This window comes from Flavobacterium sp. T12S277 (genome assembly GCF_048514875.1).
Taxonomy (GTDB): domain Bacteria; phylum Bacteroidota; class Bacteroidia; order Flavobacteriales; family Flavobacteriaceae; genus Flavobacterium.
The window spans coordinates 1-43,371 of sequence record NZ_JBLYEG010000021.1 but is presented as its reverse complement, the minus strand read 5'-3'; the positions used below and the strand labels follow the sequence as shown (position 1 = coordinate 43,371).

Below are 43,371 nucleotides of genomic sequence, written 5' to 3'. Positions count from 1 at the left end.
ACATGTGATGTCGATTATCAATGCTATTAGGAATAAATTGATCTTAAGAATATTTGCTTGTGTAAGAGATGATAGATTTTATGAAAAAAAACATCAATATTTATTTGGATAAAACATAGAAACCCACGCCTGTAAGCGTGAGCAATCTACTTATCATCCTGTGGGTTTAAACTGCCAAGTTTTTTGAAACAGGATTCAAAGCGAAAGCTTCAAATATTTTTCTATATGAAGAATCGCAAATTTATTTTAAAAATCAAATATATACAAGTTTTATTTAACTACAAAATTTCATTTAAACATATTTTTTGTAGTCAAATGAATTTGTCAATTTGAATATGGCAAGATATACGAATGAAAATACACTAAAGGCTTTAGGTGAAAGAATTAAAGCGTACAGAATCCAATCGGAACTTGAGATTGAGGACTTGGCTACGATGACGGGGTTTACGTATAACACAATTTCTAATATTGAAAATGGTTCTGAAACTTATCTTTCTTATTTTATTGAAATTTGTTTTTCCTTAGGCATTCATCCTAAGGAAATTTTGGATATCGAGATGGAGATTAAATCTAAAAATGTTCTGCCTCCTGATAGACAGGAAAAATCAAGGTTAACTAAAAGAATTAAATCTTACATAAACAGTGGCTATTTTAAAGAACCAAGATTAGCCAGGCAAGTAACAGAAAAATTAACAGGAGATCATAAATTGGATTTTGAATCGAAAAACGTTTCTGTTATACTAAATAGACTCGTTAAAAATGATACTTTAAAGATAATCAAAAAAGGCAATAGAAATCTTTATTTTATTAATAATAAGGAACAAATGGTATAATAAAATTAACTGACGATAGGTCTACAATGCTTAAAACTGAGATTTGAAATATTGTAAGTTTTTTGTATCTTTCCCGTAAGAAAATAATTTTATAGTGGGTATTAGCTATAGCTCTCAATCTTGTAGCCCTTTTTATTGCAGCATCATTTTGCATCCCCACTTATTCTAAAACAATAAGTATGACAGCAGTAAATCTAGCCATTAAAAAACATTGGACTGTATATTTTGTGCCAGGGATAATAACTCTTGTGGCATTGTTTTTTGTGTATTTATCCTTTGGCATTGCAACAAAATGGATTTCTGTCGGGCTGCTGATTTTTGCCTTCCTTACTGTTATCTTCAAGATAATGAACATACTTTATCTAGCCAGCATCACTTGGTCTTTTAACGGCGGTGAGCTTCATATTATCAAAGGAGTTCTGCCGTGGAACAAGACCCACATACAAATTCCAATTTTTGACATTTATGATTCGAGTGTTTCGAGCGGTTTCCTTGGACATTATTTAAATTTTGGACATATCAGTATCCGAAGAACTGAGGGCATGACTTCACATCTCAGCGAGCGATATCTTGGAAGGGCAGTGTGTTTTTCGGGCATAGTGAATCAGTATGTACAGGAATATAAGAAAGGGCAGAACTCTGCGAAGATCAATCACGGACAATCAAGTGATGATATTGGACTAGAACTGCAACGGCTTGTTGATTTTAAAAAATCCGGTGCGCTTACCGAAGAAGAATTTGATCTATTGAAAAAAAAACTGATAGATTCCTCACCATAAATTTACGGCAGTGACCGCAACGGCATCCTTTTCTCTGGAAAAGATACAGCTATGAATAGCTTTAGATAATTTACTATCAGAACTTATAAGCAAATTTCTAAAAAAGTAACTAATTCCGAAGATTATAAAATAAGTGCTGCATATGCAAATATTATCTTAGGCAAATTCAGAAGTAAGAGCTCATAGACTACGTTACCATTGATTTTGCTTTATTATGAATGCGCCTATCTTACTACATCCCGAAACGAATAGTATCTTTTACCCGAGTGTACAGACAGAATATTTCGGACTATCCTATCTGGTCAAGAATAAGTGAATACCTAAAAAGAAGCGTTTTCCTTTTTCCTTAGAACCTTTATATATTTATGCTGTGTGGTCTAACTTATTATGTCTTCCTTTTGTAATTCTTCTATAAAATATTTTGGTGTTATCCCTGTACTATTGATAAAAGCTTTTACAAACCTTCTTGTGCTACTAAACCCAGCTTCCACAGCAAGGGCTTCGTGTGTATAATTCCTAAGAAATTTTTCTTTTTGAATTCTCTGTGCAATGTTATCAATTTTAAGACCATTAATATATTCATTGAATTTTTTGTTCCTATGGCGAGCTATAATTAGGGATATATATTTAGTGTTGGTGTTAAAATACCCTGCCAGCTTTGTCAAATTCAGATCTTTTTCAAGAAATTTTTTACTACTCTCAAATTTCTGCAAATTATGCAGCATTGCTTCCTCAGCACCTTTGCTCATTGAAAAATCAGACTCATCGCTTTTATTATCTTTGACATTGTCTGATTGCTCTAGTTTTTTAAGCAATTCTTCATATTTTGTTCTTGCTTCCTTCTTATTTTTAAAATATCTTACTATTCCGTATATTATAAAAATGAACATACCACCAATGATAGAAAAAAATATCTGATCATTATATTTTCGCAGATCAAGTGATCTTTTAAGTTTCCGCTGCTCTTCCTTAAGCTCTTCTGTGTCGTACTCCTTGTGTATTTTTCCCTGAAGATACTTATATGTAATGTGCAGTTTTTTATCCACCTCCAGTAATCTCTGAACATAATAAAGTTCTGTTTTGATCATATTCTTTTCTTTGCAATAAGAAATCAGGAACTCATAAGCCTGTCTTATATCCGGACGTATGTATCTACGATCCGTGTAACTTTTATCAACTTTTTTAAAGTAAACAACCGCCTTCTGCTTTTCACCCAATCCCCAATAACTTTTTCCAATATAGAAATAACCTACTGTTTCATTTGCAAAATCCTTGTTTTCGATAATGCCAGGTAGTGATGAATGTATCTTTTTGATAGCTATTTTGTAGTTGTGAATCATAGACTGGTTAACTCCTTCAGAATGCTCAAAGTACGGTTCCATTTCGAAATTTTTTGTTCTTTTTCCCTCGGCGATTCCCTTTTCATTAATAGATGTGGACAGTCCGTGATTGCCTACCATATCATAACAAACTCCCAATGAATGAAGAGAGTTTAAATATGCCCTAACGTTGGACTTCTCAAAGTAGTTAATACAGTCCTGAAAGATCAAAATAGCTTCATCATAGTATCCCAGATAAAATTTTATTTGCCCAATATGGTATTTCGTTTTATACAGTAGGTATTTATCGTCTGTTTTTTTTATGTAACCGTTTGCAATTAAGTAAATATCCATTGCTTCTGCAAGACGTTTTTGTCCATAGTAAGCGATGCCTTTTGAGAGATATGCTGCTCCGATAATTTCATTGCTGTCCGATTTCTTGGCTGCGGCTACCATGCTGTCGGCATAGAAGAGCTTGAACTTATCGGGAGCATAGTGGATATAATTTTTATAGGCATTTGAAAGCTCCTCCCAGTTTTTCTCAAGTCTGGCTTTCATTAGAAATGACATAAGGTATAACTCCCTCTGCTCATTACTGATACTATCATCTTCGATTCGGTCAAAAAGATAATCAAAATCCTTCCCCTTTAACGAATCTGGGATTTGAATTCTGTGCTCTTGTGCGTCCGCATATTGACTAAAGCACAAAGATATTACGAGTAAATATCTTATGATCATATGTTAAGTTTAAGCTATTTCCATTGACTGGAAACCCATCTAATACAGTACATATTATAACGGGATTTAGGTGTGGTCTAAATAGCAGTGAATATATCAAATATAATGATAAATATAGGAAAATCTATAGGATTTAGGACAAAATAAGTTGTGTCTATTTTCAGAAAATTGATAGTAGAAATGCCGTAAATCTACAGACAAGCATTTGTGGGAGCCACTTTGTACTCATAGTTTTGCTGTGAATTCAAAAGCAAAGTCTGGCTCAAAACCAGCAACTGTTCTGCTTTCTCCGCGGTGAAAAATGAACTGACGAAAAAAAGTAATCAGTCACATTTAACACAAAATACAAATGAAAAATTTAAAAGTATGGATGCTAATCCTGCCATTGTTTACTATAGCATGTTCAGAGCAACATGTAGAGGAAACTACAGAAACTGCTTATAAAAGCAAGAGTATGAAAAAATTAGATATTGCACCTGAGAATATAGCTAATCCTTACGATTCGGCAGGAATAATACATAATGAAATCTTAGAGATTTTAGAGAATATTGACTTTACTTCAATGTCTATTGAAGACATTACAATTTTAATAGATTCTGTTTCAGCTACACATCCGGAACTGATTCTGCTTGCCAATGATATTACACTATCTTCAAGGGTTACTCAAATCACAGCAATATTAGATCAGGGTAATCCATTGAGTGGCGTATTGGTAGAGTCCAACTTGGGAGTGAGCGCGAAGGCCAGTTTCTCAACATTTTTAAGTTCCCTACTTCTGGTGGCTAACAGCCCCTATGAAGACATTCATCCGATTATAGTTACCTACGAGGCAACAGTTCTTAGTAATACAGTATTCTCTGCCAATGATAAACGGATTATTTTGACGGCATCTTCTGTTGCGCGATATTCAATCGCCGAAAGAAAGCGAAAAGACAAGGACTGGGAAACCTCTGTTACAAATATTATAGTAGCTGCTTATGGAGCAGAGAGTAATACTACACTTGGCATCAAAATGGCAGCAACTGTTGGCATATGTAAAAGCAATAACATCTCGCAGTGAGTTGGATAATTTTGTTTCTGAGACGTAATGAGCGGACCGCAGCTATCATTATGAGCCTTCTGCTCATTGCGTTGAATGTAGGTAGCCTTTATTTCATCGTAGATCTATTGAATTATGATGAAATAGTGGTTTACCTCGATAACGGGAGCTTTAAGTGTTCTGATCCTCACAATTTTGTTTATGCTTTGATAATCATTGCATTATTCAATCTACTATTTGTGTTTGCTGTTTTATGTGCTTGGCTTACAAAAACGAACTGAGAAAGACTTAATAAAATTCTAAATTCTTTCAAACGCAATTACTTTTAAACAAAAAAACTACCATCTTGGGCAATCCAACAGATAGGCTATGGCTGAGCGAATTAAAAGTCCTATATCTTGCAGATTATAAAAAAATCCAGACCTGTAATACTATTATAAATCCAGGCTGGTTTTCTTTGGTCATTGTGGTGTCGGGCTCTATAAATTTTACAGAGAACTCTTCAAATATCAGTGTTTCAGCAGGAGATATGTTTGCAGTTCCAAATTGGGCTGAACTCAATAGGCTGAGCTCTCCTCTTAGAGTTTGCTTAATATCCTGTACTATGGATTTTGCAATTTTCAATAAGGCAGCAAGATTTGAAAGTTCCTGTATAAAATTATTGGCCAATCAATCGTCTTTTGTACTGTCACTTACCTCAGTTGAAATGAGACATATGATACGGTTGTTTGGACTACTGGAGAAAAAGATTTCCAGTGAAGATGCAATTTTCCAATACGAAATGGTTATGCACTGTCTTAATTTGATATTCTATGAATTTTGTGAATTGTATTATAAATATAATCAGGTTACAGCAGCACTTCACCACCGAAATGATAAAACCGTTACGAATTTCATCACACTTGCTCAACTCCATTGTAAGGAGCACCATGAAGTAAAATTTTATGCAGATTCTTTATTTGTCAGTCGGGGGCATCTGAATAAAATAGTTCGTAATGTTATAGGAATGTCTCCTAAGCATTTTACAGAAAGGGCTTTGATCTCAGAGGCTTATCAGCTTCTTGCAGACAATAACCTATCTATTGCTGAGGTCGCTGAATATTTAAATTTCAAAGACTCTTCATCCTTTAGCCACTTTTTTAAAAGACACACTAGACTATCCCCAAGCCAATATCGTCTTAACCTCAAATTTAAATTAATCGTTATTGGAATATCTATTTTAATCCATTAAATCGTAATACCTTTTACTAATTGGTTTTATTTGTGAAATAGCCCCGCTTTAAATCCTAAAGCATGTTTTGACAGGGCCGGGATGATAATGTTTGTTTAACCAAGAAGTGTTTCCAAAAGATAGTGCGTTAAATCCATGTGTGCTATGAAATCACTGAATTCAATTATTTCCGAAATACGTATCAAAGAAGATCAAGTATCTCGGGAAACTTTACACCTGATCGATGAGACTTATCAAATGACACTCTACCTGAAAGAGTTACTAAATACTACTCGGGAACATATTTTAAAGGAAGGATTCAAGAATGAGACAGATGAAATAGAATTTTTTCGTAATATTAAACCTCAGATTTTGGGACAACTGATCTATTATAATGAAATATTTAGAATCGAAACAATCTGCCCGGTAAAGGATGGCAAAATGTACCAAAAATTTTTTATGGGCCAGCTCCAACAGCTCAAACAGGAATTTAAAGAACATATTTACAGTTCTCATTTCTATCGCTATTACCGATCAGGACGAAGTGATCGTGATCAGGAATATTTTATAAGAGGGAAGATTAATTATAAGGATGGGCTTAATAGTTATGTCTTTGAAATAGACCATCAGTTTTCTACTTATTATGATTCTAAAGTAGCACGGATTTTAGCCAATGAACGAATATATAACTATTTAACAACGAAAATAAATCCAGAAGAGTCCACTTGTTTATTATTGCATAGTGCGGAGTCAACTAAAGATATTTTCTGGACCGATTCTAAAAATGCGCTAATTGAATTAATTTATGCGCTTCATGCTTCGGGGGTTATATCGCACGGAAAAATTGGTATCCGCAAAATTACACTGGTCTTTCAGATACTTTTTCGCATTCCGTTGGGTGATGTGCATCACTCGTTCCATCGGATGAAAGACAGAGCCGGCACTAGAACATCCTTCTTGGACCACCTAAAATCATCATTGGAGCAATATATGGATAAAGGGTTGTAGGATTTTTAACTACTCCTCAATTTTAGCAAGTTGTCTCTTTGCTATGCAAATTTATAATTTCACATTTTTTTCAGTTAATTACATATAATTATGTAAAAAAAAAACTAACCTGAAACACAACCACAATCTTAAAAAATGATTAACTCAATTTATCTTTTAAACTTTAATTGGTTTAGATAATTTTTGGTTAAATAATAAGATTTAAATTCATTAAATCTCTGTTTTTCATTAAAATGTCTGTTCATACTCATATGGATAATAAGCCAAGTGTAGGTATTAACTTGAATTGTATTTTGTTTTAAACTTTGAGACAATTTGTTTTTTAAAGCCTCATCCGAAACAAAACTTTTATATTGATATTCATTAATTTTAAACCTTATCCTAGTATAATCTTCATTAAAACTTTTTCTTAATTGTATTGTGAAATCAAACTCCTTTGAAAATTTCCTGATGGCATTTTCACAAAAATCAATCATTTCGTCTTTACTATAACCTAACAATTCCAAGTAATTGATAATTTTTAATAAGGCAACAATAGAAGAATCATCTTTATTAAGATCCTGTTGAATAACATTTTCAATTAAATCCTTACTATCAAGATTAAAAATATATTCGGCACAGCTCATTAATTCCGGGCCCCCATATCTGTGGATTTCCGGCTCATAAGGTAAAATTTGGTATTTTTTTATAATATTTTTCAACTTAAGATTGTCTATAAATTGCAATAAATCATTTTTATTTTCAATCAAATTTGTTTTGAATCTTAATCGTAATACACGACCATTATTTTCATAGTGAATAAAGAAAAAAGCCGTAAACGTTCCATTTAAATAAAGATCTGTATAGATGCTTTTTAAAATATCATTGTCTGCATATGAATTACATGAAACCTCGAAATACAACCAGTCCGAAAGGATTGGGGTGTTCTCTAGATTATAGTTTGTAATAACAATCTCATTATTAGAAAATTCTTCAGGCTGATAATAGCTGTTCTTCACACTGATTATAAGTTCATGTGCATAGTTGCCCAAATTATCCTCAACTGCGGGATTAAATAATTCATAAATATTCTCTGAGACATAAAAATAATCCCGAGTTTTAAGGTTGTCATAAATTATTCTCAGCTCTGCATCTTTTGACGTGTCAATGATGGAATTCCCTTTTGAATAGGAAAAATTTACAGTCTTTGTAAATTTAAATTTCAAAATTTTTTCTAAAAAATAAGATTTAAATTCTTCGAAATTATAGTCACTATTAATTAACAAAAGCTGAGCAGGGGACAATAGCACATTAGTTTGCAGATAAATCCTAGGAATAAAATCTCTAAAACAGGCATAAGAATTAAAGTTGAAGCTAATACCGTAAATTTCTTCATTATAAACCGCAAAATCACATAAAAACTTATACAAATCAGATTCTGAAATTTTTGAATTTATTGCCGATCCTTTTTTAGGTCTAATTTCTTTTTTATGTTCTTTGGAGACCAAGCGAAATTTTCCCCCTTCTAAATTCACATAAATATCTGATAAAAATATCGGGTTTTTACTTTCTTTATATGACGTATTTATAGGAATACAGTAATCATACAGCTGTTCTTTTGACGAAATATTTATACTTCTAAAGTTTCCTACACAATTTATGTCGGCTAAAATTTTATCCTTATAAAACTCTTTTTCGTAGGCTGTTATTTCCTGACATAACTCGCTACTTACTTCAGTAAATCGTGAAATTATATTTAAAGCCGATTCTCCGCCCAAACCACGAATGAAAATAGTTTCGCTTTGGGTGTTTTTACATTTTAAAATCTCGAGTAGTACATTAAAGGTTAATGGTAGACTTTTTCTTTTTTCATCAATATCTGCTGCAAGAGGAAGATTTAAAAACAACTCTGTTTCGTTTGAGGCAATTACTTTGCAAAAAATATCTTGATGAAGCTTCAAAACATAATCTGAATTGTCGTCTTGATAAGTTATTCCTGAATAAGGATTGAATATTGTATTTAAGGGAATAAATCCTTCATTATAACGCTCTGAAACTCTGGCTATAAATTGATTTATTTTCCCCGTAATAGGTTTTGTATTAGAATTATATGTTAAAACAAAATCTATATATTTTTGTACTAATGACTTAATATTCTCATTAACATGCCCCGATTGAATTTCAAAAGAATTTATAGAATGCGAAAAACGTTCCTCAACACTTTCTTTAAAAAAAAATTTTTGTTCATGAATATATTGACTATTGAACAACTGAACATCATTATTATCACTTATTAGGATATGTTTTTTAGCTATTAAATCCGATAAAAAAGGAGCTGTATTATTTTCTAATTTTTTACAATAAGGATTAAACAAAAAATCTTCAATAAATAACCCTGTATCGATAAGTTGAAAAAGGTAGTCTTCAACATCTTCTTTTTCAAAGCCCTGTTCTATTAATTCATTAAAAAGATTATTAATATCAGGTTTAGTTTTAAATTGTTCCAGTAGCCAGTTCAAATCTTCATCATAATCCAGTTCAACAAAATTTACCTCAATCTTGTCAAATTCTTTCGGTTTAGAATTATAAAAACCTATCTTTTCTTGGGACAGAAAATGGAGGGATGGATTTATAGAGTATTTAAAAGAAGACCAATTTCTTATTATCTCTTTATTTTTTTTTAATGACAAAAACAAATTATCATGTGACACGGACAGTTTAATTTTTTTTGATTTAGGTAATTCGGTGGCAATTCCCCAATTTGCAGCTCCTACGCTACTGAATAGACCAAAAGGGGTCGGATTAAAATGCGCCCTGGTATAATATTTTGCTAATGATATTTCTGTTTTCTCTCTTTTATTTTTTTTTATATCTTGATACAGACTAGAAGAAGAAATTAAAACTGAAAGCTGAAATAAATCATTTTTATGGAAAAAATTAATTACATCATTTTTATTAGTATCGTATGACTGAACAGGAAAATTTGTAGCTCTTTTAATAATTGTATTGAAAAATTTCATTTTACTGATTATTTATGAAGGTTAAAATGTTACCATTAAAATAGATTTATAAGTTCCAGCCATTTGCTGTCGATCTTATTTTCTAATGTAAATAATGTCAAAGCGAGTCCTACAGTCCCTTCTAGGAGGTTACTTTCACTTTTATATCTTCCTTTTTCATAGGATGAGAAAGTTTCATAATCTGAAGTTTGCTCATGGATAATATTGAGCCATTTCTCAATTTCTTCAGAACAATCAATATTGAGTTTTTTTGAAGCCAAATAGTACTGCAATGCAATTCCCGTCGATCCATGGCAAAGACCAAAATCACTAACAAGAGATTCCTCAAGTGATATTGCACGAGCAGCTTGTATCAATTTTTCGGATTCTTTAATTAGATGGTCTTCTTCTAAATAAGCTCCACAATTAAAAAGAGCATTTGAAATACCAAAATCACCCTGACACCATGATAATCTGGAATTAATAATACTTCCTGATTCTAGTAAAAGTAAATTTGGATAATATTGTTTCGAGTTATCATTGTAATTTTTATAGGATTGTAAAAACGCAATACCTATTTTTAATGAAGTATCGATATCCGATTTAAGCTCTGCAAAATTTCTTTCCAAATAAATTAAAAAATTCAAATACCCCGCAACACCATGTGCTAAACCAAAATAGATGCAGAACTTATCATCATTATCTAATGCAGTCTCGGTAGTTAAAACTTCTTTCAAGTCGGTAGATATCTTATTAACTAAATCTTCTGCAAATTGATTTAATTCAGAAATTAAGTTTTCATTCTTAGTGTACTTGCAGCGTTCTATAAAATACATTGCAATTCCCATAGAACCGTGCAGAAAATCATAGTTATTTGATTGATTAAAACTTCTGAAATCATCTAAGAGAATTGAATCAATAACTTCAAAATATTCCGTATCGATTTCAATTAAATGGTCTTCTAAATGTAATAGAGCAAGACCAAATCCGGCCAAACCACTACATAATGTCGAGGAAGAAGGCTCATTTTCAATTATCTCATTTACTTTTTCAACAACTTTGGTTAGTTTTATTAAGTAATCCTCTAATTTATAAATGGTGTACATTTTACTGTAAAAAAGAGCTATTCCTGATAATCCTGTAAGCAGTCCAATTCTTTTTTCAGTTTCAAATGACTGCCAAATATTTTTTTCAATTTTTAGTATAGAATCTTGCATAAATTACAACTAACTCATTATTCTTGTTTTTTCCCTCAATTTAATTAAAGAACCTAATATCTAATCTTCTTTTATGCATAACCCTCTTTGAAACGTCTTTCCATCTGGATATTCTTCGTTTGAATACCATATAGATACATAAAAACAATCCTCCTCTGTCGCAAAAATTGTGTATATGAATTTCATACCTATTGCTATTGGATCAGAACCATAGTTTTTTTTACAGACAATTTCATATTTACAATCGGATAGCCATTTCACATCCCATACTGACTCTAATTTATTGTTTGCATAAGTTTCTTCAATAGAATCCTTTCTTATAGTATATTCGTTCGGAAATGCACGAGAAAAGAATTTTCCATTTTTAAATTTTGCGCATTCAATTTTCTGTGAGTATCCCGCAGTTCCAATTAGAAGAATAAGTAAAATAAAAAATTTCATTTTATGTTTTTTTTAATTTTGAAACTAATTTATTGATTTCAATTAAAGAGTATTTTCAAGTTGAAAATACTCTTTATTGACTAAATACTTATAGTTTATAACTAGCAACCATATTTAAGAGTACTGTTGCAATTAATTGGCCATGCTGATGTGTCATTACAGGAGTTTAATCCTGAATTTCTGCAGGTTGGCAGTTTACCAGGATCCCCTGCTCCTTCAATTGTAGATTTTTCTTGATCTGATAATTTAAAAACTTTTAAATTTTTTAGGCTTAACTTTTTTTTCATTTTAATTTGTTTAATGTTTAACAATGATTTTATAATTCATTCATCTTAATTAAAAATATACTCAAAACCACGTCGACTTTTGGTTAAGAAATAAAACAAAAATTCCTCAATCAAGATGTGAACCAAAAATAGCCTACAATTAAGACAAAGCTTATGCAGTTTTTATGCATTTTTAACATGCTAATCGTTTAAAATTCAGTGAAGTTTTCTGCTTTAATGATAAAAAAAGGAAAATTTAAATTTCTCTTTTTTTATTGGTATATTCTTATAAATTTATTATTATTGTTCTGTTTGAAAAGAAGAAAAAAATGACTAAAATTAAGTTGCTGGTTAAACGTTTGGAACAACAGCTATCTCAAGAAGAAATATCCGATTTAGTTGGTATGACGCAATCTACATATAGTAGAAAAGAAAAAGGTATCACAAAAATTACAATGTCAGAATGGACAAAAATTGCAAAAGTATTGGGAGTCGAAAAAGAAGAAATATTCGAACCAATTAATCCAAAAATTAAACTACCCGCTATCGTCGAAAATGGGTTTACGTCAAATCCAAATGACATAATGGAGCAGATTAATTCTTTAAAAAAAGAAAATTTTGAATTAAAAGAACGACTCAGAGATATTGAAAGTAAATAAAGCATCTTTCTAAAAAAATCTCATTTCTCAGAAATTGCTGTATAAATTAATGCTCTTTCAAGAATTTCATCCCTCCCTTCCTGAATTCCCAAAATGGTAGGATTCACTTTTATATCCGGAATAATACCTTTACGTTGTGTTTCTTTCTTGTTAGGATAAAAAACTCCGTAACTGGTAAATTGTGTTACAAAACCTCTAATTATTTCAAATTTCACAACGCCACCATCAGCCCCTGCGGTCTGACTACCAATTACAACTGCCTTTGGAGCTGTTTGTAAACTCATTGCTGAATATTCGCCATGACTTTGTGTAACTTCATTAACTAGTATAACAACCCTTCCTTTATAATAATCTGGATTTTTTTTACCACATTTTTCAATCTCTTGCCGCCATATGTATCTTCCCGGGCTATTTAAATCAGCATCTAAAAATTTAACAAACTCCTTTGGTTCAGGATTTAAATATTCAGATATCAGGTAATTAGTACCTAACGCATTGTTTCGCAAATCAAAAATAATGGCTTTACTATTCTTAACTGTATCCATTATAAAAGGGACATCATCTTCTGTCACTTCTCCCAAATTTACATAGGCCACATCTTTATTAAGAAATTTCCATTTGTCTTTCTCTGCGGTCTTTGCCCTTAAATCATGGTAAAGATAACGGCGGATAAATTTCGATTCTTTTTGTCCTTGTCTTGTATAATCAATTTGAATTGAGTCTGATTTTCCATTAAAAATAGCCCAATAGAAATTTCTCAAAATTGCCATTTGGTTTGACCCTTCTACATACTTACTATTTTCCGATATAATGGCTTCTATCGATTTTCCGTCAACGGCCAATATAACATCACCTACTTTTAGATCAGAAAGATTAGCCAAAGAATCATTTTTTAAATTTATTACAACTGCTTTTTTATCTATAATTTTAAAATCCGCAGGTACAAACTTATCTCCAAACTTGTCAAACATTTTGCCAGTACCGATAGAAGCATGGCTATCGTTTAGCTTAACGGATAGCTCACGCATTGCAAGGTGAAAGTCTAATTCTGTTTTTGGGTTTATGATCTTTGGTAGAATTTCTCTAAGAGCTTTATCCCAATTTTGATCCATTTGATATTTATATGGGAAAAAATACTCAACATAGTTCCAATATTTGAAGAGCGCTAAAAGTCTCATTTTTTTATCAGCCCAATCAAATTTTCCATATTTGATTTCATTGGTAAATTGTAAAGGAGAAATGTTTGGATTCGAATCTTGAAAAGCTACATAGAAATTTTGACCATAAAATTTATTCTCTTTTATAAACTCCAACTTTTTAGAAAGTTCATTTGTAAAAAGACTTTTGTTTTTAAACCAAGAAAAATTTAGATTCTTAAGAAAGCAATCATTTTTAGAAATGCTGTCTACATGTTGTTTTTTGATTTCACCCAATGAGAGAATCCACTTATCAATGACTTTTGAAAATTCGTCCTTAGTTTTTACTTTTTCTGTTTCTTGGCAAATTTGGAATAATTGCTCATCCCAGTTTCTACTTCCGTTTGCTACATTTGGGTGATAATATTTTAGAAAACCCCAAATCTTAGCAGTGGCTTCAAGTTTGTCAACTTCTGACAATATACTTTTAGGTTGTGCACAGGAAAAACTTACATATCCAATTAAAAATACAACTACCAGGAAAGATTTTTTCATTATTATTTCTTTTATGATCTAAAGCCTAGTTCAAAAATATAACAAAATCACTCAACTATTATGCAACTATTATGCAATTTGTTATCCCTGAAATCTTGCAAATTAAAAATAATTTAGACAACAAAAGTCTTTGATATACTCAAAAACACCTTCTCAAATTTTGTTTGGAGACGTTTCTTTTTTTATGAACCCATATCTACCCATTGGCAAAAGTTGAAATTCCTTGCTCAGTCCTCAATAAATCTTCTTTACTAACTGTATCCGGGTATAGTTTGTACCGTCCTATTGAAAAAAAACAGCCATGCAATGGGCAGGACTTGGCAGAGAATAATTTTTTCATGTGTCAATTTTGTGGTGTTAAATCAAAAGTACAGGTTATGAATATCGATAGAATGGAATTCACAGCGTGGATGGAGCGCATCATGGAGAGGTTCGACATCCTTATGGAGGCGATAAGCACAAGTAAGAATCATCATACTGCTGTTGACGGAGAAGAGTTGCTGGACAATCAGGATATTATGCAAATGCTCAAGATAAGTCCGCGATCCCTGCAGCGTTACCGTTCCTCCGGCAAACTGCCTTATTATACCATCAGCGGAAAAATTTACTATAAGCTCTCCGACATACACCAGTTGGTCAGGGAAAGCTTTATAGCACCCGTTCCCCAAAAAAAGCCAGCAAGTGACAAATAAGGCCATCGGATGCCAGTTAACACCAGAAAGCAAAGACCTCTTCTACTTTCGGGATTGAATTTAAAAATTTTAAACTATGAGCGAACAAATTTCAGAAAAAACAGTGTTTCCCGAGCAACTATCGGAGATATTATTGGTGCTGGACAAAGAGAAAATGAAAATTATGGCTGTAAAAGGCATTAACGAAAATGGGAAACTGGAAACGGTTGAACCTACAAAGAAAAACCAGAACCAATTCATGCGGGTGGATAAACAAGGTGATTTATTTTCCAACTTCTTTTCCAATTTTATCAGCCAGCTGAAGAACCCTACCAATTTTTCCTTCTTTAAAATTCCTGCACCATTGACTATTAAGTTGGCAAAAGAAATGCAAAAACAGGTAGATCAACCAACCCCTGAAGGTGATAAGTTGATGAAGCAACACGAAGTGAAGACAGAACCAGAAGAGAATTATAAACAAGAAAATAAAAATAATATGGAAACAACGCAGAGCACACCGGATACAAGTGAGTATAAATACAAACCGGAACAGATTGATTGGGAAACCATGAACAACTTGGGATTAAGTAAAGAGAAACTTGAAAAAATGAACCTGCTCGATCCGTTGCTTAAAGGTTACAAGACAAATGAGCTTGTACCTGTAAGCCTAAACTTAGGGACCGCCGTTACAAGAATGGATGCCCGATTATCCCTGCAATCGAATGACGATGGACAGGTAGTAGTTGCTATTCACGGTATCCGAAAAGAGCCCAACCTTAACTTTGAGTTTTTCGGCCATAGTTTCAGCCAGGCAGACAAGAATAACCTACTAGAAACCGGTAACATGGGGCGTGTGGTCAATCTGGTCAATTCAAAAAATCCAAATGAAACCATTCCCTCTATTATCAGTGTGGATAGGCTTACCAATGAGCTGGTGGCGTTACGTACTGAGTTTATCAAAATCCCTGACGAGCTCAAAGGTGTAAAACTTAATGATGAGCAGAAGCAAACCCTAATGGAAGGCAAGCCGCTTTATTTAGAAGGAATGATTTCTAAGAAAGGAACTCAGTTCGATGCAACCGTACAATTCAATGCCGACAAGCGTTTTGTAGAGTTCCAGTTCGACAGGAACAACTCCAACAAGCAAACTCAGGACACACAGCAAAACCAATCGCAAGAGACACCGAAAACTTTCAGGGACAAAGAGCTAGATAAAGAACAATATCAAAAGTTCAAAGACGGCCAGACGGTTTATGTAAGTGGCTTGGTGGATAAGAAAGGAAAGGAATATAATGGTTATATCACTTTTAACAAGCAAACCAATAAAACCGATTTCTCTTTCCAAAATCCGGACAAGATTAAGGAACAGACCAAACCTACTGAAGCACATAAAACACAGACTGAGGTCAATTCAGAAGGCAAAACTAATGAGGCAACCAAGAAAATCAAAGAGCCCATGGAATCTGGACAAACAAATCCCAACAGCAGAAATCAGCAGGAACAACAGGAAACACCCGATGCCCCTGCCAAATCGAAAGGACGTAAAATGTAAGATGTATGAAAACTATAATTGTAGAAAAACCAAGCGTAGCAAGGGAAATAGCCGGCTTGTTGGGCGCATCCGAGAAAAAGGACGGCTACCTGACAGGTAATGGCTATTTTGTTACCTGGGCACTAGGACATCTTATAGGATTGGGAATGCCCGAAGATTACGGGATCACGGGATTTGACAAAGCATCATTGCCTATACTCCCAAACCCTTTTTTACTCACTATCCGAAAGGTCAAAAAAGATAAAGGCTATTCTGCCGATACAAGCGCATTAAAGCAACTGAAAATCATTGAACAGCTCTTTAATAACAGCAATAGCATCATCGTAGCCACCGATGCAGGACGTGAAGGCGAACTCATTTTCAGGTACATTTATGAATACCTGAAATGCAGCAAACCATTTGAACGACTTTGGATAAGCTCGCTTACCGAAAAGGCCATTAAACAAGGTTTTGACAATCTCAAAGACGGGGCAGCATTTGATGGATTATATCAGGCAGCACAAGGGAGAAGCCGCGCCGACTGGCTAGTAGGGATCAATGCTACACAAGCACTCTCCGTAGCAGCAGCTAATGGGGTTTATTCACTTGGAAGAGTACAGACACCTACACTGGCTTTAATATGCAAACGCTTTTTGGAAAACAGGAGTTTCCCGGTAAAAAATTATTGGCAGGTACAGCTGTCACATAATAAAGAGATGATAGATTTTAAAAGTATCTCAAAAATCAAATGGGAAGACAAAAAACCTGCCGGTGATACCCTTAAAGCCATTGGGCGAAGCGAAACGGCAGTAGTTACATCGGTAGAAACCAAAAGCGTTACAGAGCAGCCGCCTTTATTGTTCGACCTTACTGGCTTGCAGAAAGAAGCTAACAAAAAATTGAGCCTTTCTGCCGAAGAAACCCTCAGCATTTCCCAAAGCCTTTACGAAAAGAAGTTTATCACATACCCACGCACGGGAAGCAAATACATTTCTGAAGATATGTGGGCAGAAATTCCCAGCCTTGTAAGAGCTTTACATAACAAGGAAAACATTAAACAAAGCCTATCTCAAGTGAAATGGGGTCGTTTTAATAAACGTATCGTGAACGATTTGCGTGTTACGGACCATCATGGATTATTGATTACCGATAAAATCCCATCAGCGCTTAATGCAAAGGAAAATGCGGTTTATGATATGATTGCCTTTCGGTTGCTCGAAGCCATTTCCGTGGCCTGCATCAGAGAGTTGACGGATGTCGGCTTACAGGTATTGCATTATGATTTTGTCGCAAAAGGCAGCAAGATTATAGAAGCGGGCTGGCGTTCCATTAGGGGCCATTTCTCCGATGATGAAACAGAAACGGTACAGGATTTACCCCAACTAAAGAAAGGCAACGATCTTAAAATAAAAGAAGCTTGCGTTTTGGAAAAGAAAACCAAACCTCCAGTGCTTTATACCGAAGCGGGCCTTCTGTCGGCTATGGAAAGTGCCGGCAAAGAAATTGAAAATGCAGACGAACGCAAAGTCTTGCAAAATATTGGTATCGGTACCCCGGCGACAAGAGCTGCGATAATTGAAACGTTATTTACCCGTAATTATATCCACAGGGATAAGAAATCCTTGACACCAACAGAAAAAGGACTGGAGGTATATGAATTGGTCAAAGACTATAAAATAGCGGATGTGGCAATGACCGCCCAGTGGGAGCTCGCATTGCAGAAAATCGAAAACAACGAATCAGATGCCGGAACATTTCAAAAGGAAATGGAAAATTACGCTTCATCTATTGCCAGTGAATTGCTGCAAACTTCTATCGTCGAGGACAATTTGCCAGAACTCACGTGCCCGAAATGTAAAAGCCACCTACTTATTATACGTGACAAAATAGTGAAGTGCCCTGATGAAGTTTGCAGCTGGGTACAGTTTCGCAACGTCTGCGGGGTGCAGATCGGTATAAACGATATTGAGAACCTTGTCAGCAAGGGTAAGACTTCACTCATCAGAGGGATGAAAAGCAAGGCAGGAAAGAAGTTTGATGCTTACATTGTACTGAACGATAATGCTGAAACTTTCTTTGAATTTGCCAAAAATAGAAGTTCTTAGAATAACAACATTTAAGTTAGCACATCCGGCTGCTGGAGAGAAGAATTAGTATGTAGTTTTTGTAGAAACTCACTTGTGTTACAATTATTATGATACAGGATACAAAATGAATTAAATTTCCTCATTTGCTAGTATGATGGGGGAATCTTAATTAAAATATCATATAACGCAGTATAAACTATTATTCTTGTTCTTTTTTTATAAAAAATCTTACAAAAAACTTGGCGAATTCAAATTACTGTAGTATTTTCGTTTATAGCTGTATTTCAACATCTTCTTCTTCCTACAAGAAATAAAGCAAAAATAATTTGTTCACAAAAAACTATTGCCCAATAAGATGATAATCCTTTTTCGGGTAAAGACAATCCAATAGCAAATAACCGATAACCAAAGGAATACCACTTAAGCAACATCTAACTAATTATGTTATTAACCGATAATCATTTGACTATAGTGGTGGGTATAGACATCCATTTTACTACCCTGCCACCATTTAACCCATTTCATCCTTACATAGGTATTGTTATTGACCCGGCTGATTATATTCCTTTTATTGGAACCAGTGTGCACGTAAATGGCTTTAAACGTGGGAATTCTGACACAGGGGGGATAATTATTCCATTACAACACATTCCGCTTTTTACACCACCTTGGTTAATGATGCCTATTATCGGGCACGAAAGCATGAACTTTTTTGCTTCACAAACCGTATTCTCAGACAGCACCCGAATGAGTCCCAAAGGACACATGCTGATGACTTGTAATGATATTGGGATTCCATTGTCCTTATCACTTGGTAAAACTAAAGTTGGTAAAAAAATGTTGCCGTTTGCTCCAACCCTTTTTGCTCCAACTTCATTTTCCTTGCCTATTCCTACCGGGAAACCGGTAATGGTAGGCGGTCCTTACCCGCCCGATTGGGGTGGAATGCTTACCGGACTGGCCGCCAGTATTGGCTTTAGTACGCTATTGAAGAAAACAAGAGGACTAATTAAAAAATTTAACACCAGTGGTAAAAGTCCAAGTGGACTGAAAAAAATATTGTGTAGGTTTGGTTTTGAGCCTATAAATCTTATCAATGGAGCTGTTATTTACGAAGGAAATGATTTTGATATTGCAAGTCCTATTACTCTTAATTGGGAGCGTAACTGGTATTCAGATTCTGACTATATTGGCTGGCTTGGATATGGTGTACATTGTACATACGACAGAGCTGTAGAACTATACCCTGAAGATGATGCTCTGGGACTTCGTATGGACGACGGAAGACTTGTAGCTTTTCCTGCATTACTGCCAGAAGAAGAATTTTACCTTCGTGAAGAAAAAACAACCCTGAAAAGAACTCAGGACGGTTATCAGGCTTACGACCATAACAGTAAACTTCTCTATAATTTTACTTTATTTGACGGCAAAAAATACCAGCTTACACAAATCAGTAATCCTGATGGATTAGCCATTACTTTTGAATTTTCGGGATATCGTTTAAATAAAATCATCGATGCCTCAGGAAGAACTATAAAAGTAAGTACCAATAACGGTTTTATTGAAAAACTCGAATTGGCAGCCCCAGAGCAGGACGAACTTTTGGTGGCCTACCAATACGATGAGCATTATAATATGATCGCTATTATAGATGCACTGGGTAAACCGACTCAGATTGAATACGAAAATCACCTGATGGTTAAAAAAACTGATCGTAACGGGCAAACTTTTTATTGGGAGTACGATGCACAAAACAGGTGTATTCATACCTGGGGTGATGGAGGTTGGCAGGAAGGCCGGATGGAATACCATACTGAGGAAGGTTACAACATCGTCAGTGATGCCAACGGTGCCGTAACCACTTATTTTTATGAGCCGAATCAGCTTGTGACTCAGGTAAAAGACCCGATGGGCAATAGCACCTTTTATGACTATACCGAGTTCATGGAATTGTATCGAGAGATTGATCCCGAAGGTCGTATCTTGGGATTCACTTACGATGAGAAGGGGAATAAAATTAGCACCACCTATCCAGATGGTACCCAGGAAATGATGCTCTTTGATGACGAAAATCGTCCATCGATAGCCATCGATCCGGAAGGAAATAAGACAATCTATTTATACAAAGATCAAAAGCCACATCAGCTTAAAACCATTATTGCACCCGATAAAACCAGTACTCATTTTACCTATAACAATGATGGGTTATTGGCAAGTGTAGCCAAAAACAACAACGAACTCGAACTGGTTTACGATCAAGAGTACAATCTTGTAGAATGGCGGGAAAACGATCAAAAACTAAAATCCTGGGAGTACGACCACCGCAGCCGTGTAAAGGCGATTTACACGCCCATGCAAATGGCGGATTACTTTACCTATGACGCGCTGGACCGTGTGCAGCAAATTATAGAAAAAGACAGCAATGTTATCGAATTCAGCTATAACAACTATGATGAGGTAGTGGCTTTAACAGACAATAAAAACAACATCAGGTTTAGTTATACTCCAATGGGAAGTCTGGCCACCAGAGAACAGAACGGTGTAAAAGTGCGTTTTGACTACGACAAGATGGAGCAGCTGACCAGCATCAAAAACGAAGACAACGAAAGTTATAGTTTTAGCCGTAACAAAGCGGGATACATCATGCGGGAAACGGCTTTTGACGGTATCGTAAAAAAATACAATCGTAATCTTGCCGGTGAAGTCACCAAAATAGATTACGGAAACGGAAAGTTTACCGAATACGAACAGGATGCACTGGGCCGAATCACCAGAGCCGACTACCACGATGGCACCTGGGAAACCTACACCTATAACAAAAATGGATTGCTCATAGAAGCCACCAACCAAAACGTAAGTATTTCCTTTGAACGTGATGCTGTCGGACGCATAACACAAGAAACCCAAAAGCAGCAGCTTGATGCCAACGAAAACGGCATTACCCTTGTATCAACTTATAACACCTTAGGACAACGTACCAATATCACCACTAGCTTAGGAGCTAATATCAACACACATTACAATCAAAAAGGACAGCTCGAGTGCATAGAAGCCCAAAGTAACGAACTCAAAGAACAGCATCAGGCATGGGAAACCACGCTAAAACGGGATGAATTAGGACGTGAAATAGAACGTTTTGCCACTGGAGGTCTACACATCAAAACCAGTTACAACAGTAGCGGCAAGCAAAAGGAACAGGAAGTATTTGTCAACGGAAAACGCACTGGTTCACGTTATTACAACTGGGATACCAACCAACAACTTCGCAGTGCGGTCAATCAGCTTACAGGAGGCATGACCTATTTTGACTACGATGATTTTGGTAATTTGGCTAAAAGCTACAATGGCAAAGAAGAGTTGTATAAAACCCCGGATGTCGTAGGGAATCTTTATAAAACTGAAGACCGTAGCGATCGTAAATATGGCAAAGGTGGTAAACTGCTGCAGGACGAAAAATATTTTTACAAATACGATGACCAAGGAAATTTAATACATAAAAGTCCCCGGGATATTACCAAATCATTGGTGTTTGAACAGCCAACCAATTGGATCGATAAACTGGCAGGCAACAAAGAAGAAGAAAACAGATTACAAAAAGAACATGAGCAGTGGCAGTACGGAGACACAACTTACACCTGGCTCGCCAATGGCATGTTAGAGAGTGTTACCAACCCAGATGGAAAAAGAGTAAGTTTTGAATATGATGCACTGGGAAGACGTACCGCAAAAATTGCAAACAAAGAAATAAATCGCTATGTTTGGGATGGAAATGTTCTTATTCATGAGTGGAAATACGATCTAAAGGAAAGACCAAAACTTATAGTTGTCGATGAAGACAATCTGGTTTACGATAAACCGGAACCAATTGATAATTTGGTTACTTGGGTTTATGAGGAAAGTTCTTTTGTGCCAATTGCCAAGATAATTGGGAATGAAAAATTTAGTATCATAAATGATTACATTGGCAGACCAATACAAGTTTATAATGAAAATGGCGATGTAATTTGGGATACTGATTATGATATTTATGGTGATCTAAGAAATCTAAAAGGAGATAAAAATTTTATACCATTTAGACAATTAGGACAATATGAAGATCAGGAGACAGGTCTTTACTATAATAGGTTTAGGTATTATAATCCTGAAACTGGATTGTACTTGTCGCAAGATCCGATTGGACTTGCGGGAAATAATCCAAATCTTTATGCTTATACGCATGATACAAATTACTGGGTAGATATTTTTGGTTTATCTGTTGTTGCGTCTTCATGGAATCAATTTCAATCCCAAACAAGTGGTTGGTTCTCCAGTAGACAAGAGGCAGCAACAGGATGGAAGGTTTACCAAGAAAGTTCCCAGTCTACTGAAAAGTTAGCGATAGGAAGATTGACAGATACTGAGGCTGCTGAAAAAGCAGGCATGAGAAGGTTAAACACATCAGGTTGGACACCAGCAGTTAATGACGCTTGGATGCAGGGCGGTATTGATGCTGAAAAAGATTTTCATTTAGCCTCGGCTCCAGTTAAAGCAAATAGAGTAAACCCTCCAGGTTCTAGATTCCCATACACAGTATTTGATAGAGAATTGAAACAATTAGATGCAGCTGGCTATAAACGAAAAGGAAAATTAATGACACGAAAAGGGAAATTAATAAAATGTAAATAAAATTTGTAATCTAATAAACAATAACTTATGGACATCAACATAGCATTAGATGATTTAGATTTAATTATTACTTTACTTAATCGTAGTATTGATAAGATAAATAACTCAAAAGTTATTTATCTTATCAAAAAATTAGCTGTTACATATGAAAACATTAATCAAGAAAACAGAGAATTAGTCAGGAAACATGTTAAGGATAATCAAAGAATTTTGCTTTTGAGTATTTCAGAGCGTATAGCAGAAATTGCTATTAATAATAAAGATCAAGACCTTCCTAAAGTTGCATTATTTCTTCATTCACTTGAAGATTTCAAACAAGATCCAAGAGAAAATATTATATATCTATCAATAATATGGTATGTCTGTGAAAAATTATCATTAAATTCATTGGAATTATTCTCAGCAATAGCATTGCTCTCATCAAGTAAGACAAAGCAAAGTATATTAGAATTTGCAAAAAGACCAACTGCATTAAAGAATTTAAATGCGATGGGATTAATGGCTACAAAGAAAAATGGCAAAATCATTTTTGAACAGAAAAGAGCTCCATGGGAAATAAATTAAATCATCTTTGAAAGTTTCCCCCCTCTTCGAAGAGTTCTGCTAAACGCTGTGCGAAAGTCGGAAATACGATCTGAAAGAAAGACCAAAACTTGTAGTTCTTGATGAAGATGATTTGGTTTATGATAAACTATAACCAATTGAAAACCTGATTACTTGGGTGTACGAGGCAGGTTCCTTTGGACCAAGTGCTAAGATTATTGGTAGGGGAAAATTTTCAATCATAAATGATTATATTGGTAGACCAATACAGGTATATTCAGAAACAGGTGAACTCGTTTGGGAAACCGAATATGATATTTATGGAGGCCTAAGGAATCTAAAAGGAGATAGGAGTTTTATTCCTTTTAGGCAACTTGGGCAATATGAAGATATAGAGACTGGTTTATATTATAATAGATTTAGGTATTACAATACTGATAGTGGAATCTATTTGAGTCAGGATCCTATTGGAATCGCGGGAAACAATCCAAATTTATATGGCTATGTATATGACACCAACAGTCAAGCGGATTTGTTTGGGCTAGATTGTCAAGTGCATCATATTATACCTCAAGCAGTTTACAAACGATTTCCAGAATTGAAAAAAATGAAAGGATATGTTCAGGCAGTAAATCATCGAGTAGCTCAAAATAGAAATAACTTAATTGAATTAGAAACACCTTTTCATGGAAATCACCCAAAATATAATGAGTTTGTAACTAATGAATTAAAAAGTTTAAAGGAGGCTGGAAAACTAGATTTGGATAATGTGTCTAAATTACAAAATACTTTAAGAGATCAAATTGCAAAAGCACAAGAATCAGGATTAAATTTAAATGATTTTTTTGCTAATTTATAACAAAATAAAAAATGTATAAAAACGTATCAACTTCATCAGACCCAAAAGAAATTGGTGTCAATAATGGTATTTATCAAGTTGAATTATTAGAAAAAAAATCTTTTGTTTCTAATGATGAGAAAAAATATTACAAAGAATATTTTAACGGAAATGTAAAGAATTTTTTATTAGAAAATTTTGAAAACATCAAAAAAGACAAAGTTTCTTTATTGACTTACTTTCCATTGAAAAAAGCCAAAGAAACTGATTTTATAAGTTTTTCTCCAGATGAGATGGGATTAAATTTTATAGTTTCCCAAAGGATTGTTGACATATTTGAAAGTTTTGATGTATTTGAATTTGTGAAAATACCAACTAAAATAGAAGGTTTTAAAGATGATTATTATACTGTTGGTTTTCCAATGATAGAAATTCAAAAAATTGATTTTAAAAAATCGATTTTTATTGATTGGAAAAATAAAGGAAATATTTTAGTTCATTCTTATGAAGAGTTTATGTATCAAAAATTTGAAACACGAGCTTTAAGAACCCAAAAACTATTTTTAACAGAAAAATTAAAATCAGAAATATTGTACATCCAAACTGAGGGACTTTTCTTTTCCGATAAATTAATAGCAAAATTAGAAGATGAAAATGTAACTGGATTTCAGGTTCGCAATACAGAACTTGAATAAAACGATATTCTGCAGGATGACATTTATATGTTACGTAAAATAACCCAATTGCTGGTATATGCGCAACGATAGTGCGGAATTTTTTGTACCTACAATAGAGAACAACAAAGCATAAAAACAGAAAACCCCGCCAGCAATGGCGAGGTTTTTTAAGTTTAGGAAATAGAAAAAAGGCAAATAAAAGTAGGTAGTTTTGGAAAAGTGATGTAGAGACGGGTTTATATTATAACCGCTTTAGGTACTGTAATCCTGAAACTAGATTGTACTTGCCGCAGGATCCGATTGGGCTTGAAGGAAGTAATCCAAATTTCTATGCCTACGTATTCAATTCAAATTTTGAAATTGATTTGTCTGGACTTGATTGCCAAGTCCATCACCTGATACCGCAAGCAGTTTACAAACAATTTAAAAAAGATTTTAAGAAAATAAAAGGATATTCGCAAGCCGTAAACCATAAATTAGCTAAAAATAGAAACAATCTAATAGATCTAGATACTCCTTTTCATGGAAATCATCCTAAGTATAATGAATATGTAACAAGAAAATTAAATGATTTAAAGCTACAGCAAAAATTTGATTTAGATAATGTCCAAATTACAAAATCATCTAAGAGACGAAATTGCAAAAGCACAAAATTCGGGATTGAATTTGAATGATTTTTTTGGTAATTTATAACAAAAACATAAAATGTATAAAAGTATATCAACTTCATCAGACGCTAAAGAAATAGGTGTTAATAATGGCATTTATCAAGTTGAATTAATAGAAAAAAAGTCTTTTATTTCTATTGAAGAAAAAAAATATTACGAAGAATATTTTAACGGAAATGTAGAATCTTTTTTAATAGAAAATTGGAGAAACATAAAAAAAGACAAACTTTCTATATTAACTTATTTTCCTTTAAAAAAAGCAAAAGAGACAGATTTTATTAGTTTTTCTCCGAATGAACTTGGATTAAATTTCATAGTTTCTCAAAAAGTTATAGATATATTCGAAAGTTTTAATCTGTCTGATTTTATAAAAATACCATCTAAAATTGAAGGATTTATAAACAATTATTATACAATAGGTTTTCCAGTTACAAATTATAAGTATTTGGATTTTTCAAAATCAGTTTTTTGTGATTATCAAGGGAATCAAAAACTAATAAACACTTATGAAGAATATGATGAAAAAAGATATGATTTAAAAATTAAGAAATTAAAATTGATTAATAAAATTAATAGTAATAGTAATAAAATTAATAGTAATATAATTTATAGTCAAATTGATGGTTTGTTTTTCTCAATAGAATTAATAGAAAGATTAGGACAACAAAATATTGCAGGATTTCAAACTCTCAATACGGAACTTGAATAAATCCTTCGCTGGCACAAGCTTCATGCTTGTTGACTCAACGAGATTAAAACAACAAAACCCGCTAAATTTAGCGGGTTTTGTTGTTTTAATAAAGAAACGTTCTGTTTATATTTTAATTGTCGAAGCTCTAAAATAAATGGAATAAACAACGCATATTGAAAAAGCTGTTAATCCAAAATACAATCCTTTAAGAGAGCCTTGAGATTTTACAATCCATAAGTCTAAGAAAAGTATTAGTCCAATTATATTGTAAAGAAAAGAAAGTGAATTAACCATTACTTTATGCACTATTTTCCCAACGTTAGAATTATAAAATTCTAAAACATGCCTTGAAAGGTCTTTGCGATTTTCATAAATGCCAAAAAATATCATAACAATAAGGCTTAATAATTCCATAGTACTTTGTTTTTTTATTATTAAGAGAATGCTTTTTTAACTTTAAAAGTTTGAATTCGATTTAAAATTACAAAATTTAAATAAATTACAAATAAAAAAACGTTTCAATTTTGTTTTGAGATGGTTCCTTTATTTTTCCTTTTGGGCTTTATAGTAGTATCCTTTGCGTCAAATCCTGCCACACAAAGCCAAAGTATTCAACTTCAGCGAAGGCTCTTATCTAGTACTATAATTTTAGGCTTCATGCCAATTCTAAACAAAATTATAGTATGGATACAAAGCAAAAAGACCTATCGTATTTCAGATTACGACTGCAGGAATTATTAAATACCAGCTTCCCCGAAAAAGCTAATGACCAAAAGTTTATTGAACAGCGTTCTTCTTGGGCAGCTAATGCATATGAGGGCGCATTTAGTTCGAGAAACACTATTGAGCAATGCAGTGAAATAGCGAATTACATCCTGTTTGAAAACCTGCATTTCTCCAGGTTTGACACTGTTTTTCAGGTTGTCTGCAATGAATTTGATACCATAGTGGCAGACGAGGAACTAAGACCATTTGCGCTGAAAATGTTTCCTGTCTGCGCTGCTGTTTTCTCCAGCTACAAGCTAACCGATGACTTCGCGTACAGTTATGAGTTTGACCTGCTCTACACCGAAATAACGGGAACCATCGCAATATGGATACAGGAAAATGGGCTTCAGTAAAAAGCAGCATCTCCAACAAAACATTGATGCCCTGCGAATTGCTTTTAAACTGGAAAAGGAGAAACGGCAAGTCACCGTAGGCGAAAGACTGCTAATGATGCAATACAGCGGATTCGGCGGTCTTAAATTCGTGTTGAACCCGATAGCGCATGACATTGACATTAATAATTGGAGAAAAGCCGAACAGGACCTTTTCCCGATAACCCACGAACTCCACCAGCTACTCAAAGAAAATTCCGAAGACGAAAAGCAATATCGCCGATATGTGGATAGCATGAAAAGCTCCGTTCTGACAGCTTTTTATACACCACCACAGGTTATAGATGCGATTTCCGCAACCTTGCGTGAAAGCGGTCTGAACATTGATAAATTCCTTGAACCCTCCGCCGGTATCGGCTCATTTATACAATCTTTTACAGAAAATCAAAAAATCAATATTACTGCATATGAAAAGGATTTGCTCACCGGCAAGATTTTAGAACAGCTATATCCTCAAAGCAATATCCGTATTTCTGGTTTTGAAGAGATCCCCGAAAAGGAGCAAAACAGCTATGATGTGGTAGCGAGTAACATACCTTTTGGTGACACTTCCGTTTTTGACCTTTCCTATTCCCGAAGCAAGGACAGTGCAAAAGTGCAGGCAGCCCGAAGCATTTACAATTACTTTTTTCTCAAAGGTACTGATATGCTCCGTGAGGGTGGTCTGCTGGTGTACATAACCTCGCAGGGCATTCTCAACAGCCCGAACAATGAGCCGATACGCAGGGCGCTCATGCAGGATAATAATCTGGTTTCAGTTGTTCGCTTGCCCAACAATTTGTTTTCAGATTACGCCGGAACAGCAGTTGGCAGTGATTTAATTATCCTGCAAAAGAATACGGCAAAAAGAAGTCTGACCCAAAGGGAAGATCTGTTTTGCCAAAGTAATAGAACGGAGTACAACACACCGGGCAATGCACTATTTCAGGACAGTACAAGGATTGTGCATACCCAGCGTAAATTAGATACTGATGCCTATGGGCAGCCTGCATTAATCTATACACACAAAGATGGCATTGAGGGGATTGCCAAGGACTTGAAACAAATGCTTTCCGATGATTTTGGGAAGTACTTGGATTTACGTTTGTATAAAGGAGAAAGTAACACAGAACCTACAGCAAAAATCCCAACTGAAACAACGGCTACACCGGCAGTTGCCCAACCTGTGAACATTCAACAAAAACCGCTCTCTGTTCCAACTCCTGAAACCAATCGGGAAAGTCCGCAAGAATTAAAACAGTTAAGCATTTTTGACCTATTTGAAAATATGGGCGAACCTGCGATTTCAACTGATCCGCCCAAAGGAACGCCCAAAGCTAAAAGACAAACCACTAAAAAGAATAGCCGTGCGATAGGTCGGCAAACCGACCTGTTCACTTCGATGCAGCAACCCTATACACCGGTACTTAAAAGTGCAAATACCTCCGCCGAAGATAAAAAACAGGAAGCTATCGACGACCTGTTTTCGACTGCCACAGGGAATAGTCATGCTGTTACGCAAGTTATTCCCCAACCTGCTCGGTATAGTGGCGAAATGCAATCGTTCCATCGCAACGACTGCCTTGCTGTAGATAATGGCTGGGTCGGTCACCTGCAAGATGTAGATGCATCAGGCGGTACAGCAGTTTTCCATCCTTTGCAGTTGCCGACCTTACAGAAAGCCAGAGCGGAAGCGTACATCAATATACGTGATGTTTACCAACAGCTCTACAATAAAGAGGCAACGTTTCAGACTGAACAAAAAGAAGAGAGGGAAAACCTTAACCGATTATACGATGCCTTTGTCAAAAGGTATGGCAGCCTTAATAGTGCCGATAATATCAAGCTCATTAAAACGGATAGCTCCGGCAAGGAAATCCCTTATTTGGAACGTGTCGTTGGTGGCGTTGTACACAAAGCCGATATATTCATTCATCCTGTAAGTTTTTCAACCACAACCATTGCAACTGACAATCCCGATGAAGCATTAGCGGCATCGCTGAACAAATACGGGTGGGTGGATTTCGACTTTATGACCGAAATTAGCGGTATGACGGCCGATGCACTGAAAGAAGCATTATACGGTCGTATTTACTACAATCCCCTGCAAAAGGAATATGAAATATCCGAACGCTGGATTGCAGGTAACGTAGTTGAAAAAGCCCAAGAGGTCAAAGCTTACCTCGAAAATAATCCAGAAGACAGGGAAGCCCAAGCAAGCCTTACTGTTTTGGAAGAAGGCCGACCAAGACGTATCGAATTTGAGGAACTCGATTTTAATTTAGGTGAACGCTGGATACCCACAGGCCTATATGCCCGTTTTGCTTCACATCTTTTCGACGCAGATGTACATATAAATTACTCGGAAAGCTCCGATGACTTTTCCGTAAAGTGCCATCAGGGGAATTTGCATATATGGGAAAAATATGCTGTCAAAGCTGAAAGCCGCACGTTTGACGGAATTGCCCTGGTCAAACACGCCCTTGTCAATACCACGCCGGACATTACCAAAAAAATAATTGTTGGCGACCAGGAGGTCAAGATACGGGATATGGAGGCGATACAAATGGCCAATGCCAAGATCGATGAAATCCGTACCGCCTTTAACAATTGGCTGCACGCCCAAAACGATGAGTTTAAAAATAGACTGACGGGTCAATACAATGACACTTTTAACTGTTTTGTTAGGCCGAACTATGACGGAAGCCATCAGGGTTTTCCCGGACTGGACCGCAAAGCATTGGGTATCGAAGACCTATATTCAAGCCAAAAGGACACCGTTTGGATGATAAAGCTGAACAACGGTGCGATATGTGACCACGAAGTAGGTGCAGGAAAGACGCTCGTAATGTGCACGGCTGCACAGGAAATGAAACGTTTGGGATTAGCCAATAAACCTATGATTATCGGGCTAAAAAGCAACGTTCACGAAATTGCCGAGGCTTATCGCACTGCCTATCCACATGCTAAAATCCTATTTCCGGGTAAAGAAGATTTTACACCCCAAAAGCGCATGCGAATTTTCGGGGATATTAAAAACAATGATTGGGATTGTGTAATCCTCACACACGACCAATTCGGGATGATACCACAATCGTCTGAAATACAAAAGGAAATTCTCGAAATAGAATTGGACAGCGTAGAGCGTAACCTAGATGCATTGCAATCGCAGGGCAAGGAAGTCACCAGAGGGATGCTTGCCGGAGTAATCAAGCGTAAAGAAAACCTTGAAGTCAAACTCAAAACCCTTCAGCACGATATTGAAAACCGCAAAGATGATGTGGTCGACTTTAAAATGATGGGTATTGACCATTTGTTCGTGGACGAAAGCCACCAATTCAAAAACTTGATGTTCAATACAAGACATACAAGGGTTGCCGGATTGGGTAATGTGGACGGAAGCCAAAAGGCAATGAATCTTTTGTTTGCTATCCGTACTATTCAGGAACGCACGGGTGCTGATATGGGGGCAACCTTTCTTTCGGGTACCACTATCAGCAATTCATTAACTGAGCTGTATCTGCTGTTCAAATACCTGCGACCTCGAGCAATGGAAAAACAAGGCATTCACTCTTTTGATGCTTGGGCGGCTATTTATGCAAGAAAAACGACCGATTATGAATTTTCGGTGGCTAACAATATCGTGGCAAAAGAACGTTTCCGATACTTTATCAAAGTACCGGAGCTGGCTCAGTTTTACTCGGAAATCACGGATTACCGGACGGCAAAAGATATAGGTATTGACCGGCCCAATAAGAATGAACTATTATATAATATACCGCCTACTCCAGACCAGGAAGATTTTATCAAAAAGCTGATGGAGTTTGCCAAAACAGGCAATGCTACCTTATTAGGAAGAGCACCTTTATCACAAAGCGAAGAAAAAGCAAAGATGCTTATCGCTACGGACTATGCCCGTAAGATGTCGCTCGACATGCGTATGGTAAGCGGCAGATATGAAGACCACCCTGATAGCAAGGCTTCGCATTGTGCGGCAAACATAGCCAAGTATTACAACCAATATAACGCACAGAAGGGAACACAGTTTGTTTTCTCAGATCTGGGAACCTACAAGCCGGGCGAATGGAATGTGTATTCCGAAATAAAACGCAAGCTCGTGGAAGACCACGGCATACCTGCACACGAAGTCCGGTTTATACAGGAAGCAAAGACCGATAAGCAGCGCAAGGAACTTATCAAGGGAATGAACGAGGGAAAAATCCGTGTGCTGTTTGGTTCTACAAGTATGTTGGGTACAGGAGTGAACGCACAGAAAAGAGCTGTTGCCGTTCATCATCTCGATACGCCGTGGCGACCAAGTGACCTTGCCCAAAGGGACGGACGGGCAGTCCGAAAAGGCAATGAGATTGCCAAGTTCTTTGCAGATAACAAAGTAGATGTTATTATCTATGCAGTAGAGAAATCACTGGACAGCTACAAGTTCAACCTGTTGTACAATAAGCAGCTATTCATAGACCAGTTAAAAAACAATAATCTCGGCAAACGCACGATTGACGAGGGAAGTATGGACGAAAAATCGGGAATGAACTTCTCGGAATACGTGGCTATCCTCTCTGGAAATACCGACCTTCTGGATAAAGCTAAACTGGAAAAACAGATTGCCGGATTGGAAAGCGAAAAACAAGCGTTTAACCGTTCTAAGTTCAGTGCCAAATACAAGCTGCAGGATTTCACAGAATTGCTTGAGAGCTCGCAATCCCGTTTTAACCGAATGAGCCTTGATTGGAAAAACTTACATCAGCGCATACAAAAATCTTCGGATGGTACAATCGAAAATCCTTTGCGATTAGACGCTTTACCTTCCCATGCTGATAGCAAACAGATTGGTGCAAAGCTCAACGAACTTGCAGAGAAAGCCCGTACCGGAGGTCAGTATGAAGAAATCGGTACTCTGTACGGATTTACACTTTTGGTTAAAACAGAAATATCCGAAAAAGAGGGCGTGGATATACGTGTAAACCGATTTTTGATCCAAGGTGAGGGTAATATTAAATATACCTATAACAACGGTTTAATCGCGAAAGATGAAAAGCTGGCCACTATGAACTTTCTTAATGCACTGGAGAAATTACCTGGCTATATTGAACAGGAAAAAAAGAAGATTACTGAAATACAAAAAGACCTGCCTGTTCTTCAGGAAGTGATAAACGGTACATGGTCCAAGGAAAGCCGGTTGAATGAGTTTAAAACGGAACTTGCTGCCGTTGAGAGGAAGATACAATTGTCTATTACTCCCGAAAATAAAGAGCAGAAAGAAAGAATTGAGGTTGACGGTATTCAGGTGCTGGAAAGGCCTGCTGCACGCTTAAAAACTTGATACCTAACAATTGTAATCAGGTAAAATGCTTAAGGTAATCGCTGTTAAGTAATGGCATTTTTAAAACTAGCTAATTTGCTTAGATTGGTAGAAATAATTAACGTTCCTTGTTTTTGCCCTTGTCATTCGTAAATATTTCTTTTCTAATTCCATCTACATATTTTCAGGTTCATTTTCCAGTAAGATGCTAATTTATTCAAGAAAAAAGGCTTGAGAACGATAGTTGGATTTTACCAAATAATTCATAAGCTAATTTTGTAAAAGGCATAAGTGTATTTGATTGAATTTTGTTGAAATCTAAAAAATACGAGAAGGAAAAAATATGAGCCAAGAAAAAGTGGTATACCGTGCAGAAGTTTCTTTATTATAAATTATTAAGATAGAAAGATATTTCATGTGTCGCGACTTGGTCTACTAAGAATGTAATTGTAATACTAAAAACTTAGCAATTCAAAATCAATTTCTACTTTTGAAATTCTATCTAATTCACGTAAAGTACTTTTCTTTATTTTTTTCTGCAAATTCTACGGACAGTCAAATTGATCGGTTTTTCCATTTTAACGAATAAGCCTTTCAGACTGTTGAGGAAACAAAGAGATTTTACTAAAAACAAATAGGCTGTGAAATGTTGCAGATTGTGAACTAAAAAACTCAATTAATTTTAAAAAAAAGTTATAAAATTTAATTCAAGACCCAAGTTTTTACCTAAAAAGCGAGACCTTTATTTTTTTTTATCTTTATAAATTTCTATTATTTCTTTCAATTCATTTATTCGTTGCTCATATTGCTCAATCAGCTTATCTGATAATTCCTGAACCGAATATGTTGAATTTAATTTTTGCTGGTTATTATTTCCGTCCAACAAATCTCTTCTGATTAAATCTTCTGGATAAATTGTAAAAATTTCGCAAATCCTTGAAATGTGGTTTGCCCACGAATGATTCTCACCATTCTCCATTCTGGCATAAGAAGATTGTGATATATTCAGGTAGTCTGCCATTTCCTCTTGTGAAAAATTTCTACTCTTTCTGAGTTTTTTTAACTTATTTCCAACCAATGCATTCATATCCTTGTTAAATAATATTTTTCCTAAAAATATAGAGGACCGATTTGCTTTTAAATACTCACTAGATCGTGTTTTTATTTATGTAAGAAAAAAAAGAGAAAAAATGGGTAAAATTACCCGTTTAGAGCATAAGACAAATCATCATAAAAACATAAATTTGAATTTATTAACAATTTAATTATTATATTTATGAAAAAATTAGAATTAAATCAAATGGAAAATTTGAACGGAGGACGACCTACTAAACAACAAATAGGATGTGCGGCCTCACTAGCTGGTCTAGCTTTAACTTACGCTGGAGCATTTGCTATTACTGCCGCTACAGGTGGCGCAGGATTATTTGCTGCTGCTTTTATCGTTGGATCAATAGGTGTAGGAACATCTTGTTAAATTAAATTAATCTTTTAATTTATTAATGGTTTTATTAGCGATAAGGCACTAATTAACTAGTTTTGGAACATCCTAAAAAATATACAACATGACTTTAAAAACAAAAAAATGGTTTTACTTTAACCTTATTTTCGTTAGCGGAGGTTTGGGTGGTTTTTTAATTGGTTATATGATAAAAAATGGTTTTTCAATTGGAATGGCTTTTACTGTGGCTGGTCTATTGATGACAACTTTAGCATCATACATCCAATGGAAATATATTGTAAAAACATTAACTAGCCAAAAATGATTTTATCTGAAATTTATTTTTAAAAAATAAAGTGATAAAAAAGATAGCTTCCAAATATACCGGAGCAATATTTTATGTATTGTTGATAATCGTAAATTACTTTACGAAATTCTGTCCAGAAATTAATCGTTTTTTGATTTTCATGACTTTCCTTTGTTATCTCATTTTTAGGCACAAAAAAACTTTACTTGGAGTTCGTTTATTTAAAAATAAATCAACTCCACAATTAAAAAACAGCAACTGAAAAGTTGCTGTTTTTCAACCCCACAATTTTATATTTATGAAATCTCCATTTATAAAATGGTTAGTGCTTTCTATTGTCACAATTTTAATTGCTGAAATTTTTAAAAAAGCAATACATTTTGATGATTTATTTTACAACTCACTATCCGAGCAACTTACTTCTCAACAAATAGAAAATTTTCTTGGATTTCAGAAAAAATGGCAATGGGTTGGCTATGTATTTATTCCTGTTTTGATGCTAATCAAAACATCGATAATCGCTACCATACTTTATATTAGTTTGTTTTTCTCTAGTAAAGATTTAAAATTTAAAAACCTTTGGAACATTGTCTTAAAAGCAGAATTTATTTTTTTGTTAGTTCCTGTTTTCAAAATAGTTTGGTTTTGTTTTTTTCAAACCAATTATACTTTAGATGATGTTCAAAATTTCTATCCTTTATCAGCTTTAAATATCGTAGAGTATAAAAACTTGGAAACTTGGTTTCTTTATCCGTTTCAAACTTTAAACTTATTTGAGTTAGCCTACATTATCTATTTAGGATATCAAGTCGGAAAGCTAACAAACATTAAACCAGACCATGGCTTAAAAATAGTTGTATACAGTTATGTGCCTGCATTATTACTTTGGGTAGTAACCATAATGTTTTTTACGCTTAATTATTCATAAAACTTCATGAAAAAAAAACTAAAAATAATATTGGCCATATCGTTTATATGTATTCTTGCTTTTTTTACTTATCAAATTGTTATCAAAATAAATCACAAAAAAGAAGCAGCAGAAAACATCAAAACCATTCCTGATTTTTCATATAAAAACATAAACGGAGGTTTTTTTACCAATCAGGATATAAAAATCAATACTCCAACTTTGTTTATTTACTTTAACAGTGAATGCGAATATTGCAACGAAGAGGCCAAAATGATAAAAGAAAATGTAGAAAAATTCCAAAACGTCCAACTCATTTTTGTTTCGTTTGAAAAACTGGAACTTATCAAAACATTTGTCACAAAACACCAACTTACTTCTTATGATAATATTCATTTTTTATGCGATAACAAAGTTACTTTCTCTGCTACATTTGATGTTAAATCTTTGCCTTGTTTAGTTTTATATAATAAAAATCAAAAACTAGTAGAAAAAATAAAAGGACAAACGAAAATCGAAATTCTTCTAAAAAAATTGACTTCAGAATAAATCCCAATGAATCTAAAGCATATCGAAAAAACACATACCCTGCAACTTGACCAATCAGATTGTGGTGTTGCTTGTTTAATGAGCATCATAAAATTTTATCAAGGCAATAATACTATTGAAAAAATTCGTGGGCTAAGTGGCACAACCAAACAAGGTACTACGATGTTAGGTTTGTATCAGGTTGCAAACAAATTAGGCTTTACTGCTGAGGGTTGCGAAGCCGATATTCAGGGACTTATAGACCACAAACAACCCGTACTTTTACATGTTCTAATTGAAAATCAACTCAATCATTATATAGTTTGCTATGAGTATGACGAAACAAAAGGTTTCCTAATTGGCGATCCGGGAAAAGGTATTTTTTATTTATCGATAAGTGAATTAGAAAAAATTTGGGTTTCAAAAACTTGTCTCACTCTTGAACCAAATGAAAGTTTTATTAAAGAAAAAACAGAAAAAAACGCTCAAAGAAAATGGTTTTTAGAAATCCTGAAAGAAGACTATAAACTTTTATGGATTAGCATTTTATTAGGTGTTTTTGTTGCAGCTTTAGGAATGGCAATGTCACTATTCTCTCAAAAACTAATTGATGATATTTTGCCATCTCACAATATCAAAAAATTAATTTCGGGTATTGGCTTGTTGACTATTTTATTATTGGCAAGAGTAGGGTTAGCTATTTTGAGAGAATTCTTTTTATTACAGCAATCTAAAGATTTTAATAACCGAATCAACAGTCAATTTTTCGATTCTCTTTTGCATTTACCAAAACCGTTTTTTGATACTAGAAAAATTGGGGAGTTAGTCGCTCGATTAAACGATACACAACGTGTACAAAGCGTTATAAAAACATTAACGAGTTCTTTGGTTATAGACGTTTTGATTTCTATTATATCGCTAGGATTTCTGTTTAGCTATTCCTGGACGCTGGGATTAATTTCTTTGTTGAGTTTGCCTATTTATTTTTACATCATCTACAGAAGCAATAAAAAAATAATCAATGCTCAAAAAGAAGTGATGCAAAGTTATGCTTTTAACGAAAGTAATTACATCAATACTATTCAAGGAATTTCGACTATAAAAAATGATAACAAACAAGCAATTTTCGGCAAAACCAACAATCTGATTTTTGCTAATTTTCAGCAAAAAATATTCAATCTCGGAAAAATAAACATTACTCTTTCCTGGCAATCAGGTTTGGCAAGCGTTTTCTTTTTGATAGGTATTTTAATTTATACTTCCATACAAGTATTTGATAAAGAAATAAAAACTGGGGAGTTAATTGCAATTTTAGGGATTGTCGGTTCACTTTTGCCATCGATTGCAAATCTGGCATTGGTTGCCATTCCCATTAACGAAGCCAAAATTGCTTTTAACCGAATGTATGAATTCGCATCAATTGAAAAAGAGAAAAAAGAAGGACTCGAAATTTCAGGAATTGAACAAATATCTATTCAAAATCTTTCTTTTCGTTTTGCAGGAAGAAGTGAATTGTTCCATAATGTTAATATAGAAATCAAGAAGGGAAAATTTATTGCGATTGTTGGCGAAAGCGGTAGTGGCAAAAGTACATTAGGGCAAATTTTACAGCGATTTTATAATTTTGAAAACGGAAATATCATTATAAACAACAAACACGAACTTTCGGAAGTACAACTAAAAAACTATAGAGATCTGATAGGTGTTATTCCGCAAGAAATAATCATTTTTAATGGTAATGTTGTCGATAATATTTTACTTGGAGCCATAGAAACGTCCGAAAATTTAATCGAGTTCATAGAAAATTATGGTTTTGATGTTTACTTTGACCAATTTCCACAAGGATTAGCTACAATTTTGGGCGAAGAAGGAATTAATTTATCTGGCGGACAAAAGCAAATTATTGCTTTAGCAAGAGTACTTTACAAAAAACCACAGTTCTTAATACTTGACGAAGCTACTGCGGCAATGGACAGAAACACTGAAAACTTTACAATGGATTTATTCCAGAAAATAAAAAAAAACTGTTCTATATTTTTTATTTCACACCGCTTAAATATGCTTAAAAATGTTGCGGACACTATTTATGTCTTAGATAACAAAACCATAAGCCATCTTGGAAATCATCAGGATCTAATGAATACTTCAAATTTTTATAGTGATTATTGGAAAATTGAATAATATAAACAAAAAGGTTTCACATTTAGAGTGAAACAGCTGTTAGCGGTCCCTGCTCATATTTTTTGTTCTCTCGATTTAATTTGTATAAAGTCTTCATATTTGGTAAAATACTCTAGGCCCAAAACTAAAAACATCGAGCTTATGATATATACTTTCTTCATTATGACTGCTAAACCCAAATAACCTAAACCAAAAAGTAAAAAGAAAAAATAATAAGTCAATAGGCAAATAATACAGTAGAGTTTAAGTAAATGAAGTTTTGACTTTAGGAGAAATACTGTAATAGTAAATAAACCAAATAATGTTAAAATGATCGATATTACTCCCAGGTCATGTAACGGTGTTGCGATTAAGAAAATAAATATTATGTTGGCAGCACCTATAAATTTTAAGATATCAGCCCAGTGTCTTGATGAGATTTTTTTTGGCATATTGATGAAAAAAAAATCCATATCCAATCGAGTGGAATCCCATTCCTATAACTGCCCAAATCCTACCAGGGTTTTCATAACCATTTATCGCTTTTGCTGTAAATAAATTGCTTAGGAAATTTTTTGACTAACCAAAGCCTATAGAATTTTTGTCAAGCAATGAGCCGCCTGGATAGGTCAATGTTGCTATTACTATTAATATCACTGAAGTAATCAAGCATATCAAAACCAAACATTTCTTAATCATCTGATTAAAATTGTTTATAATAGTTGTTGCAAAGTCGTTTGCAATGACCGCTATGCGCTATTAATGTGCGGATATTGAGTACAATACTACATAAGAAAACTATGTGATCTTTATTTTTTTTACGAATCAGGATTTAGAAATTCCTAATTTGAAACACTATTGTACTATCGCTGATATAGCATTTATAATCGGTCAAATAAAGGCCGGGATGTTACAAACTTCAACTTCGAATCTCATTTACTCGCTCTACTTACCACTATCCTTTTGTAACAGATGCTTTAAATTGGGATCATTCTTTATACGTCCCAATTCGGTTTCGATAACCAGTACAATATCCGTTTTTATCTGCCTGTAATTGCCTTCGATTGCATGCTTCATATTGTTTTTACCGTTTTCGTCAATAAAAGATAAGATTTCCGGTATTTTTTGATATCCTTTAGTTTCAGAAGCAACCTTTTCATTATCCACGACAATTTCAGCATGGAAGATTTTCTGCTCGATACGTTCATCAAAATTGTCCGATACAGATCCAACAAAAAAACCTTGTGTCAAGGTTGATATTTTGGAAGCCGGTATGAGACTGTCCAATTGGGTAGATATTGATGTCGAGGTATCATTGCGGTTGATGCTCATACTCTGCCTTTTCTGCAATACTTTCCCAAATCGCTCCGAAAGGCTTTTTGCAGTTTCCCCAACCACCTGGCCACTAAAAATATTACCTACGGTGTTCTGAATTACTTTGCTCTCTTTGTCGCCATAGTCCCTTGTCAGCTGAGAATAATCCTGAAATCCCAAACATACTGCCACCTTATTACTTCTGGCAGTTGCAATAAGGTTATCCAATCCTCTAAAATAGATAGTGGGCAGCTCGTCTATAATAACCGAACTCTTCAATTGACCCTTCTTGTTGATGAGTTTTACAATACGTGAATTGTATAATCCCAGTGCAGCAGAGTAGATGTTTTGGCGGTCAGGGTTATTACCTACGCATAATATCTTAGGCTCTTTAGGATTGTTTATGTCCAATGAAAAATCATCGCCCGTCATAACCCAATAGAGTTGTGGCGAAATCATTCTTGACAAAGGAATTTTTGCAGATGCAATCTGTCCCTGTAATTGGTCTTGTGCGCCTCCCTGCCATGCATCCATAAAAGGCGACAAATAGTTTTCCAAATCGGGATATGATGTTAAAATCGTAAATACGTCAGAATATTTTTTATTCAGGAGTTCAATAGCGTGTGGGAATGTACAATACTTACCGTCATCATAAATTTTCAGATACCATATTATGGCTGCCAAAAGGATAATCGGGCTCTCGACGAAGAAGTCGCCCTGCTTCTGTATCCAAGACCGGTTAAGGTTCAGCATTATCGTATACGCTGCTTCATAAGCATCCGAGATATCTGTCATGAAATCGGGATTGAGGGGATTGCAGCGGTGGCTCTTGCGTGGGTCGTCAAAGTTGATAACGTAGAATTTGGGCTGTACTTTGTACTTATCCCGATGTTTCATTAGATGATTGTAGGCAATAGTAGAAAGATCATCAAATTTGAAATCGTAGATGTACATACTAAAACCTTTCTCAATCTGCTGTTTGATGTAATTGTTTACAATTGCATACGATTTTCCCGAACCGGGTGTACCTAAGACAATCGTTGCCCGAAAAGGATTGACTATATTAATCCAGCCATTGTTCCATTTTCCTTTGTAATAAAACTTCGTGGGAAGGTTGACAGAATATTCGTTTTCCATCAATGCAGTCTCCTGCATAAAACTTTCGTTCTCGTTGTTGAAAACATCGTCCATGAGATTGTTACGAAGTAATCGGCTCATCCAGACTCCGGCTACCATTAAAGCAACATATCCTAAACCAGTGGTAAGGATATAAAGAATTGTGGCAGTAGTTATCGATAGCTTTAATAAAGGTGTGTTCAGAAAAAAAAAGACAAACCCAATCGCCAAAGCAGTATAAATTTTAGTCCAGGTCATCTTCTGGTTTTTAACTCCCTTTGACCCCAAGCAGCTTAATGCCAATAATACCAAGGCAAATACTTTGGTATAAAATGTATGCGAAAACAATCCCGCGGTACGCTGAAAATTACCTAATATTTTGTTGATTACTTCTAAAGTCCAGCCGCGATCTATAAAGTAACCGTAGCAAAACCAATAAAGGTGCATCAGTACCAAAAGGATACTTACTGCCCGCATAAAAGCCATAATTTTGGCAAGTCCTCTTACATCATCTTCTCCCTGCATTATTTTAATTTTTAATGTTCGGGCGTGAATTTAAAGGCTCTAACTAGCGGCTATAAAAATGTGACAGGCAAAGGCAGTACGAGGAAGTGTTTGGCTGAATACTAATCAATTACCTCTTTGGCCTTTTTCTTTTCTTCTTCATTCTATTGGCAAAATTCTGTTCTAGGGAATCTTCGCCCTGTGCTTCAGGAAGCAAACCGCCTAATGCTTCAATTAAACCGTCTTCGTGTTTTTCAGCAGTATTCAGGAAGTCGAACAAATGATGGGGTTCCTCTGCAGGAAGACCTACATCATTTAATGTGGATATTTTCGATTGCAGTTCGACCGGCTCTTTAATTTCAGGTGCGATATTATTGTTCCAGTAATCATTAAAGGTATTGGCAGAAAGCTCTTTTCCCAATCGTGAACCGTTCCACACTGTTTTAGAATTATGGTCTATAAAGGTGATTCCGTAAATACGTGCTGTATCATTTCTGCGTATTACTACGTTAATTCCCTGTTCGCCTAACTGTTTTTTAAAAGCCAGCTCATCACTTGTTGATTGTAAAGCAATGGTAACTGCAGCTTCAATGGTTGGCTTTGCCGGGTGGTCTTTTAAAGTTTCTTTGGATTTCGCGTAGTGCAATTCCAAAGTGGACAGGCCGGCATTCTTTCCGAATAAAGAAGCCTTAAACGGATGTCCGGCTCTTTCGCCTTTTTCATTTAAAGGAATGTACAGCAAACCTTGCCGGATCTCTCCTCGTAATTCCCCTTCAACTTTCTCGGTAGTAACATTAAACAGGGAAAGCAAGGCATTATATTCTCCCAAAGTTTGGTACTGATAATAGTTTGGCAAGTGTCGTATTATTGAAGCTATCTGACTCTTCACATCGCCTGCCCAATAATCTACTGGACGGAAGACCATGTCATTCTGTTTGTGTTCTTTATCCGTTGCGGGTATCAATCCATACTTAATTTCCATCTCCCTGCATACACTCATTGACCGCCTTTTCTCGAACTTATCCGAAATTTTTTTACCTTCTTCATCCACGCAAACAGAGACAATATGGATATGGCTGCGGTCAAGATCGGTATGTTTAAACACCACGTACGGCTGCTGCCCGTAACCCATTTCCCTCATATATTCCTCTGCCATTTCCCTGTACCTGTCATCACTTACTATATCGTTCGGGTCAGGGTTGAGCGAAATATGCAACGCATGTTTCTCGGTATTGCGATTGGCTATGAGATAAGGGGCAAAAGACTGTGCTAATTGTGCAACGGAATAGTGACCGCCCGCGGTTTCAATTATCTTATTGCCAAACAGAATCTGTCCGTTTTCATTCTCTACTTTTAGCTGATTGTACGCCAATGCCCCGTATAAATTTCCGCTTCTTCCAATTTTTGCTATCATTTCTAAGGCTGTTTTTTCAAATGTTTTGCTTCAAATTCTTCGGTTATCTGAATGATTTTTTGGCATAATAGCGCCATCTCAGCAGTCTGTTTTTCCAATTTATAGAGAAAAGCTGCCGCCTTTTTCTCGGAAAAATGACGGTACAACAGCTTTACGATCTGGTTATAATTTACGCCTACCGAGCGAAACTGGCTGTGAAATGAAGTCAATCGCATATAAAAATCAACTGTCCCTTTGTCAATTTTAACCGATTTCATCTCCTTGCTGAAAAGCAGCGAAATGATAAATTTTGCTTTATTGGGCATTCCCGATGTTTCAAAAAGCGATAAAAGTTTGGCGTTTTCCGCGTCCGTCAGACGAAATACGTGGCGGTGGATGCTTGGGTTGTCTTTTGGCGAACGTCCACCCTTATTGCGTTTGTTGTTATTGTTTTCGTCCATAACCTGTCCATTTTAATCCTTACACAAAACCCTGACTTCGGAAGGTGTTTTTCAGCTCCCGGCAGGGCAAGTTGTTTTGAGGCACGAACTCGGTTTCGAGTGCCTCAAAACACAACTTGCCATTACCTTTGTGGTAATATTTTTGCAAATACATTTTTTATTTTTATCTCTTCTAAAAGCGGTTAAAGGGTGAACATAACAACTTGCTAGAATTAAAAGTTCTTTACACGGCATT

At 35.0% G+C, this 43,371-nt stretch carries 33 protein-coding genes and 1 pseudogene; 23 read left to right on the top strand and 11 right to left on the bottom strand.

The window, feature by feature from the left end; all coding sequences use genetic code 11:
• Positions 1–335: 335 nt before the first annotated feature.
• Together ACN1CN_RS21240 and ACN1CN_RS21235 are read left to right on the top strand one after the other, a co-directional pair.
• On the top strand, positions 336–833 hold the full coding sequence (locus ACN1CN_RS21240) for a helix-turn-helix domain-containing protein (protein WP_419137479.1): 498 nt from the start codon (positions 336–338) through the stop codon (positions 831–833).
• A gap of 179 nt (positions 834–1,012) precedes the next feature.
• A complete protein-coding gene (locus ACN1CN_RS21235; protein WP_419137477.1) occupies positions 1,013–1,612 on the top strand; it encodes a hypothetical protein in 600 nt (199 codons plus the stop codon).
• Between the two features lie 377 nt (positions 1,613–1,989).
• Here ACN1CN_RS21235 and ACN1CN_RS21230 read toward each other — a convergent pair whose 3' ends face one another.
• Complete coding sequence (locus ACN1CN_RS21230) at positions 1,990–3,669, bottom strand: tetratricopeptide repeat protein (protein WP_419137475.1); 1,680 nt, start codon at positions 3,667–3,669, stop codon at positions 1,990–1,992.
• 370 nt (positions 3,670–4,039) lie between these two features.
• On the opposite strand from ACN1CN_RS21230, the gene ACN1CN_RS21225 reads away from it, so the two are divergent.
• From ACN1CN_RS21225 to ACN1CN_RS21215, 3 genes are all read left to right on the top strand, one after another.
• Positions 4,040–4,729 carry a hypothetical protein gene (locus tag ACN1CN_RS21225; RefSeq protein ID WP_419137473.1) on the top strand — a complete coding sequence of 230 codons (690 nt, stop codon included), beginning with the start codon at positions 4,040–4,042 and terminating at the stop codon, positions 4,727–4,729.
• A gap of 325 nt (positions 4,730–5,054) precedes the next feature.
• On the top strand, positions 5,055–5,939 hold the full coding sequence (locus tag ACN1CN_RS21220; RefSeq protein ID WP_419137471.1) for a helix-turn-helix domain-containing protein: 885 nt from the start codon (positions 5,055–5,057) through the stop codon (positions 5,937–5,939).
• A gap of 144 nt (positions 5,940–6,083) precedes the next feature.
• Positions 6,084–6,926, top strand: coding sequence for an RteC domain-containing protein (locus ACN1CN_RS21215; protein ID WP_419137470.1), 843 nt, complete (start codon positions 6,084–6,086; stop codon positions 6,924–6,926).
• Between the two features lie 149 nt (positions 6,927–7,075).
• On the opposite strand, the gene ACN1CN_RS21210 is transcribed toward ACN1CN_RS21215, so the two are convergent.
• The 4 genes from ACN1CN_RS21210 to ACN1CN_RS21195 form a co-directional block, all read right to left on the bottom strand.
• Positions 7,076–9,925, bottom strand: coding sequence for a thiopeptide-type bacteriocin biosynthesis protein (locus tag ACN1CN_RS21210; protein WP_419137468.1), 2,850 nt, complete (start codon positions 9,923–9,925; stop codon positions 7,076–7,078).
• Between the two features lie 35 nt (positions 9,926–9,960).
• Positions 9,961–11,121: a lanthionine synthetase LanC family protein gene (locus ACN1CN_RS21205; RefSeq protein WP_419137467.1), complete on the bottom strand. Its 1,161-nt coding sequence runs from the start codon at positions 11,119–11,121 to the stop codon at positions 9,961–9,963.
• A 60-nt stretch (positions 11,122–11,181) separates the two neighbouring features.
• Positions 11,182–11,562: a hypothetical protein gene (locus tag ACN1CN_RS21200; protein WP_419137465.1), complete on the bottom strand. Its 381-nt coding sequence runs from the start codon at positions 11,560–11,562 to the stop codon at positions 11,182–11,184.
• A gap of 101 nt (positions 11,563–11,663) precedes the next feature.
• On the bottom strand, positions 11,664–11,849 hold the full coding sequence (locus tag ACN1CN_RS21195) for a hypothetical protein (RefSeq protein WP_419137463.1): 186 nt from the start codon (positions 11,847–11,849) through the stop codon (positions 11,664–11,666).
• Positions 11,850–12,157: 308 nt separating this feature from the next.
• Between ACN1CN_RS21195 and ACN1CN_RS21190 the strand changes: the two genes are divergently transcribed.
• Positions 12,158–12,487: a helix-turn-helix transcriptional regulator gene (locus ACN1CN_RS21190; protein ID WP_419137461.1), complete on the top strand. Its 330-nt coding sequence runs from the start codon at positions 12,158–12,160 to the stop codon at positions 12,485–12,487.
• A 20-nt stretch (positions 12,488–12,507) separates the two neighbouring features.
• Here ACN1CN_RS21190 and ACN1CN_RS21185 read toward each other — a convergent pair whose 3' ends face one another.
• Positions 12,508–14,178 (bottom strand): S41 family peptidase, encoded by a 1,671-nt coding sequence (locus tag ACN1CN_RS21185; RefSeq protein WP_419137459.1) that lies wholly within the window; start codon positions 14,176–14,178, stop codon positions 12,508–12,510.
• A 377-nt stretch (positions 14,179–14,555) separates the two neighbouring features.
• On the opposite strand from ACN1CN_RS21185, the gene ACN1CN_RS21180 reads away from it, so the two are divergent.
• The 10 genes and pseudogenes from ACN1CN_RS21180 to ACN1CN_RS21135 all read left to right on the top strand — a co-directional run bounded on the left by ACN1CN_RS21180 (position 14,556) and on the right by ACN1CN_RS21135 (position 26,567).
• Entirely contained in the window at positions 14,556–14,870 is a 315-nt protein-coding gene (locus ACN1CN_RS21180) for a helix-turn-helix domain-containing protein (protein WP_419137457.1), read from the top strand.
• 76 nt (positions 14,871–14,946) lie between these two features.
• Positions 14,947–16,401, top strand: coding sequence for a DUF3945 domain-containing protein (locus ACN1CN_RS21175; protein WP_419137455.1), 1,455 nt, complete (start codon positions 14,947–14,949; stop codon positions 16,399–16,401).
• A 5-nt stretch (positions 16,402–16,406) separates the two neighbouring features.
• Entirely contained in the window at positions 16,407–18,485 is a 2,079-nt protein-coding gene (locus ACN1CN_RS21170) for a DNA topoisomerase (protein WP_419137453.1), read from the top strand.
• Positions 18,486–18,908: 423 nt separating this feature from the next.
• On the top strand, positions 18,909–23,132 hold the full coding sequence (locus ACN1CN_RS21165; protein WP_419137451.1) for an RHS repeat-associated core domain-containing protein: 4,224 nt from the start codon (positions 18,909–18,911) through the stop codon (positions 23,130–23,132).
• Between the two features lie 27 nt (positions 23,133–23,159).
• Positions 23,160–23,696, top strand: coding sequence for a hypothetical protein (locus ACN1CN_RS21160; RefSeq protein ID WP_419137449.1), 537 nt, complete (start codon positions 23,160–23,162; stop codon positions 23,694–23,696).
• A gap of 157 nt (positions 23,697–23,853) precedes the next feature.
• Positions 23,854–24,534 carry an RHS repeat-associated core domain-containing protein gene (locus ACN1CN_RS21155; protein WP_419137447.1) on the top strand — a complete coding sequence of 227 codons (681 nt, stop codon included), beginning with the start codon at positions 23,854–23,856 and terminating at the stop codon, positions 24,532–24,534.
• An 11-nt stretch (positions 24,535–24,545) separates the two neighbouring features.
• Positions 24,546–25,208 (top strand): hypothetical protein, encoded by a 663-nt coding sequence (locus tag ACN1CN_RS21150; protein ID WP_419137445.1) that lies wholly within the window; start codon positions 24,546–24,548, stop codon positions 25,206–25,208.
• 212 nt (positions 25,209–25,420) lie between these two features.
• A pseudogene (locus ACN1CN_RS21145) lies at positions 25,421–25,555 on the top strand (RHS repeat-associated core domain-containing protein); the annotation flags it as partial.
• Positions 25,556–25,864 carry an AHH domain-containing protein gene (locus tag ACN1CN_RS21140; protein ID WP_419137443.1) on the top strand — a complete coding sequence of 103 codons (309 nt, stop codon included), beginning with the start codon at positions 25,556–25,558 and terminating at the stop codon, positions 25,862–25,864. It begins immediately after the preceding pseudogene.
• 31 nt (positions 25,865–25,895) lie between these two features.
• The gene (locus ACN1CN_RS21135) at positions 25,896–26,567 is read left to right on the top strand and encodes a hypothetical protein (protein ID WP_419137441.1); all 672 of its coding nucleotides are present in this window, start codon (positions 25,896–25,898) and stop codon (positions 26,565–26,567) included.
• Positions 26,568–26,672: 105 nt separating this feature from the next.
• Here ACN1CN_RS21135 and ACN1CN_RS21130 read toward each other — a convergent pair whose 3' ends face one another.
• On the bottom strand, positions 26,673–26,963 hold the full coding sequence (locus ACN1CN_RS21130; protein WP_419137439.1) for a hypothetical protein: 291 nt from the start codon (positions 26,961–26,963) through the stop codon (positions 26,673–26,675).
• Positions 26,964–27,232: 269 nt separating this feature from the next.
• Here ACN1CN_RS21130 and ACN1CN_RS21125 point away from each other — a divergent pair, with 269 nt between their 5' ends.
• Both ACN1CN_RS21125 and ACN1CN_RS21120 read left to right on the top strand, forming a co-directional pair.
• Complete coding sequence (locus ACN1CN_RS21125; protein ID WP_419137437.1) at positions 27,233–27,670, top strand: DUF1896 domain-containing protein; 438 nt, start codon at positions 27,233–27,235, stop codon at positions 27,668–27,670.
• Positions 27,657–33,026: an N-6 DNA methylase gene (locus tag ACN1CN_RS21120; protein ID WP_419137435.1), complete on the top strand. Its 5,370-nt coding sequence runs from the start codon at positions 27,657–27,659 to the stop codon at positions 33,024–33,026. The genes ACN1CN_RS21125 and ACN1CN_RS21120 overlap by 14 nt, the downstream gene beginning before the upstream one ends.
• A gap of 721 nt (positions 33,027–33,747) precedes the next feature.
• On the opposite strand, the gene ACN1CN_RS21115 is transcribed toward ACN1CN_RS21120, so the two are convergent.
• Entirely contained in the window at positions 33,748–34,092 is a 345-nt protein-coding gene (locus tag ACN1CN_RS21115; RefSeq protein ID WP_419137433.1) for a helix-turn-helix domain-containing protein, read from the bottom strand.
• A gap of 189 nt (positions 34,093–34,281) precedes the next feature.
• Between ACN1CN_RS21115 and ACN1CN_RS21110 the strand changes: the two genes are divergently transcribed.
• From ACN1CN_RS21110 to ACN1CN_RS21090, 5 genes are all read left to right on the top strand, one after another.
• Complete coding sequence (locus ACN1CN_RS21110; protein WP_419137431.1) at positions 34,282–34,482, top strand: hypothetical protein; 201 nt, start codon at positions 34,282–34,284, stop codon at positions 34,480–34,482.
• 88 nt (positions 34,483–34,570) lie between these two features.
• Entirely contained in the window at positions 34,571–34,771 is a 201-nt protein-coding gene (locus ACN1CN_RS21105) for a hypothetical protein (protein ID WP_419137429.1), read from the top strand.
• Between the two features lie 280 nt (positions 34,772–35,051).
• Positions 35,052–35,681 (top strand): hypothetical protein, encoded by a 630-nt coding sequence (locus ACN1CN_RS21100; RefSeq protein WP_419137427.1) that lies wholly within the window; start codon positions 35,052–35,054, stop codon positions 35,679–35,681.
• Positions 35,682–35,687: 6 nt separating this feature from the next.
• A complete protein-coding gene (locus tag ACN1CN_RS21095) occupies positions 35,688–36,209 on the top strand; it encodes a peroxiredoxin family protein (RefSeq protein WP_419137425.1) in 522 nt (173 codons plus the stop codon).
• 6 nt (positions 36,210–36,215) lie between these two features.
• Positions 36,216–38,369 carry a peptidase domain-containing ABC transporter gene (locus tag ACN1CN_RS21090; protein WP_419137424.1) on the top strand — a complete coding sequence of 718 codons (2,154 nt, stop codon included), beginning with the start codon at positions 36,216–36,218 and terminating at the stop codon, positions 38,367–38,369.
• 924 nt (positions 38,370–39,293) lie between these two features.
• Here ACN1CN_RS21090 and mobC read toward each other — a convergent pair.
• From mobC to mobA, 3 genes are all read right to left on the bottom strand, one after another.
• Entirely contained in the window at positions 39,294–41,303 is a 2,010-nt protein-coding gene (gene mobC / locus ACN1CN_RS21085) for a conjugal transfer protein MobC (protein ID WP_419137422.1), read from the bottom strand.
• A 109-nt stretch (positions 41,304–41,412) separates the two neighbouring features.
• Entirely contained in the window at positions 41,413–42,696 is a 1,284-nt protein-coding gene (gene mobB, locus ACN1CN_RS21080) for a conjugal transfer protein MobB (RefSeq protein ID WP_419137420.1), read from the bottom strand.
• A 2-nt stretch (positions 42,697–42,698) separates the two neighbouring features.
• On the bottom strand, positions 42,699–43,136 hold the full coding sequence (mobA, locus tag ACN1CN_RS21075) for a conjugal transfer protein MobA (RefSeq protein WP_419137418.1): 438 nt from the start codon (positions 43,134–43,136) through the stop codon (positions 42,699–42,701).
• Positions 43,137–43,371 lie beyond the last annotated feature (235 nt).

Coding starts and splice junctions, on each gene's coding strand:
- ACN1CN_RS21225 (WP_419137473.1), top strand. CDS start 4,040: ATGCTAATCCTGCCATTGTTTACTATAGCATGTTCAGAGCAACATGTA.
- ACN1CN_RS21200 (WP_419137465.1), bottom strand. CDS start 11,562: ATGAAATTTTTTATTTTACTTATTCTTCTAATTGGAACTGCGGGATAC.
- ACN1CN_RS21175 (WP_419137455.1), top strand. CDS start 14,947: ATGAGCGAACAAATTTCAGAAAAAACAGTGTTTCCCGAGCAACTATCG.
- mobC (WP_419137422.1), bottom strand. CDS start 41,303: ATGCAGGGAGAAGATGATGTAAGAGGACTTGCCAAAATTATGGCTTTT.
- ACN1CN_RS21150 (WP_419137445.1), top strand. CDS start 24,546: ATGTATAAAAACGTATCAACTTCATCAGACCCAAAAGAAATTGGTGTC.
- ACN1CN_RS21160 (WP_419137449.1), top strand. CDS start 23,160: ATGGACATCAACATAGCATTAGATGATTTAGATTTAATTATTACTTTA.
- ACN1CN_RS21180 (WP_419137457.1), top strand. CDS start 14,556: ATGAATATCGATAGAATGGAATTCACAGCGTGGATGGAGCGCATCATG.
- ACN1CN_RS21135 (WP_419137441.1), top strand. CDS start 25,896: ATGTATAAAAGTATATCAACTTCATCAGACGCTAAAGAAATAGGTGTT.
- ACN1CN_RS21215 (WP_419137470.1), top strand. CDS start 6,084: ATGAAATCACTGAATTCAATTATTTCCGAAATACGTATCAAAGAAGAT.
- ACN1CN_RS21230 (WP_419137475.1), bottom strand. CDS start 3,669: ATGATCATAAGATATTTACTCGTAATATCTTTGTGCTTTAGTCAATAT.
- ACN1CN_RS21105 (WP_419137429.1), top strand. CDS start 34,571: ATGACTTTAAAAACAAAAAAATGGTTTTACTTTAACCTTATTTTCGTT.
- ACN1CN_RS21240 (WP_419137479.1), top strand. CDS start 336: ATGGCAAGATATACGAATGAAAATACACTAAAGGCTTTAGGTGAAAGA.
- mobA (WP_419137418.1), bottom strand. CDS start 43,136: ATGGACGAAAACAATAACAACAAACGCAATAAGGGTGGACGTTCGCCA.
- ACN1CN_RS21205 (WP_419137467.1), bottom strand. CDS start 11,121: ATGCAAGATTCTATACTAAAAATTGAAAAAAATATTTGGCAGTCATTT.
- ACN1CN_RS21125 (WP_419137437.1), top strand. CDS start 27,233: ATGGATACAAAGCAAAAAGACCTATCGTATTTCAGATTACGACTGCAG.
- ACN1CN_RS21190 (WP_419137461.1), top strand. CDS start 12,158: ATGACTAAAATTAAGTTGCTGGTTAAACGTTTGGAACAACAGCTATCT.
- ACN1CN_RS21210 (WP_419137468.1), bottom strand. CDS start 9,925: ATGAAATTTTTCAATACAATTATTAAAAGAGCTACAAATTTTCCTGTT.
- ACN1CN_RS21095 (WP_419137425.1), top strand. CDS start 35,688: ATGAAAAAAAAACTAAAAATAATATTGGCCATATCGTTTATATGTATT.
- ACN1CN_RS21110 (WP_419137431.1), top strand. CDS start 34,282: ATGAAAAAATTAGAATTAAATCAAATGGAAAATTTGAACGGAGGACGA.
- ACN1CN_RS21170 (WP_419137453.1), top strand. CDS start 16,407: ATGAAAACTATAATTGTAGAAAAACCAAGCGTAGCAAGGGAAATAGCC.
- ACN1CN_RS21115 (WP_419137433.1), bottom strand. CDS start 34,092: ATGAATGCATTGGTTGGAAATAAGTTAAAAAAACTCAGAAAGAGTAGA.
- ACN1CN_RS21120 (WP_419137435.1), top strand. CDS start 27,657: ATGGGCTTCAGTAAAAAGCAGCATCTCCAACAAAACATTGATGCCCTG.
- ACN1CN_RS21235 (WP_419137477.1), top strand. CDS start 1,013: ATGACAGCAGTAAATCTAGCCATTAAAAAACATTGGACTGTATATTTT.
- ACN1CN_RS21100 (WP_419137427.1), top strand. CDS start 35,052: ATGAAATCTCCATTTATAAAATGGTTAGTGCTTTCTATTGTCACAATT.
- ACN1CN_RS21090 (WP_419137424.1), top strand. CDS start 36,216: ATGAATCTAAAGCATATCGAAAAAACACATACCCTGCAACTTGACCAA.
- ACN1CN_RS21195 (WP_419137463.1), bottom strand. CDS start 11,849: ATGAAAAAAAAGTTAAGCCTAAAAAATTTAAAAGTTTTTAAATTATCA.
- ACN1CN_RS21165 (WP_419137451.1), top strand. CDS start 18,909: ATGTTATTAACCGATAATCATTTGACTATAGTGGTGGGTATAGACATC.
- ACN1CN_RS21185 (WP_419137459.1), bottom strand. CDS start 14,178: ATGAAAAAATCTTTCCTGGTAGTTGTATTTTTAATTGGATATGTAAGT.
- mobB (WP_419137420.1), bottom strand. CDS start 42,696: ATGATAGCAAAAATTGGAAGAAGCGGAAATTTATACGGGGCATTGGCG.
- ACN1CN_RS21130 (WP_419137439.1), bottom strand. CDS start 26,963: ATGGAATTATTAAGCCTTATTGTTATGATATTTTTTGGCATTTATGAA.